The 47,643-nt window shown below is 68.9% G+C and carries 41 protein-coding genes, 1 tRNA gene and 1 pseudogene; 29 read left to right on the forward strand and 14 right to left on the reverse strand.

All coding sequences use genetic code 11. The features are described from left to right. Positions 1-353: 353 nt before the first annotated feature. A complete protein-coding gene (locus JWP60_RS06400) occupies positions 354-1,196 on the reverse strand; it encodes a YihY family inner membrane protein (protein WP_299787971.1) in 843 nt (280 codons plus the stop codon). A gap of 361 nt (positions 1,197-1,557) precedes the next feature. Between JWP60_RS06400 and JWP60_RS06405 the strand changes: the two genes are divergently transcribed. From JWP60_RS06405 to JWP60_RS06430, 6 genes are all read left to right on the forward strand, one after another. Next, positions 1,558-2,352, forward strand: a complete 795-nt coding sequence (locus JWP60_RS06405; RefSeq protein ID WP_299787974.1) for a substrate-binding domain-containing protein — start codon at positions 1,558-1,560, stop codon at positions 2,350-2,352. Positions 2,353-2,416: 64 nt separating this feature from the next. Further along, positions 2,417-3,163 (forward strand): AzlC family ABC transporter permease, encoded by a 747-nt coding sequence (locus JWP60_RS06410; protein WP_299787976.1) that lies wholly within the window; start codon positions 2,417-2,419, stop codon positions 3,161-3,163. After that, complete coding sequence (locus JWP60_RS06415) at positions 3,160-3,489, forward strand: AzlD domain-containing protein (protein ID WP_299787979.1); 330 nt, start codon at positions 3,160-3,162, stop codon at positions 3,487-3,489. The genes JWP60_RS06410 and JWP60_RS06415 overlap by 4 nt, the downstream gene beginning before the upstream one ends. A gap of 242 nt (positions 3,490-3,731) precedes the next feature. After that, positions 3,732-4,763, forward strand: a complete 1,032-nt coding sequence (locus tag JWP60_RS06420) for a methionine ABC transporter ATP-binding protein (protein WP_299787982.1) — start codon at positions 3,732-3,734, stop codon at positions 4,761-4,763. Next, on the forward strand, positions 4,753-5,418 hold the full coding sequence (locus JWP60_RS06425; RefSeq protein WP_299787985.1) for a methionine ABC transporter permease: 666 nt from the start codon (positions 4,753-4,755) through the stop codon (positions 5,416-5,418). The genes JWP60_RS06420 and JWP60_RS06425 overlap by 11 nt, the downstream gene beginning before the upstream one ends. Before the next feature lie 40 nt (positions 5,419-5,458). Further along, positions 5,459-6,253, forward strand: a complete 795-nt coding sequence (locus JWP60_RS06430; protein WP_299787988.1) for a MetQ/NlpA family ABC transporter substrate-binding protein — start codon at positions 5,459-5,461, stop codon at positions 6,251-6,253. Positions 6,254-6,274: 21 nt separating this feature from the next. On the opposite strand, the gene JWP60_RS06435 is transcribed toward JWP60_RS06430, so the two are convergent. The 3 genes from JWP60_RS06435 to JWP60_RS06445 form a co-directional block, all read right to left on the reverse strand. Further along, positions 6,275-7,060 carry a substrate-binding domain-containing protein gene (locus JWP60_RS06435; RefSeq protein ID WP_299787991.1) on the reverse strand — a complete coding sequence of 262 codons (786 nt, stop codon included), beginning with the start codon at positions 7,058-7,060 and terminating at the stop codon, positions 6,275-6,277. A 174-nt stretch (positions 7,061-7,234) separates the two neighbouring features. Then, a complete protein-coding gene (locus JWP60_RS06440; protein WP_299787994.1) occupies positions 7,235-8,593 on the reverse strand; it encodes a hypothetical protein in 1,359 nt (452 codons plus the stop codon). After that, positions 8,590-10,020: a hypothetical protein gene (locus tag JWP60_RS06445; RefSeq protein WP_299787997.1), complete on the reverse strand. Its 1,431-nt coding sequence runs from the start codon at positions 10,018-10,020 to the stop codon at positions 8,590-8,592. The genes JWP60_RS06440 and JWP60_RS06445 overlap by 4 nt, the downstream gene beginning before the upstream one ends. Before the next feature lie 258 nt (positions 10,021-10,278). Between JWP60_RS06445 and JWP60_RS06450 the strand changes: the two genes are divergently transcribed. From JWP60_RS06450 to gspD, 6 genes are all read left to right on the forward strand, one after another. Continuing rightward, positions 10,279-11,415 carry a DSD1 family PLP-dependent enzyme gene (locus JWP60_RS06450; protein WP_299788000.1) on the forward strand — a complete coding sequence of 379 codons (1,137 nt, stop codon included), beginning with the start codon at positions 10,279-10,281 and terminating at the stop codon, positions 11,413-11,415. Between the two features lie 187 nt (positions 11,416-11,602). Continuing rightward, the gene (locus tag JWP60_RS06455; RefSeq protein WP_299788003.1) at positions 11,603-11,893 is read left to right on the forward strand and encodes a hypothetical protein; all 291 of its coding nucleotides are present in this window, start codon (positions 11,603-11,605) and stop codon (positions 11,891-11,893) included. A gap of 4 nt (positions 11,894-11,897) precedes the next feature. Next, positions 11,898-13,433, forward strand: a complete 1,536-nt coding sequence (locus JWP60_RS06460) for an ATP-binding protein (RefSeq protein WP_299788006.1) — start codon at positions 11,898-11,900, stop codon at positions 13,431-13,433. Then, positions 13,430-14,098 carry a response regulator gene (locus JWP60_RS06465; protein ID WP_299788009.1) on the forward strand — a complete coding sequence of 223 codons (669 nt, stop codon included), beginning with the start codon at positions 13,430-13,432 and terminating at the stop codon, positions 14,096-14,098. The genes JWP60_RS06460 and JWP60_RS06465 overlap by 4 nt, the downstream gene beginning before the upstream one ends. Positions 14,099-14,166: 68 nt before the next feature. Continuing rightward, positions 14,167-15,048, forward strand: coding sequence for an intradiol ring-cleavage dioxygenase (locus tag JWP60_RS06470; protein ID WP_299788012.1), 882 nt, complete (start codon positions 14,167-14,169; stop codon positions 15,046-15,048). A 56-nt stretch (positions 15,049-15,104) separates the two neighbouring features. Further along, positions 15,105-17,228, forward strand: coding sequence for a type II secretion system secretin GspD (gene gspD / locus JWP60_RS06475; RefSeq protein WP_299788015.1), 2,124 nt, complete (start codon positions 15,105-15,107; stop codon positions 17,226-17,228). A 201-nt stretch (positions 17,229-17,429) separates the two neighbouring features. Here the strand turns inward: gspD and JWP60_RS06480 are convergent, their stop codons facing one another. Continuing rightward, a complete protein-coding gene (locus JWP60_RS06480; protein ID WP_299788018.1) occupies positions 17,430-18,434 on the reverse strand; it encodes a hypothetical protein in 1,005 nt (334 codons plus the stop codon). A 425-nt stretch (positions 18,435-18,859) separates the two neighbouring features. Between JWP60_RS06480 and pilQ the strand changes: the two genes are divergently transcribed. Next, positions 18,860-20,929 (forward strand): type IV pilus secretin PilQ, encoded by a 2,070-nt coding sequence (gene pilQ, locus JWP60_RS06485; RefSeq protein ID WP_299788084.1) that lies wholly within the window; start codon positions 18,860-18,862, stop codon positions 20,927-20,929. A gap of 41 nt (positions 20,930-20,970) precedes the next feature. Here pilQ and JWP60_RS06490 read toward each other — a convergent pair whose 3' ends face one another. Beyond that, positions 20,971-22,089, reverse strand: coding sequence for a porin (locus JWP60_RS06490; RefSeq protein WP_299788020.1), 1,119 nt, complete (start codon positions 22,087-22,089; stop codon positions 20,971-20,973). Between the two features lie 247 nt (positions 22,090-22,336). Beyond that, complete coding sequence (locus tag JWP60_RS06495) at positions 22,337-23,134, reverse strand: N-acetylmuramidase domain-containing protein (protein WP_299788022.1); 798 nt, start codon at positions 23,132-23,134, stop codon at positions 22,337-22,339. Positions 23,135-23,301: 167 nt separating this feature from the next. On the opposite strand from JWP60_RS06495, the gene JWP60_RS06500 reads away from it, so the two are divergent. After that, positions 23,302-23,481, forward strand: coding sequence for a hypothetical protein (locus tag JWP60_RS06500; protein WP_299788024.1), 180 nt, complete (start codon positions 23,302-23,304; stop codon positions 23,479-23,481). A 73-nt stretch (positions 23,482-23,554) separates the two neighbouring features. Here JWP60_RS06500 and JWP60_RS06505 read toward each other — a convergent pair whose 3' ends face one another. The 3 genes and pseudogenes from JWP60_RS06505 to JWP60_RS06515 all read right to left on the reverse strand — a co-directional run. Next, positions 23,555-23,731 (reverse strand): hypothetical protein, encoded by a 177-nt coding sequence (locus JWP60_RS06505; protein WP_299788027.1) that lies wholly within the window; start codon positions 23,729-23,731, stop codon positions 23,555-23,557. Positions 23,732-24,051: 320 nt separating this feature from the next. Further along, the gene (locus JWP60_RS06510; protein ID WP_299788030.1) at positions 24,052-24,480 is read right to left on the reverse strand and encodes an RNA-binding S4 domain-containing protein; all 429 of its coding nucleotides are present in this window, start codon (positions 24,478-24,480) and stop codon (positions 24,052-24,054) included. After that, a pseudogene (locus JWP60_RS06515) lies at positions 24,481-24,639 on the reverse strand (sensor histidine kinase); the annotation flags it as partial. 163 nt (positions 24,640-24,802) lie between these two features. On the opposite strand from JWP60_RS06515, the gene JWP60_RS06520 reads away from it, so the two are divergent. The 8 genes from JWP60_RS06520 to JWP60_RS06555 all read left to right on the forward strand — a co-directional run bounded on the left by JWP60_RS06520 (position 24,803) and on the right by JWP60_RS06555 (position 34,759). Beyond that, the gene (locus JWP60_RS06520) at positions 24,803-26,260 is read left to right on the forward strand and encodes a sigma 54-interacting transcriptional regulator (protein WP_299788033.1); all 1,458 of its coding nucleotides are present in this window, start codon (positions 24,803-24,805) and stop codon (positions 26,258-26,260) included. Positions 26,261-26,435: 175 nt separating this feature from the next. Further along, positions 26,436-27,632 (forward strand): substrate-binding domain-containing protein, encoded by a 1,197-nt coding sequence (locus tag JWP60_RS06525; RefSeq protein ID WP_299788036.1) that lies wholly within the window; start codon positions 26,436-26,438, stop codon positions 27,630-27,632. Between the two features lie 160 nt (positions 27,633-27,792). Beyond that, entirely contained in the window at positions 27,793-28,569 is a 777-nt protein-coding gene (locus JWP60_RS06530) for an ABC transporter ATP-binding protein (RefSeq protein WP_299788039.1), read from the forward strand. Positions 28,570-28,702: 133 nt separating this feature from the next. Next, positions 28,703-29,428 carry an ABC transporter ATP-binding protein gene (locus tag JWP60_RS06535; protein ID WP_299788042.1) on the forward strand — a complete coding sequence of 242 codons (726 nt, stop codon included), beginning with the start codon at positions 28,703-28,705 and terminating at the stop codon, positions 29,426-29,428. Beyond that, positions 29,425-30,405 (forward strand): branched-chain amino acid ABC transporter permease, encoded by a 981-nt coding sequence (locus JWP60_RS06540; RefSeq protein ID WP_299788045.1) that lies wholly within the window; start codon positions 29,425-29,427, stop codon positions 30,403-30,405. Before JWP60_RS06535 ends, JWP60_RS06540 begins: the two co-directional genes overlap by 4 nt. A 7-nt stretch (positions 30,406-30,412) precedes the next feature. Further along, on the forward strand, positions 30,413-31,552 hold the full coding sequence (locus tag JWP60_RS06545) for a branched-chain amino acid ABC transporter permease (RefSeq protein WP_299788048.1): 1,140 nt from the start codon (positions 30,413-30,415) through the stop codon (positions 31,550-31,552). Next, positions 31,546-33,810 carry a 3-hydroxybutyrate oligomer hydrolase family protein gene (locus JWP60_RS06550; RefSeq protein ID WP_299788051.1) on the forward strand — a complete coding sequence of 755 codons (2,265 nt, stop codon included), beginning with the start codon at positions 31,546-31,548 and terminating at the stop codon, positions 33,808-33,810. Before JWP60_RS06545 ends, JWP60_RS06550 begins: the two co-directional genes overlap by 7 nt. A 31-nt stretch (positions 33,811-33,841) precedes the next feature. Continuing rightward, entirely contained in the window at positions 33,842-34,759 is a 918-nt protein-coding gene (locus tag JWP60_RS06555) for an alpha/beta hydrolase (RefSeq protein ID WP_299788054.1), read from the forward strand. Between the two features lie 34 nt (positions 34,760-34,793). Here the strand turns inward: JWP60_RS06555 and hemH are convergent, their stop codons facing one another. Then, positions 34,794-35,897, reverse strand: a complete 1,104-nt coding sequence (gene hemH, locus JWP60_RS06560; protein WP_299788057.1) for a ferrochelatase — start codon at positions 35,895-35,897, stop codon at positions 34,794-34,796. Positions 35,898-35,914: 17 nt separating this feature from the next. Between hemH and JWP60_RS06565 the strand changes: the two genes are divergently transcribed. Beyond that, a complete protein-coding gene (locus tag JWP60_RS06565; protein WP_299788060.1) occupies positions 35,915-36,610 on the forward strand; it encodes an HAD-IA family hydrolase in 696 nt (231 codons plus the stop codon). Positions 36,611-36,682: 72 nt separating this feature from the next. Here JWP60_RS06565 and hpnE read toward each other — a convergent pair whose 3' ends face one another. Genes hpnE through hpnC form a run of 3 tightly spaced genes read right to left on the reverse strand, consistent with a single transcriptional unit; the run spans position 36,683 to position 39,706 of the window. Continuing rightward, complete coding sequence (gene hpnE / locus JWP60_RS06570; RefSeq protein WP_299788063.1) at positions 36,683-37,957, reverse strand: hydroxysqualene dehydroxylase HpnE; 1,275 nt, start codon at positions 37,955-37,957, stop codon at positions 36,683-36,685. 38 nt (positions 37,958-37,995) lie between these two features. Further along, entirely contained in the window at positions 37,996-38,838 is an 843-nt protein-coding gene (hpnD, locus tag JWP60_RS06575; protein ID WP_299788065.1) for a presqualene diphosphate synthase HpnD, read from the reverse strand. Between the two features lie 25 nt (positions 38,839-38,863). Continuing rightward, the gene (hpnC, locus tag JWP60_RS06580) at positions 38,864-39,706 is read right to left on the reverse strand and encodes a squalene synthase HpnC (protein WP_299788067.1); all 843 of its coding nucleotides are present in this window, start codon (positions 39,704-39,706) and stop codon (positions 38,864-38,866) included. A 102-nt stretch (positions 39,707-39,808) separates the two neighbouring features. Here hpnC and JWP60_RS06585 point away from each other — a divergent pair, with 102 nt between their 5' ends. The 6 genes from JWP60_RS06585 to clpX all read left to right on the forward strand — a co-directional run. Further along, complete coding sequence (locus JWP60_RS06585) at positions 39,809-40,978, forward strand: efflux RND transporter periplasmic adaptor subunit (RefSeq protein ID WP_299788070.1); 1,170 nt, start codon at positions 39,809-39,811, stop codon at positions 40,976-40,978. A gap of 7 nt (positions 40,979-40,985) precedes the next feature. After that, the gene (locus tag JWP60_RS06590; protein ID WP_299788072.1) at positions 40,986-44,111 is read left to right on the forward strand and encodes an efflux RND transporter permease subunit; all 3,126 of its coding nucleotides are present in this window, start codon (positions 40,986-40,988) and stop codon (positions 44,109-44,111) included. 219 nt (positions 44,112-44,330) lie between these two features. Further along, positions 44,331-44,417 (forward strand) — tRNA-Leu (locus JWP60_RS06595). A 26-nt stretch (positions 44,418-44,443) separates the two neighbouring features. Beyond that, positions 44,444-45,763, forward strand: coding sequence for a trigger factor (tig, locus tag JWP60_RS06600; protein WP_299788075.1), 1,320 nt, complete (start codon positions 44,444-44,446; stop codon positions 45,761-45,763). Positions 45,764-46,097: 334 nt separating this feature from the next. Further along, a complete protein-coding gene (gene clpP / locus JWP60_RS06605; RefSeq protein ID WP_299788078.1) occupies positions 46,098-46,706 on the forward strand; it encodes an ATP-dependent Clp endopeptidase proteolytic subunit ClpP in 609 nt (202 codons plus the stop codon). A gap of 106 nt (positions 46,707-46,812) precedes the next feature. Next, positions 46,813-47,643: ATP-dependent Clp protease ATP-binding subunit ClpX (clpX, locus tag JWP60_RS06610; RefSeq protein ID WP_299788081.1), on the forward strand; the 831-nt coding region annotated here is incomplete at its 3' end.

The following is a 47,643-nucleotide window of genomic DNA, read 5'->3' on the forward strand; positions in this document are numbered from 1 at the left end:
TGCAAAGATCGTGGCGAATGTTTGCGTTGGCCGAGTGTTGTACTGCGGCCGGACTGCCAACCGCTTGAAGATCGATCATGTCCCAACTCGCAACCCGAGACGCCGACCTGCCGGTGTTTGACCCTCCTTACCCGTCTGCGGGCCGGATGGAGGACGCCCCGTCGCACGAAGTCGATGACGGCCGCGGCATGCTGGCGAATCGCAGCTTCTGGTCAGGAGGTTTGCTGTCCCTTCTCGTTTGGACCTTGATCGTGTTCGCATGCACGCGCGGCTGAGAGTCGGTCGGCCAGACATAGGCTGAACGCAAGCGCGTCGAGCACGCACAACCAGTCAAGAAACAGGCGCTTGACGCTTCACGGCTGGCGTGGAGTGGCGGCTTTCGTCGAGCCCCGCCGCGAGCGGGCCTTGCCCTTGGGCGCCAGGCTCGCACTCACCAGCGCCGCGGCCAGCGTGACCAGCCACGAGTAGTACACCCACACGAGGAAGGCGAGCACGGGCGCGAAAGCGCCGTAGACCGTGCGGTAGGTGGGCACGGTGGCCAGGTACAGCGCGAAGCCACGCTTGCCCAGTTCGAACGCCGCCGCCGCCAGCACGCCGCCGACGATCGCTTCCCGCTTGCGCACGGGCGCGTTCGGCACGAAGCGGAACAGGCAGGCAAAGCCGACGGCCCCCAGCAGCACGGGGCCCAGGTTGATCGCCTGCTGCAACCAGGGCTCGCGCGCTGCGAGGCTCGCGCTGGACACCAGCAGCGCGGAGGTGGCCCAGAGGCTGGCGCCGAGGAGCACGGGCACGGTGAGCAGCAGCACGATGTGCAGGGCCAGTCGGCGCAGCAGCATGCGCGGCTTCTTCACCTGCCAGATGCGGTTGAGGGTGTTCTCCACGTTCAGCAGCAGACCGAGTGCCGACAGCAGCAGGAACAGCGATCCCACCAGCGTGAGGCCGCCCGCATTCCCGGCCCACTGGGCCAGGTGCTGCGCCACGGCCTTCACGATGCCGGCCGGCAGCAGGCCGCGCAGCAAGGCGTCGCGCAATGTTTCGCCGGCGCCGCGCAGCACCGGGATGCGCGTGAACAGGGCGAAGCTCACCGCCAGCAGCGGCACCAGGGAGAGCAGCGTCGTGAAGGTCAGGCCGCCAGCGCCCTGCGGCAGGCGTTCTTCCCGGCCGCGGCGCACGAGGAGGGTGATCAGGTTGGACATCCGGCGGAGCGGCGCATGATGGACCGCCGCCCCGCTGTGCAATATACCGAGGCGGGGGCGCAAGGCCGACAGAGAGTGATGCCGGGCGGGTGCCAACGCGGCATCGCCGCCACAACCAAGCCACCGGCGTGCGTGCAGCGGTCGGCGGACCGGCGGCTTTGCCGCCGCTTGCGCGCGGGAGTAGCCTCTTCGCGGGGGTAGGCAGGACCCCCGGGATCCCCCCTTCAAGACGGTGCTCGTCCAATCCTGCGGGCGTCGCGCGTGCGGCGCGGGCACTGTCGCAGGCGAGCCGGCGCGCTCGTGCCGCAGCTCTGTCCGCCCGCCGCCGCGGCGCACCCGTCCACTGACTGGAGGTGCTCCCATGCGGTATCCCGTTCCTCGAATCTGCGCTGCCATCGCGCTCACCTGCGCCACGGTCGCCAGCGGGCCGGCGCTGGCCGACGAGATCCGGCTGCTTTCGGCGGCCGCCATGCAATCGGTCTTCAAGGAGATCGGCGGTGACTTCGAGCGCACTTCCGGCCACAAGCTGCGCATCGCCTACGGCACGATCGGCGGCATCTCCGGCCGCGTGCTGGCGGGCGAGCGCGCCGACGTCGTGATCGGCTCGACCCTGTCGTTTCCCGAACTGGTGCAACGCGCGCGCATAGACGCCGCGAGCCAGGTGACCATCTGCACCACCGGGATCGGTGTCGTCGTGCCGGCCGGCAGTGCGCCGCCGCCCATGGCTTCCAGCGACGACCTGAAAGCGGCCCTTCTCGCTGCCAAGGTGGTGGTCTATGCCGATCCCGTGCGGGGCGGCGCGGCCGGCGTGCACATCGGGCGCGTGCTGCGCGATCTCGGTATCGCCGACAAGCTGCGCCAGCAGATCACGCTGGCGGCCGGGGGCGACGTGACCGAGGTGACGCTCGCCCAGGGGCCCGGTGCGCTCGGGATGACGCAGACCGGCGAAATCGTCGGCAAGGCCGGCGCGCAATACGCCGGCCCATTGCCGGCCGCGGTACAGAACTACACGACCTTCGTCGCGGGCACGCCCGCCGGGGAGCAGCCCTCGCAGGCGGTGCTGCAGTTCCTCGCTTTCCTGCGCGGTCCCGAAGCCGCCGCTGCGATCCGCTCCAAGGGCATGGAGCAGGGCGGCGCGCACGTAACTGTTCGATAGCCGCACGGCCGGTGCCGGGCTCTGGTGGACAATCCGGTCCCATGGGGGTGGAGGATTGGATGTGATGCACCGCATCGGCAGCTGGCGGCTACGGGCCGCGGCCACCGCGCGCCGGCCGATGTTCCGCGAGGGCCTGCGCGAATGCGTGCCGATGTCGATCGGCATCGCGGCCTGGGGCCTGATCGCCGGCGTGGCCATGGCCAAGAGCGGCATGGGCATGTGGATGGCCATCCTGATGTCGGTGCTGGTGTCGGCCGGCTCGTCGCAGGTGGCGGCGCTGCCCCTGATCGCCAGCGCCGCGCCCATGTGGGTGGTGTGGGCGACGGTGGCCTGCGTCAACCTGCGCTTCATGGTCTTCAGCTTCCAGTACCGGCCCTACTTCGCGCACCTGCCGCGCGGCCGGCGCATCGTCCTGAGCTACTTCATGGGCGACACGATCTTCGCGATCTTCCTGCGCCGCTTCCCCGAGCCGGTGCCCGGTCGGGAGCAGGAGGACTACTTCTGGGGCGCCTCGGTGGTGAACTACGGGATGTGGCAGATCGCGGTCCTCACAGGCATCGTGGCCGGCCGTGCGATCCCGCCGGAATGGGGCATCGGCTTCGCGGGCACGATGGCCTTGCTGGCACTCACCTGCACGCAACTGCGCAATCGCGCCACCTGGGTCGCTGCCGCCGTTGCCGCGTGCGCCGCCATCGCCGCGTACAGCCTGCCGCTGCGGCTGAACATCGTGGTTGCGATCGCGGCGGCCATCGCCGTCGGTGTGCTGGCGCAACATGCCCGCCCGCCAGCCTCTTCGCGCACGCCGTCATGAGTTCCCTCGAGACCTTCTTCACCATCCTCGGCATGGCCGCCATCACGCTGCTGTTCCGCTCCTTCTTCCTGCTGCCGAAGCAGGATCTGCCGATGCCGCACTGGCTGCGCGAAGGCCTGCGCTACGCACCCATCGCCGCGCTGACCGCGGTGGTGGCGCCCGAGATCCTGATGACGCAAGGGCACGTGATCCACACCCTGCGCGATGCGCGGATCTTCGGTGCGCTGGCCGGCCTGGCCTTTTTCCTGTGGCGCAAGGACCTGTTCGGCACCATCGTGTGCGGCACCGGCGTGATGCTGCTGCTGCGCTTCGGCCTGGGGTGGTGATCGCCTCCACGGCGCCAGCGGGTGCATATGCATCCAAGTTTTTGTTCGTTGGCTTGCCGCAGTGCGCTGCGCGACAATGCAGGGCATGAGGTCCGCTCTCCTGATTTGTCGCCATGCGCCGATGCGCGCGCTGTAGCCGCTGAGCGCGCAGCGCTCCGGCCCTTTCCCCTTTTCTTGCCGCCGCCTTCCGCGTGCAGTGCGCGGATCGTGCGGCGTCGTTCGCGCCCTTACCCAGACATTCCATGATCCAACTACGAGGCGTCACCCAGGCCTACGGCGCGCACACCGCATTGCGCGGCGTCGACCTGGACATCGCCACCGGAGAAGTCTTCGGCATCATCGGCCGCAGCGGCGCCGGCAAGAGTTCGCTGGTGCGCACGATCAACCTGTTGAACCGGCCAAGCGCCGGCCAGGTGATCGTCGCCGGCCGCGATCTGACGACCTTGCAGCCGGCGCAGCTGCGCGAGGCGCGGCGCGAGATCGGCCTGATCTTCCAGCACTTCAACCTGCTGTCGTCCCGCACCGTGGCGCAGAACGTGGCGCTGCCGCTGGAGCTGGCGGGCGTCGCGCCCGACGAGATCCGCCGGCGGGTCGACGAACTGCTCGACCTCGTCGGCCTCGGCGATCTGCGCGAGCGCCATCCGGCGCAGATCAGCGGCGGGCAGAAGCAGCGCGTGGGGATTGCCCGCGCATTGGCCAACCGGCCCAAGGTGCTGCTGTCCGATGAAGCCACGTCCGCGCTCGACCCGGAGACCACGCGGTCCATCCTGGGCCTGCTGCGGCAGATCAATCGCGAGTTCGGCCTGACCGTGGTGCTGATCGCGCACCAGATGCAGGTGATCAAGCAGGTGGCCGATCGCGTCGCCGTGATCGACGCCGGCCGGATCGTGGAGCAGGGGCCGGTGATCGACGTCTTCACCCGCCCGCAGCACGCCACCACGCGCAGCCTGATCGAGGAGATCGTGCCGCAGGCGCTGCCCGAGGGCGTGCTGGCGCGCATCCGCGCCCTCATGGCGCAGCAGCCGGCGCAGGAGAGCCAGCTGCTGCGGCTGGCGTTTGCCGGCACCGGGGCCGATCAGCCCCTGCTCTCGGACGTGATCCGCGCGCATGGCATCGACCTGAGCATCGTGCATGGCCAGGTCGACGAGGTGCAGGGCCAGCCCTTCGGCTCGCTGGCGGTGTTTGCCCGCGGTGCGCGCTCGCGGCTCGATGCCGCGGCGGCGCAGTTGCGCGGCGCCGGCGTGCTGGTGGAGGAGGTGGCCCATGTGGGATGACTTCAGTCCCGAGATGCTGGCGCTGTTTGCCGGCTCGCTGTGGGAGACGCTGGTCATGGTCGGCCTCTCCGGGCTGGCCGGCGCGCTGATCGGCATTCCGCTCGGCGTGCTCCTGCGCCTGACCGACCGCGGCGGCGTGCTGCAGAACACGGGCGTGAATCGCGTCGCCGGCGGCATCGTCAACGCAGTGCGCTCGACGCCCTTCATCATCCTGCTGGTCGCGATCATCCCGCTGACCCGCCTGCTGACCGGCTCCTCCATCGGCACGGCCGCCGCGGTGGTGCCGCTGACCGTGGCCGCCGCGCCCTTCATGGCGCGCCTGGTCGAGACCGCCTTGCGCGAGGTCGATGGCGGCCTGGTCGAAGCGGCGCAGGCGATGGGTGCGACCACCTGGCAGATCGTCTTGAAGGTGCTGCTGCCCGAGGCCTTGCCCGGCATCGTCGCCGCCTTCACGATCACCGTGGTCAGCCTCACCGGCTACTCCGCGATGGCGGGCGCGATCGGCGGCGGCGGCCTGGGCGACCTCGGCATCCGCTACGGCTACCAGCGCTTCCTGCCGGCCATCATGCTGGCGGTCGTCGTGGTGCTGATCGCCTTCGTGCAGGCCGTGCAGAGCCTGGGCGACTGGGCGGTGCGCCGGCTCTCGCACAAATGATTTTCTTTCTCCCTCCGATTCTCTCCAAGGAACAACAAGCATGAACAAGCGCCACCTTCTCAAGACCACGCTGGTCCTGGCCATCGCCGCCGCGGGCGCCTGCGCGTTCGCGCAGGACAAGCCGATCAAGATCGGCGCCACCGCCGGCCCGCACTCGCAGATCCTCGAGCAGGTGAAGAAGATCGCCGAGCGCGATGGCCTGAAGATCCAGATCATCGAGTTCAGCGACTACATCCAGCCGAACGCGGCGCTGGCGGCCGGCGACCTGGACGCCAACAGCTACCAGCACAAGCCCTTCCTCGACCAGCAGGTGCGGGACCGCGGCTACAAGATCACCTCGGTGGGCTACACGGTCAACTTCCCGATCGGCATCTACTCGAAGAAGATCAAGAGCCTGAAGGACCTGAAGGAAGGCGCGCGCTTCGGCATTCCCAACGATCCCACCAACGGCGGCCGCGCGCTGCTGCTGCTGCAGGACCAGGGGCTGATCAAGCTCAAGGCCAGTGCCGGCCTCAAGGCCACGCCGCTGGACGTGGTGGAGAACCCGAAGAAGCTGAAGTTCGTGGAGCTGGAAGCCGCGCAGCTGCCGCGCACGCTCGACGACCTCGACGCCGCCGCGATCAACACGAACTTCGCGCTTCCGGCCGGCCTGCACCCGGGCAAGGACTCGATCGCGCAGGAAAGCGCCAAGAGCCCTTACGTCAACGTGCTGGCCGTGCGCGAGCAGGACAAGGACAAGCCCTGGGTCGCCAAGCTGGTCAAGGCCTACCAGTCGGAGGAAATCCGCAAGTACGTGCAGACAGAGTTCAAGGGCGCGGTCGTTCCGGGCTTCTGACGCAAGCTCGCGCGGCCGTCTTCACGGCCGCCGGCCCAGCGGCTCCATTCCGCCGTTGGCGATGTCCGCGGCGGCTTCGGGCGAAGCCAGAAAGGCGATCAGCTTGCGTGCCGCCTCGGGCTGCGTGGACGTGGAGGTCTGGGCGGCGGCGAAGACCTGATTGAGCTGGATCTCGGGCGCGATCACGCCGGCGAGTTCCACGCCCGGTGCGTGCACGATCTCGCTCACCGGCATCACCGCGATCTCCGCCTTGCCCTCGGCCACCAGGGCCGCGGCTTCGGCGCCGCGCGGGGTGGCCTGCAGCGGCACCTTGTCGGCCAGGCCCAGGCGCGGGAAGACGTCCTTCGCGAGGAAGATGCCGCTGGTGCTGCTCGGCACCGCCACGCCATGGGCACGCAGCATCAGCGCCTTGAATTCGTCAACCGTGGCCACGGCGGGTTTCGCCGCGCCCGCACGTACCGCAACACCGAGCGGCGTACGCGCGAGGTCCACATCGGAACCGCGTGCGATGCGGCCGGCGGCGATCAGGTTCTGCAGTCCCTCCCGCGAGAGGATCACCACGTCGGCCGGAACGCCGCGCTGCAACTGCGCCGCGATCGTCTGCGGTCCGCTGCCCTGCGAGGCGCCCGAGCCGGTGACGACCTTCACCCCGCTCGCCTGCTCGAACGCGCGCACCAGCCGCTCGTACGGCCCCGAGAAGCCGCCGGAGATGATCACCTGCACTGGCTGCTGCGCCGCGGCGCCAATGGGGCCAAGTGCCGCGATCGAGGTGGCGAAGACGAAGAGGGCGTTGCGCAGGTTTGTCATGGGGTTCCTTCATGCGTCATGTGGGAGTGCAGGCAATTTCACCGCAGAAGACGCAGAAGTGACGCAGCGAACACGCAGAAAAAGCAATCAAAGGAAATGGATGCCCTTCTGCGTTTTCTGCGCAACTTCTGCGCCTTCTGCGTTCAAATCTGCTCGTCATCAGCCCGACTCTGTTCAATGTTCGCCACTCGCCAACAGCAGCAGACTCGTCGCGGTCAAGGCAAGCGCCAGCGCCGTCAGCGGTAGCAAGCGCAGCGCGACCCGCCGCGGCGAGCCACCCTGCGCGAGCGCGACCCGGTGCGACAGCCACACCGACGCCGCATGGCCGGCAACGATCGCGCCCACTGCGATGAACCAGGTGGCGCGCGCATCGAGCACCGTGACGTCCGGATAGAAAGCCGCCGTGCCGAACAGGTCCCATTGCCGACCGAAAGGATCCGACAGCAGCGCGAACACGCGCTGGCCCTGCAGGACGAAGGTCGAGAGGTTGTGCGCCACCGCGTAGCCGGCCGCGATCGGCAGCAGCGCCAATGCGAGCCGGGCACGTCCGTCGCGCGGCTGCGACACCCACATCGCCGCCTCGAACAGCAGCACGATCGCGAGCCACACCAGCAGCAGGCCCGCGGTGCCCGCCGCATGGCCGTTCACGTCGAGGGGAAGCGGACTGAGTTTCTGCAGCGCCGCCTCGAACCCGTGCCAGGCAGGGGCTCCGTGCAGCCCGTCGAAGATCACCGTCGCCAGCAGCGCCATCACGAAGGCGACCAGCCCGTGCGGTTCGCGCGCCGGCTGCGGGTCCGCGACGTCGAGCTGCCGGCCCGAGATGCGGCCGAAGGTCGCGAAGGTCAGCGCAAAGACGTCGCCGCGCGACTGCCAGGTGCGCCTGCCGAAGGCCAGCATGCCCGCCACGCTGAGCGCCGTCCACGCCAGCAGCAGCGCGCCCAGCCGCCGTGGCGACGTGGCGATGGGATACACCACCTCCAGCCAGCTCCAGCCAAGCAGCAGCGCAACGGCCGGCCAGCAACCGAGGGCGTCGGGCCAGCGCAGCACGCCAAGCTCCAGGCGCGACCGTCGCGAGCCGGCCAGCGCCAGCACGCCGGCATGCAGTCCGCGCCAAGGGTCCAGCGCCGGCCACACGTCGGCGAGGAAGGCGCAGATGAAGGTCACGCCCAGCCAGGCCACGACCCACACCATCGTCGGTGCGAGATTCATCAGCGGGTCCTGCGTGCCCCACAGCGCCGCCGCTACGGTGACTGCGAACAGCAGCACGGAGACGACGCGCAGCAGGCCCAGAGCGGAAGTGGGAAGGTGCAGCGGGCGACGCTGGCGCGGGACGGCTGCGTCGGCCACAGGGCGTGCCAGCCAGGCGGCGCCGACGAAACTCAGAAGCACGGCGATGCAGCCGCCGGCCGCCACCCAGGGCAGGGGCAGCGGCAGCTCGTAGCGTTCCTGCAAGGCGTGCGCGCCGGCGGCGTGCGCCGCGCAGGCAAGGACGAGTGCGACCGAGAGCCGCGCGGCGGGCCGGGCTGGCTTCATTCCTTCGCTGCCGCCGACCAGTTGGCGATGGCACGGGCCGGGCCGGTCAGCTCCAGGATGTGCAGGCCGGTGTTGGCGCGATCGACGATGTAGACGTAGCCGCGCTCGTCGACCTCCACGTTGTTCGTCTGGATGGCGCGCCGTTGCGAGGCCTCCGTGAACGGCAGCTTGGGACCGGAGCCGTTGACCATGCTGGCCGGCGTTTCCAGGACCACCGTGTTGGCGGTCATCGCCGGGATGTAGTAGCCGACCTCCTTGGGCGCCATCGGGTTGCGCACGTCGACCGCGCGCACGCCGGCGTTGAAGTGCGCGAAGAACATCAGGCGCTTGTAGAACACCGGCGCCATGCTCTCGTTGGACGAATGCGTGCCGAAGCGGCCGCCGCGCGCGCAGAAATTGCCGCTCGCTTCCGGCACCGTGAAGTTGGCGACGCCGAAAGGCTTGGTCTCGGCGCTCACGTCCACCACCCAGACCATCTGCCGCCCTTCGAGGCATTCCTTCTGGATCGCCTCGTCGGTGATCACGACGAAGTCGCGCGTGCGCCCGAGATAGTTCTTCGCGAATTCGGGGACATCGACGCCGAGCACGGGAAACACCGTGTGGGCACCGTGCATGGGCGGCATGTCGAGGCGCGCGATCTGCGGCGCCAGCAGGTTTTCCGGCGTGGGGTCCTTGGCGCCCTTCAACAACTTCTCGCGGTCGACGATCTGCAGCACGCCGTCGCTGTTGGTGCCATAGCCGAAGTACACGCGATTGCCCTTGGGCCCGGTGGAGATCGCGCCGTGCACCTGGATCGGCACCGGACCGCCGGCCCCGGGCTGCTGCCCCACCAGCCCGAAGTCTCGGATGAAGACGGGATGCGCGGGATCCGAGAGGTCGTAGATCTGCGTCATCCGGTTGGTGCGCCACTGCGGATTGCCGGAGACCAGATAGGCGATGCCGGTATCGCACTCCCAGTAGTTCTTGTGCGTGCCCTTGAGCCCGCGCACGATCGTGGTCAGCAGCGTGGGCTTTTCGGGGACCGTGACGTCCCAGATCTGATGCGACTGGTTGCCGAACACGCGCAGCATGTAGTACTTGCTCTTGTCCGCCTTGGGCAGGTCGGAGCCGCTGCACACGCGCACCATCTGCGCGCCGCCTTGTTCGGCCTTGCCCTCTTCGCCCGGGATGTGGGCCAGGTAGCGCGGGTGGCCCGGGTCCGTGACATCGACGATCGACGTGCCGTTGTCTTCCTGGGCGCCGGTCAGCGGATTGAGCTTGCGGTCGCCGTGGTGGCCCACATAGAGGATCCAGCGCTTGCCCTGCTTGTGGATGGTGGGCTGGTAGGCCGTGCGTCCCTGCAGGTCGTTGGTCCCGACCAGGCGCATGTTGAGCGCTTCAGCGGGTGCGTCGGCGGGCGGCTGCGCACTGGCGGCGAGGGGGAGCAAGGCCGCCAGTCCCAACGTCCATGCGGCGGCGCGTAGCCCCCGCACCCGGCGCGCTGCGCCCCTGCACCCGGTTCGATCGGGGCTCTGCGGATGGTCCATTCTCATGTGTCCTGCTCCTTGCGTCATCGGGCGCTGCACGGGTGTGCGGCCGGCTCTTTCGCGGCGCGGAGTTTCAGGCCGGGCGCAGGCGGGTTCCTCTGGGGAAAACCCCTGCAGGCTGGTCGCGCCCTATAGTTCTCGCCTGCCACGCACCGCGCCATGACTCCCATCCCCGACCTCCCCACCCCCGCCGCGCTCATCGACGTGCCCTGCATGCAGCACAACATTGCTCGCATGCAGCAGCGCATGGAGGCGCTCGGCGTCAAGTTCCGGCCGCACGTGAAGACCTCCAAGAGCCTGCCGGTCGTGCAGGCGCAGATGGCGGCGGGCGCGCGGGGCATCACCGTGTCGACCCTCAAGGAGGCGGAGCAGTTCTTTGCCGCCGGCATCGCGGACATCCTCTATGCCGTGGCGATCGCCCCGGCCAAGCTGCCACAGGTGCTGCAATTGCGGCGGCAGGGCTGCGACCTGAAGATCATCACCGACAGCGCCGCCGGCGCGCGCGCCATCGCGGGTTTCTGCGCGGAGCAGGGCGAAGCGCTGGAGGCCTGGATCGAGATCGATGTCGACGGCCATCGCTCGGGCATTCCGCCCGAGGCCGATGCGCTGCTCGAGGTGGGTCGCATCCTGCATGAGGGCGGCGCGCTTCTGGGCGGCGTGATGGCGCATGCCGGCTCCAGCTACGCGCATGACGAGCCCGAGGCCCTGCGCGCAATCGCGGAGCAGGAGCGAAGCGGCACCGTGCGCGCCGCCGAGCGCCTGCGGCTGGCGGGCTTGCCGTGTCCTGCGGTGAGCGTGGGCTCGACGCCGACCGCGCTGTCCGCGGTGGATCTGCACGGCGTCACCGAGGTGCGCGCCGGCGTCTACGTGTTCTTCGACCTGGTGATGCACAACGTGGGCGTGTGCGCAGCGAGCGACATCGCGCTCTCCGTGCTCACGACCGTCATCGGCCACCAGGAGGAGAAGGGCTGGGCGATCGTCGACGCGGGCTGGATGGCCATGAGCGGTGATCGCGGCACGAAGCAGCAGAAGCACGATTTCCACTACGGGCAGGTCTGCACCGAAACCGGCGAGCCCGTGGCCGGCTACGTCCTCGCTGCCGCGAACCAGGAGCATGGCATCGTGTGCCGCGAGCAGGGCGAGGTCGATCGCGAGATCGCCACGCGGTTTCCGCTCGGCACCCGCTTGCGGATCCTGCCGAACCATGCCTGTGCGACCGCCGCGCAGTTCCCCGAGTACCACGCCGTGCTGGCCGGCGGCGAGGTGCAAGCCTGGCCGCGCTTTTACGGCTGGTAAGGCCAGGGCGCGCGGCGCCAGCCCTTTCCTACATCCTGTGTGGCTCTGCCGGAAGCGGACTCGCTGTCCGGTTTAGGCACGCCCGGTCGCGGCATGGGTCGCGGCTCGAGCCCGCGATGACATCCGTCATGCAGCGACCCGAGCCGCCTCCCAAATTCCTCCCTGAAGCCGCCTTAGAGTGCCCGGCATGAACACCCGCCCCCTCTCGGCGACCGCGCTCGCCGCCCTCCTGGTGCTGTCCATCCCGGTGGTACCCATGCCCGTGCAGGCGCAGCAACGGCCGCAGGGTGGCCGGCCGACCGGGCCGTCGCCCGAGGCGATCGCCGCCTGCCAGGGGCAGGCCGTCGGCGCCAAGGTGAGCTTCCAGGGACGGCACGGCCGGACCTTCACGGGCATCTGCCAGACCGTGGATGGCGTGCTGGCCGCCCGGCCGGACGGGCCGCCGCCGGGGGACGGAGCGAGTGCTCCGGCAAAATAGGGCGATGCGCCTTACCCTGCAGCGCAAGTTCTTCCTGGCGCTCGCGCTGCTGATCCTCGTGCTGCTGGCGATCTTCGTCGCGTCCTCGCGCCTGTCGCTGCAGCGCGGCATCGGCCCCTATGTCGCCGAGGTGGAGCTGTCGCGGCTGGACTGGCTGGTGGCCAACCTGGAGCAGGCCTACGCCACGGAAGGCAGCTGGGACTTCGTCAAGCGCGATCCGCGCGCGTGGCACCGCCTGCAGCTGTTCAACATCGGCGGCGGCGGGCCCAACCGCGTGCTGCCACCGTTCGATCGCGACGGTTCTTTCGGCGACCGGCGGGGCGACCGGCGGCCGCCGCGCCCGCGCGGCATCCAGCCCCAGATCGACGTGTTGCCGCCGCGGCTCGATCCGCCGCCGCCGCCGGATGCGCTGCAGTACCCGCGAGCGAGCGCCGATTCCGTCTACACCCGCATGGCGCTGCTGGCGGCCGACGGCACGCAGGTGCTGGCCGGCCATCCGTACAGCGATCGCATGCTGCGCAAGCAGATCAACGTGCACGGGCACACCGTGGGCTATCTCGCGCTCGCGCCGATCGAGGGGCTGGGCACGCGCGCGGACCGCGCATTCGTCGCGCAGCAATCCACCTTCCTGCTGCTGACGGGCGCGGCGGGCCTGCTGCTGGCGCTGCTGATCTCCGCCGTCATGGCGCGGCGCTGGCTGCAGCCGGTGCAGCGGCTGGCCGATGCCGCGCGCTCGATCGCCGGCGGCCGCCTCGAAGTGGCGGTGGAGGTGCCGGTGCACGGTGGCGACGAGTTGGCTCAGCTCGCGCGCACGTTCAACGAGATGTCCGCGGCGCTCGCCAGCATCGAGCGCACGCGCCAGCAGTGGCTGCACGACGTGGCGCACGAACTGCGCACGCCGGTGGCGGCGATGCGCGCCGAAATCGAGGCACTGCAGGACGGCGTGCGGGTCTACGACGGCGGCACCGCGCAGCGCCTGCACGGGCAGGTGATGCGCCTGGGCACGCTGGTGGAGGACCTGCAGCGGGTGATGAGTCCCGTCCCCGCGACGCTCACGATGGAGGAGGTCCATCCGCTGCACGTGCTGCTGGAGGTGGCCGATGCGATGCAGCCACGCCTGGCCCAGGCGCAGGTGCGGCTCGAGGGCATCGCACCCCTGCAGGCGCTCTCGGCCGCGGAGGACCCGGTGCTGCGCGGCGACGCGTCGCGCCTGGGCCAGGTGTTCATGAACCTGCTGGAGAACTCCGCGCGCTACACGCAGGCCGGCGGCAAGGTGGTGCTGGCGGGGCGCGTCGAAGCCAGTCGCCTGCGCATCCGCGTGGAGGACTCCGCGCCGGTGCCCGCCGCGCAGGACCTGCCGCGCCTGTTCGAGCGCTTCTTCCGCGGCGAGGGCTCGCGCAGCCGCGCCACCGGCGGCTCGGGGCTGGGCCTGGCGATCTGCCGGTCCATCGTGCAGGCGCACCACGGTGCCATCCGCGCCGACGCCTCGGCGCTGGGCGGATTGCTGATCGAGATCGAGCTTCCCATCGAGGCAACATGAAAACCATCTTCGTCGTCGAGGACGAACACGACATCGCCTCCGTGCTGGTCGATTACCTGCGCGCCGCCGGCTTCGAGCCGCGGCACTTCGCCGACGGCGAAGCCGCGCTGCAGGCGGCACTGACGGCGCCGCCCGCGCTGCTGCTGCTGGACCTGATGCTGCCGGGGCGCAGCGGACTCGAGGTGCTGCGCGAGATCCGGCAGCGCAGCGGCGTTCCCGTGGTGATGCTCACCGCGCGCGTCGACGAGGTCGACCGCCTGCTCGGACTGGAGCTGGGCGCGGACGACTACATCTGCAAGCCCTTCTCGCCGCGCGAGGTGGTGGCGCGCGTGAAGGCGGTGCTGCGCCGCATGGGTGACGAGGGCGCAGCGCCGCCGAGCCGACTGCAGGTGGAGGAAGCCTCGCGCTCGGCCCTGCTGGATGGCCATCGCCTGCACCTGACGCCCAAGGAGTTCGCCCTGCTCGCCACCATGTCCGCCCGGCCGGGCCGCATCTACTCGCGCGCGCAGTTGCTGGAGCTGGTGTATCCCGACGCGCTCGAGGCGAATGAGCGCACGCTGGACAGCCACATCAAGAACCTGCGGCGCAAGCTTGCAACCGCGGTTCCGGGCCACGACTGGATCCGGTCCGTGTACGGCGTGGGCTTCAGCTTCGAGCCGCACTGAGCCTCCCAGATTCCTGCGCAATCGACTGCGATGCTGTGCCGCGTCGCAGGATTGAGGAGGAAACGAGGATGCATGACATCGCCCACGGCCACGGGCTGCGCGAAGACCTGGAAATCCTGGCTCGCTTGCAGCAGCGGCGCGCGGCGCTGCGCTGGCTGGGCGCTGGCGCGGCGGCCTTGCTGGCAGGTTGCGGCGGGGGTGGCGCATCCAGCGGCGCTGCGGACAGCACCGCCGGCGTCAGCGCCGCCAGCATGGACGCGAGCGCCAGCAGCGCGATGGCTGCGGCGATCACCAGCAACACGTGCGCGGTGATTCCCAGCGAGACCTCGGGGCGCTATCCCGGCGACGGCACCAGCAGCGGCGGCAATGGCGGCATTGCCAATGCGCTCACCCAGTCGGGCATCGTGCGCAGCGACATCGTGGCGAGCTTCGGCACCTCGAGCGGCAGCGCCGACGGAGTTGCGCTCACCATCGCACTGAAGCTGGTGAACACCAACGCGAGCTGTGCCTCGCTCGCCGGCCGCGCGATCTACCTGTGGCACTGCGACGCGCTGGGCCGCTACTCGATGTACGCGCAGGCGATCGCGGGCCAGAACTACCTGCGCGGCGTGCAGGTCACGGACGATGAAGGCCTGGTCACCTTCCACAGCATAGCCCCCGCCTGTTACGACGGCCGCTGGCCGCACATCCACTTCGAGGTCTTCGCCAGCCTGGAGCAGGCCGTCAGCGGCAACAACGACATCAAGACCTCGCAGATCGCGCTGCCCGCGGGCATGGCGCAGGCGGTGTATGCCGATGCGCGCTACACCGGCAGCAGCAGCAACCTGGAGAAGACTTCGCCGGTGACGGACAACGTGTTCAGCGACGGCGTCTCGCTGCAGACGCCGACGGTGAGCGGCAGCAACGCGCAAGGCTACGTGCTGTCCTTGCAGGTGGGCGTGCAGGGCTGAGTCCATCTCTCGGATTCCTGCCACATGGGAGCGCAAGCTGGCGCGCTCCCATGAACATGAAGTACCTTCCCTCGCGGCCGGCAGCCCGCGCCGCTGCCTTGCTGCTCGCTTGCGCAGCGACCTTGTCGCTGCCCGCCCGCTCCGCCCCCGAGCCCGTCACGCTGAACCTGGTGGACGTCGACATCGCCAGCGCCGCGCGCGCGCTCGCCGAGATCATGCACACCAACATCGTGATCGATCCGCGCGTGAAAGGCACCCTCACGCTGGCCACCGACCACGCGGTGCCGCCGGCCGCCGCCTTCGAGCAATTCGTGGCCACGCTGCGCCTGGCTGGCTATGCCGTCGTGCAATCGCAGGGGCTGCTGAAGGTGGTGCCCGAAGCGGACGCCAAGCTGCTCTCCGGCACGGTGGTGGAGCAGGTGGCGGCGGGCAACCAGGTGGCCACGCAGATCTTCCGGCTGGACTTCGCGCCCGCGGCCAACTTGCTGCCGGTGCTGCGGCCGCTGGTCAGCCCCAACAACACCATCAACATCGACCCGGGCACCAATGCGCTGGTGGTCACGGACTACGCGGACAACTTGCGCCGCATCGGCCGCATCATCGCGGCGCTGGACCTGCCGAATGCCGGCGGCGTGGAGATCATTCCGCTGCAGCATGCGCTCGCAACGGATCTCGCGACCACCGTGCTGCGACTGCTGGATGCGGCCGCGTCCACCGCCACGGCGTCCGCCAGCGCGCCGGGTGCGGGCGCCGGTGCGGGCGCCGCTGCGGGGCAGGGCGACACGGTGGCGCACACGAGCGTGGTGGCCGAACCGCAGACCAACGCCCTGCTGGTGCGAACCGCCAACGCGGCGCGGCTGGCGCAGGTGCGGGCACTGGTCCTGCAGCTCGATGCCGCGGCCGCGAGCGTGGGCAGCGGCAACATCCACGTCGTGCAACTGCGCAATGCCGAGGCGACCCGGCTGGCGATCGTGCTGCGGGCGGCGCTGGCCGCGACCGCACCCACCGCGACGGGGGCAGGCGCGGGCGGCGCGGGCGGCGGCGGCGCAATGGCGGCGGTCGGGGCCTCGGCGCCGCCGTCGTCATCGTCCTCCTCTTCCTCATCGTCGTCGGGCAGTTCGGGCAGCAGCGCCGCGACCACCTCCGTGCAGCCCTCGGCGCAACCGAGCACCGGCGGCCAGATCCAGGCCGATCCGGCGACCAATTCCTTGATCATCACCGCGCCCGAGCCGCAGTACCGGCAACTGCGCGCCGTGATCGACCAGCTCGATGGCCGCCGCGCGCAGGTTCTGGTGGAAAGCCTGATCGTGGAGGTCAGCGCCGACAAGGCGGCCGAATTCGGCGTGCAGTGGCAGAACCTGCTGGGCTCGACCAGCAGCAGCGTCGTCGGCTACGTGGGCTCCAACTACAGCGTGGGCGGGACCAACATCATCTCGCTCACGACGGGCGCGGCGACCGGCAGCTCGGTGCCTTCGACGGGCCTCAACATCGGCCTGGCGCGCAACATCGGCGGCAGCTACGTGCTGGGCCTGCTGGCGCGCTTCTTCGAGAGCAGCGGCGATGCCAACGTGCTCTCGACGCCCAATCTGCTGACCCTGGACAACGAGGAGGCGAAGATCGTGATCGGCCAGAACGTGCCCTTCGTGACCGGCCAGTACACATCGACCTCCTCGACCAGCAGCACGGTCAATCCCTTCCAGACCATAGAGCGCAAGGACGTGGGCCTCACGCTGCGCGTGAAGCCGCAGATCAGCGAGAACGGCACGGTGCGCCTGACGCTGTACCAGGAAGTCTCCAGCGTCGACGCATCGACCGCGAGCAACGCCAACGGGCCGACCACCAACAAGCGCACGATCGAGTCGACCGTGCTGGTGGAGGACGGGGCCGTGGTGGTGCTGGGCGGGCTGCTGCAGGACGAATACGCCAACAGCCAGGAGAAGGTGCCGGGCGTGAGCGCGCTGCCGTGGGTGGGCAACCTGTTCCGCAGCGAGACGCGCAGCCGCAAGAAGACCAACCTGATGGTGTTCATCCGGCCGGTGGTGCTGCGCGACGCGGCGGGCGCGCAGGCGGTGTCGACGCAGCGTTATGACCAGATGCGGTCGATGCAGCAGGAGTCGCAGCCGGTCCCCAGCCGCTTGACGCCGGTGGAGGGCGCGCCGGTGTTGCCGCCGGCGCATTGAATTTCACGGTTGCCGCAGGGTCGGGTGCCTGCGGCATCCCACCATCGCCGCTGGCGTGCTGCCAACGCTGCGATGGCCCGTGCGGCCTTCGTACCAGCCGGGATAGATCGTGCGGAAGACCACGCGCCCGTCGGCGCCCGTGCCCTGGTGTCCGCGCAGGAATGTGGCAGGCGCCGCGGCAAGGCAGCCGGTCGGGATTCTTCAGTCGTCCTGGCTGCCGGCGCCCAGGAGATCGCTGGTGCGGGCCTGGCCGGCGCCGCCTATGCTTTGCTCGAAGGCGATCCAGGCGAGTCCCGCCAGGCCGAGCGTCGCGGCGAGCCGGTCTTCTTCGACCAGTACCTGCTGCAGCTGGGAGAGCAGCTCGAGCTCGCCCAGGTGGCCGGCGCTGAAGTCCTGCAGCGCCTGCTGGTAGCCAGCCTGCAGCTGGCGCACGTAGAGCGCCTGTTCATTGGCCGATTCCCCGCGGGTCGAGAGCTGCCCCAGCCGGCCGGCAATCTCCTGGCGCGCGTGCTGCAGCACGCCGGCCAGGTCGCCGCCCTGCACCGCCACCGGCACGGGAGTGGCCGCGGCTTCGGCGGGCCGGATCTCCTCGGAGAGCGCCTGCAGGTATTGGGCGAGCCGCAATTGCTCCAGCCCGCCGCCGCGGCCGGAGAGGACCAGGCCGGCCTCCGCCGCCATCACGTCCGGCCGCTGGCGCAGTACCAGTCCCGAAACGGCATCGGGCAGGCCGAACTCCGCCACCGGCAGGCTCCGCTCGGCCAGGGCCGGCTCCAGGATCACCGCCAGAGCCTCCGCCGGATAGCGGCCATCCAGCGACTCGGCCAGAGCCACGATGCTGTCGGCACGCAGCACGGTGAACTGGTGTTCGCGCGCGGCCGTCTCGCGCACCAGCAGGGCGACGGCACGTGCCACGTCGGTGTCGGCCTGCCGTTGCTGCTGCAGCAGCGCCCACTGGCGCGCGGCGGCGTGCTGCATGACGCGGGCGGTCGCCAGTCGCGTGCTGTAGACGCGCGCTTCCAGGTACAGCGAGGTGGTCCGCGCCTGGCGCGCGAGCCGCTGGGTGGCGTCAGCCCGCCGGTCCGAGGCGGCGTCGGCCAGCAGCAGGTCGAGCGTTCTTTCGTGGAAGGCCGTCCACCACGGGGTCGGCGCATGCGGCGAAGTGCCGCCGGCCGCCACCGGGTCGCTCGCATCCTGTGCGTGCGCCATGGGGGCAAAGGCGCAGGCCAGGGCGAACGCCAGGGTGGCGAGACGACGGCGCCTGCGGGCAGAAGGAGGGGAGGAGTGCATGGCCATGGCCGCATGCTGCGATGGCATTGCGCAGATATTGCGCGCCAATGTGGGAGGCATTGTCGAGGGGCTCACGGTTGCTGCTCCTGAGGACATCGGGGCAAGAACTGGCGCATCGCGGCACGCGCATGCAGCCAAGGCGCGCGCATTCTCGCGTGCGAATGTGCAGGAATGTTGCAAGGCGCCGCAGCGCCGCCTTGCTTCGCGTGGCGCGCAACACCGGCACGCATGGACACAGTCCCTGCACGTTTCCTGCGCGATTGCTCCCTAGCCTGCCCATCCATTCTTCCCGATGGAGAGCAAGCCAGATGAAGCAGGATTGGATGCAGCGGCTGCGCTGGACGATGGGCGCGGCGGTGGCCGCTGCGGTGTTCGCGGCGCAGGCGCAGGTGGAGGCTCCGCTCGCGATACGCGCCGTGACGGCCAGCACGCAGGGCGGCGCCGAGACGCTGCGGGTGGAGTTTTCCAGGCCGCTGACGGAACTGCCCACCGGCTTCGCGATCCAGTCGCCGGCCCGTATCGCGCTGGACATCGCGGGTGCGGCCAACGGCATGGCGGGCGAGCAGGTCGAGCTGGACCAGGGCAACCTGCGGTCGGCCCGCGTGGTGAGCGGCGAGGACCGCGCGCGCCTGGTGCTGAACCTGCGGGCCGCCGTGCCGTGGAAGGCGCGCATCGACAACGGCGTGCTGCTCGTCGCGCTCGGAGCGCCCGCAGGAGCGACACTCGAAGCCGGCCACGATCGCGACCGCACGCCCGTGGCGCCGCTGGCCGACCTGGACTTCCGGCGCAGCCCCGACGGCGCGGGCCGCATCGTCATCGACCTGCCGGGGCCGATGCCCGCGGACATCCGGCAGGAAGGCGGCAAGCTGGTCGTGGAGATCCTGAAGGCCAGCCTGCCCGAGCGCCTGCACCGGCGCATGGACGTGGCCGACTTCGGCACGCCGGTCCAGACGGTGACGGTGCGGCAGGCCGGCGACCGGGTGCGCCTGGAGATCGAGGCGACCGGCGCCTGGGAGCACCGCGCCTGGCAGAGCGACAAGCAGTTCGTGGTGGAGGTCCGGCGACAGGCGCGGGCCGATCCGGACAAGCCGACCGCGGGCGCGGAGTTCAGCGGCGAGAAGATCTCGCTGAACTTCCAGAGCATCGAAGTGCGCTCGCTGCTGCAGGTGATCGCCGACTTCACGCATTTCAACATCGTCACTTCCGACAGCGTGACCGGCGCCGTGACGCTGCGCCTGCAGGACGTGCCCTGGGACCAGGCGCTGGACATCATCCTGCGCGCGCGCAACCTGGGGATGCGCAAGTCGGGCAACGTGCTGTGGGTCGCGCCGCGCGACGAGATCGCGGCCAAGGAAAAGCAGGAGCTGGAGGCGCGTGCCGCGATCCAGACGGTGGAGCCCGTGCGCACGCAGGCCTTCGCCCTCAACTACGGCAAGGCAGCGGAGATCGCGGCGCAGCTCACCGCCGGCAGTGGCGCCAACCGCGTGCTCGGTGCGCGCGGCAGCGTGCTGGCCGAGCCGCGCACCAACCAGCTGTTCGTGACGGACATCCCCGCGCGGCTCGAAGCCGTGCAGCAGCTGATCGCCAAGATCGACATTCCGGTGCGGCAGGTGCTGATCGAGGCGCGGATCGTCGAGGCGTCCGAGACCTTCGGCAAGTCACTCGGCGTCAGGCTCGGCGTAGCCGGCACGGCGAGCACGGGCAGCGGCAGCATCGCGATCGGCAACAGCTACGACGCCGTGAGCGCGGCCACCGGACAGACCACGGCCGCGAGCACCAGCACCAGCACGAGCACGAGCACGAGCACGAGCACCAGCTTCGTCAACCTGCCGGCGACCGGCCAGGGCGGCTACAGCGCCGCCAGCATCGCGATGTCGCTGTTCAGCGCGGGGGCCGGCCGCTTCCTGAACCTGGAGTTGTCGGCGCTCGAGGCCGACGGCAAGGGCCGGCTGGTGTCCAGCCCGCGCATCCTCACGGCCAACCAGGCCAAGGCGTTGATCGAGCAGGGCACCGAGTTTCCGTACCAGGAGGCAACTGCCAGCGGCGCGACCTCGGTGGCCTTTCGCAAGGCGACTCTGAAGCTGGAGGTCACGCCGCAGATCACGCCCGACGGCAACGTGATCCTGGACCTGGATATCAGCAAGGACAGCCGCGGAGAGACCACCGCCGCCGGCGTCGCGATCGACACCAAGCACGTGCACACGCAAGCGCTGGTGGAGAACGGCGGCACGGTCGTGATCGGCGGCATCTTCGAGCTGACCGAGTCCGATTCGGAGACCCGCGTGCCCGTGCTGGGCGAGCTGCCGGTCGTGGGCGCGCTGTTCCGCACGCGGTCGAAGACGCGCGACAACCAGGAGATGCTGATCTTCATCACGCCGCGCGTCATGCAGGAGATGCGCGCGGCGGCGCGCTGAGACGCAAGGAAGGCCTTCGCACGACGGCCTTCTCCGCGCGCTCAGAAGCTGTGGCGGATGCCCAGGTCGTAGCCGGTGGAAGTTCCGTTGGTCACACCCGTGCCGTAGGTCGCGCCGCCCAGCGCGATGGCGGAGCCATTGCTGTTGGTGACACGCGCCACCGTCGCATAGACCGCCGTGCGCTTCGACAGGTTGTGCACGTAGCCGAGCGCGAGCTTCTGCGCGTGCGGATCGGCCGCGCCGTTGTTCTCGTCGACGCGATAGGACGAATAGGAGGCGCGCAATTCACCGGCACCCACGGGGACCAGCGCACCGACCAGCCACTGGCGCCCGTGCAACTCGGTGAGGCTCTCGCGGTCGTCCTGGCCGTACTGCGCCATCAGGCGGGCAAGGCCGAGGTCCCATTGCGCGCCCACGTTCCAGGTGCGGAAGTTGCCGGTGGTCGCGGACTGCGCGAAGTCCGTGCGTTGCCACGCGGCGGCCACGTCGAGCGGTCCGCGCTTGTAGCCCAGGCGCAGGCCGAGGCCCCGGCCGTCGTTCTGGGTAGCGGAGCCGTTCTGGGTGTTCTCGCCCATGTAGGCCATGCCCTGGCCATAGAAGCCGCCCAGGTTCTCCGGCAGGAAGTAGCCGACGGAATTGGAGGCGCGCATCTGCACGCCGGCCGTGCCTGCCGTGGTCATGCCGGCCGCGACCGCGCCGGCGAGGCCCAGCGTGGTGCCGACGCCGTTGGCGCCGAAGGGATCGAAGTTGGTGAGGTTCCAGTAAGAGGGCGAGTAGTCGCGTCCGAGCCGCAATTCGCCCCAGCGGCCGGCCAGGCTGACCGTGGAGCGGCGATTGAAGTTCAGGCTGCCACCCGAGGTGGTCACCCCCTGGTTGCCCGTGGCAATGGCGCCGCCCGCCGTGCCGTCGTCATTGCCCAGGCCGCCTTCGAGCCAGAAGGATGCCGCGAGGCCGCCACCCAGGTCTTCCGTGCCGCGCAGTCCGATCCGTGAGCTGTTGTAGCCCGAGTTGGTCAGCTGCGTGCTGCTGGTGGACCCGGCACCGCTGGCGCTGCCGTGTTCGACGGTGGCATCGATGATGCCGAAGAGGGTGACCGACGACTGGGCCGAGGCCGCGCCGGCAGCGGCCATCAGGGCCGCGGCAATGCTGGATCTTTTCATGCAGTTCTTTTCTGGGTGTTTGCGAGGTACATGGCCCGCGCATGCGGACCGCCACCTCCCTCCGGCGAGACGCGTGTCGTCGGTGCACGCGCTCTCGACCTGGGCGCACTCTAGAAAAGCACCTGGTGGAAAAAATGCAGGCCGGTGCCTGCCGCGCTCAGGACCCGTAGCGCATTCGATGCGGAGCTTGCCCGCGATGCCCGGGCGCGCCTGCGGGGGCGAGTTGAGGGGCGTGCGAGGGGGCGTGTCAGGGCGTGGGCCAGCCCAGGCGCCTGCGCAATTCCGCCATGGTGGGCGCGTCGGGCCGGCCGGTGGGGGGCAGTTGGCACGCGAGCTGGAAGGCTGTCAGCGCGTGCTGCGTGTCTTCCCCATACCAGCCATCGACCTTGCCCGGGCTCGGGACGCCGGGCAGCGCCAGCAGGGTCAGGCCCATCTGCACTTCCCGCACCAGCAGATCCGGCAAGGGCCCGGTGAGGTAGCGCGCGTAATAGCGGGCGAGCTTGCCGCCGTAGTCGTTGATGCTGTAGTTCGCCCCGTTGTAGCGTTCGGCGAATTGCGCCCAGTGGTGCGCGCTCAAGGGGCCATCGAGCTGCCCCGTGCGGATGAATTCGGCCATCGCCGCGATCTGCCGGTCTTCGGATTGCGTGAACGCCGCGACCATGTCTTCGACGTTCGCATAGCCGGCACGCGCCGCATTGAATCCCATCACCTGGCCGAGTCCCCACGAGGTGGCGCGCAGGGCGGCAGAGCGGTCCAGGGCGGTTGCCGTTTGCAGGCGCACGTACTGGTTGGCGCCACCTTCGCCGTAGCCGCCGGCCGTCCGGTTGCTGATGTCCGGGTGCCTGGCGTCGAAGCGGTGATTGGTGAGCTCGCTGAACTTGTGGCGCTCGAACAGGATCTTCGGGCGTCGGTCCGGCAGGAAGCCGCAGCCCGAGGTCTCGACAGTCATCACGGCCCACAGCGAAGGCAGGTCGGTGCGCAGCGAGGTCGCCAGCCGATCGAGACAGGAGCCGCTGAGGGGCGCGGCGATTCCAGCGAATTCCATGGTGCTTCTCCTCGTGGTGCTGCCGCACGTTAGTCGGGGTGGCCGGTGGGCACATCAGCACAAAGAGGTACGCAATGGAGTGGTCCGGATGGCATCGGGCAACCGCGCCCCGCGGAAGGCGGGCCCCGGCTGCGCTTAGACTCGTGCGGTCGCCTCCATCGCCACCCATGCCCGCCGATCTTCCCAGCCTGCTCGTGCTGGTCTTCACCTGCGCCGTGACTTTCGCGCTGGCGCGCTTTCTTTCCCGCAAGTGGCGGGGCAAGCGCCGCGAGCGGGAAGAGCGCGCAAGCCGCGTGGCCGAAAGCCGCCAGGTGCGGCGTGCGCGCGAGCGGCGCGGGACCAAATAGCGCGCCGTGCCGAAGCCGCGGCACCAATAGAAAGGCCGCCCGAAGGCGGCCTTTCGCTCCCTGACGCTTCCCCTTATCTCTGGGCGGCGGGCTTGTCGCCGGCCTTGCCGCGCCCGCTGCGGCGCCGGTCGCCGGCAGCCTCCGGGCGGCGCGTTTCGAAGTCCTTCAGCTGCAGGCCATACGAACTGGCCGTGACCGCCAGGATGGCCGGCACCCGCTGCAGGATCGTCGTCGTTCTGTTCTCGCTCATTTCTTATCGTCCCTGTACTTCGCTGTCTTGCTTGTGTGACTACAGTGCGCAAAGTATGGGAGTGGCCGATCGAATGCTGTGCCAGCGGCCTGCGTCACACGAGGTCAGAGCTGTCTGACAGACAGCTCGGCTGTTGGGGTAGTTGCGCGGTCAACCATCGCGGCCGACTGGATGTCGTTGCTGGTTGAGCGCCACCGATGGATGTCGTTGCGGGCTTGCCCCGCAATCCATGCGGCGGTTGATCAGGCGCCGCGTGGATCCCGGGTCGAGCCCGGGATGACATCCCAAGGCATGACATCCTTCCACTCAGAGCCACCCAGCTACTTCTTCGGGTCGTCCACCGAAGCGCTCCAGCGATCCCCCCACCCGTGGCGCTGCGCTTCTTCGAGATCCCGCCGGCCGCGCTTGGTAGGTCGGCCGTGTTCGATCGCCAGCGCCGGTTCGGGCGCATAGCGGCGCTGTTCGGCCGCCCGGGCGCGCTCCTGCAGACTCTCGGCGGTTTCCTCGTAGAGCTGCTGGGCCACCGGCGCGGGACCGCGGACGTCCGACAGGCCCTTGACCAGCACGGTGCGCGTGAGGCCTTCGCGCCGCACGGCCACGGTGTCGCCCACCTTGACCTCGCGCGCGGGCTTGTTGACGTCCTGGCCATTGATGGCGACGCGGCCCTTGTCGATCTCTTCCGTTGCCAGGCTGCGCGTCTTGTAGAAGCGCGCCGCCCACAACCATTTGTCTATCCTCAGTCGTTCCATTCAGGTGTCATTCTCCACCAGCGGCAGGTGCACTGTGGCGTCGAGGCCGGCAATGCGACGTGCGTTTTCACGGTTTTCCAATTGGATACTGCCGCCCAGCGCCCGCGCGATCTCCTGGCAGATCGCCAGGTCCAGCCCGGAGCCGCTGCGCACGTCGCCGAGAAGGGCTGGAACAGACGGGCCGTCGTGGCGGACTGACACCAGGGGCGGCCTCGTGGACGCGCGGGCAGAGAGGGGCGGCGGTGTTGTTCCCGCCGTCACCAGCAACTGCCTAGGAGTCTCCCCCGATAGCCACCCCCCAGCCGGCCGCTACCATCGCCCCATGAGTTCCGACCCCTCGCTGCCCCTGGACGGCCAGCGCATCCTGGCGCTGGCGGCGCGCTCCATGTTCGACCTGTTCGCCAACGCCAGCGAAGGCATGCTGCTGGTGGACCGCAATGCGCGCGTGGTGTGGATCAACGAGCAGTACCAGCGCTTCCTGCCGGCGCTGGGTTTCCAGCGGGTCGAGGACTTCGTCGGCCGCCCTGTGTCCGAGGTCGTGCACAACACGCAGATGCATCGCGTGCTGGCAACCGGCAAGCCGATCCTGATCGACCTGCTGTCCAACAAGGCGGGCACCTTCGTCGTCAGCCGCATCCCGCTGCGCGACGAAGCGGGCAAGGTGATCGGCGTGCTGGGCATCGTGCTGTTCGACCACCCGGAGACCACGCTGCAACCCCTGATCCACAAGTTCGCCAACCTGCAGCGCGACCTCGACGACGCGCGCCGCGAACTCGCCACCCAGCGGCGCAGCAAGTACACCCTCGCGAGTTTCATCGGCAGCACGCCACCCGTGGTCGAAGTGAAGCGGCAGGCGCGCCGCGCAGCGCAGTCCTCCAGCCCGGTGCTGCTGCTCGGTGAAACCGGCACCGGCAAGGAACTGCTGGCGCATGCGATCCATGCGGCCTCGGCGCGGGCGCGCGGCGCCTTCGTCAGCGTCAACATCGCCGCCGTGCCCGACACCTTGCTCGAAGCGGAATTCTTCGGCGTCGCCCCCGGTGCCTATACGGGTGCCGACCGCAAGGGGCGGGACGGCAAGTTCAAGCTGGCCGACGGCGGCACGCTGTTTCTCGACGAGATCGGCGACATGCCGCTGGCCCTGCAGCCCAAGCTGCTGCGCGCGCTGCAGGAGGGCGAGATCGAGCCGCTCGGTTCCAACAAGGTGGTGCCATTCGATGCCCGCGTGATCGCGGCCACCTCGCGTGACCTGGGCGCGCTGGTGCGCGAAGGGCGCTTCCGCGAGGACCTGTACTACCGCCTGCACGTGCTGCCGATCCGCGTGCCGCCGCTGCGCGAACGGCGCGCCGACATTCCGGCGCTGGCCGAAGTACTGGCCGAGGACATCGCGCTGCGCAACGGCACCGCGCCTTTCGACCTCGACGCCGATGCGGTGGCCATGCTGTCGTCGCAACGCTGGCGCGGCAACATCCGCGAGCTGCGCAATGTGCTGGAGCAGGCCGCGATGCGCAGCGACGGCCCACACCTCGATGCCCGCATCCTGGAGCAGGTGCTGCGCGACGCCGGCATCGAACGCTTGCCGCCCGCCCCGCCGGCGCCGCTGCAGCACGCCGCCCCATCGACGGCCGATGTGTTGCGGCCGCTGGCGGAGCAGGTCGCCGAGGTCGAGCGGGTCGCCATCCAGGCAGCCCTCGACGCCACCGGCGGCAACAAGCTGGCAGCCGCGCGCTTGCTCGGGATCTCGCGTGCCAAGCTCTATGAGCGGCTCGAGCTCGTTGCCTGAAAATCAGTCGATTGTCTGAAGTTCAGGCAGTTCGATTGCACGGAAGTCGGACACTTTGCCCGCCGGCGGGCGCAAAGTCCTTGCGCGCCGGGCATTTGGCCGCTGGCACGCGCCGTGCTGCCGCCCAGGGCTCCCGCGTTCGCAGTTCAGCAATAACCATCAGGAGACCAATCGCATGCAACGACGCCACTGGGTCGCGCTCACGGCGCTCGCCGCCTCCATGCTTGCCACGCCGCTGGCGTGGTCGCAGGGCAAGGAGATCCGCATCGCGCACATCTACAGCCGCACCGGCCCGCTCGAGGCCTACGGCAAGCAGACCCAGACCGGCCTGATGATGGGCCTGGACTACGCCACCGGCGGCACCATGACGGTCAACGGCCGCAAGATCGTCGTCATCGAGAAGGACGACCAGGGCAAGCCGGACCTGGGCAAGTCGCTGCTGGCCACGGCGTATTCCGATGACAAGGTCGATCTCGCGATCGGCCCCACGTCCTCGGGCGTGGCGCTGGCGATGCTGCCGGTCGCCGAGGAGTACAGGAAGATCCTGCTGGTGGAGCCCGCGGTCGCCGACTCGATCACCGGCGACAAGTGGAACAAGTACGTGTTCCGCACCGGCCGCAACAGCTCGCAGGATGCGATCTCCAATGCGGTGGCGATGGACAAGGCCAACACCTCGGTCGCCACGCTGGCGCAGGACTATGCCTTCGGCCGCGACGGCGTGAAGGCGTTCAAGGACGCCCTGCACCAGGCGAAGATCGTGCACGAGGAATACCTGCCGCAGACCACCACCGACTTCACCGCCGGCATCCAGCGCGTGGTCGATGCGCTCAAGGACAAGCCGGGTCGCAAGGTGATCGAGGTGATCTGGGCCGGCGGCACGCCGCCCTTCAATGCGCTGGCGGCGCAGAACCTGAAGCAGCGCTTCGGCATCGAGGTCTTCACCGGCGGCAACATCCTGCCGGCGATGGCCTCGTACAAGCAGTTCCCGGGCATGGAGGGAGCGACCTACTACTACTTCGGCATCCCGAAGAACCCGGTGAACGAGGCGCTGGTGGCGAGTCACTACAAGCAGTTCAAGTCGCCGCCCGACTTCTTCACGGCCGGTGGTTTCTCCGCCGCGATGGCGATCGTCACCGCGCTGAAGAAGACCGGTGGCGACACCGGTGCCGACAAGCTGATTGCCGCGATGGAGGGCATGTCCTTCGAGACGCCCAAGGGCAAGATGACCTTCCGCAAGGAAGACCACCAGGCGATGCAGAGCATGTACCACTTCAAGGTGAAGGTCGACCCCGCCTTCGCCTGGGGCGTGCCGGAACTGGTGCACGAGATCAAGCCGGAAGAGATGCAGGTGCCGGTGCGAAACAAGCGCTGATTCGAAGACCAGAACCCAACAACCGGACGCAGAAGGCGCAGAAGTACCGCAGAAGAGCAGAAGACGCAGAAGGACTTCCATTTTTGCTTTGGTGTTTTCTGCGACTTCTGCGTCACTTCTGCGTCTTCTGCGTCCGGATACTGGATTTTTCTCCCTGCCCATGACCCAACTCGCCACCCACGACCTCACCGTGCGCTTCGGTGGGCATGTGGCCGTCAATGGCGTGACGTGCTCGTTCGAGCCCGGCACGCTGACGGCGATCGTCGGGCCCAACGGGGCCGGGAAGACGACCTATTTCAACCTGATCTCCGGACAGTTGAAGGCCAGTGCCGGGCGCGTGACGCTGGGCGGGCGCGACTTGTCGCGGGCTTCCGCCTCGCAGCGCACGCGCGCCGGGCTGGGCCGTGCGTTTCAGCTCACGAACCTCTTTCCGCGCCTGACCGTGCGCGAGAACGTGCGCCTGGCCGTGCAGGCCGCGCGCGAGGGCGGGCACAGGCGCGGCCTGAACCTGTGGAGCATCTGGAGCGACCACGCCGGCCTGCTGGCGCGCGCCGACGAACTGCTCGCGACCATCGCGCTGAAGGACAAGCAGGACGAACTGGTCGCCAGCCTGCCGCACGGCGACCAGCGCAAGCTGGAAGTGGCGCTGCTGATGGCGCTGGACCCGCAGGTCTTCATGTTCGATGAGCCCACTGCCGGCATGAACGCCGCCGAGGCGCCGGTGATCCTCGACCTGATCCGCCGCCTGAAGGCGGACAAGAGCAAGACGATCCTGCTGGTGGAACACAAGATGGACGTCGTGCGCGAACTGGCCGACCGGATCATCGTGCTGCATAACGGGACGCTGGTGGCGGACGGCAAGCCGGCGGAGGTGATCGCGTTGCCGGTCGTTCAAGAAGCTTACCTGGGCGTATCACCCCAGAGGGAGTCCGCATGACCCCGTCTTGCTCCCTCCCCCTCCGGGGGAGGGCAGGGGTGGGGGCGCTCCGGCGCTCGCCATCCCGAAGCACCGCCAGCGTCCCCAGCGCCCCCATCCCGGCCTTCCCCCGGAGGGGGAAGGAGGAACAGCCATGAGCGACAACCTGCTCGAACTTGCCGGCGTCCATACCCACATCGGCGCCTATCACATCCTCCACGGCGTCGACCTGGTCGTGCCGCGCGGGCAGCTCACGATGCTGCTCGGTCGCAATGGCGCGGGCAAGACCACCACCTTGCGCACGATCATGGGCCTGTGGCGCGCTTCGCAGGGACGCATCGCCTTCGCGGGCCGCGACATCACGCAGGCGGCGACGCCGCAGATCGCACGGCTCGGCATCGCCTACGTGCCCGAGACCATGGGCATCTTCGCCGACCTCACGGTCAAGGAGAACATGGTGCTCGCCGCGCGCGGCGCGAGGAACGCGCTCGGGATCGACAGCACGCGCCTGCAATGGATCTTCTCCCTCTTCCCCGCCGTCGAGAAATTCTGGAACCACCCGGCGGGCAAGCTCTCGGGCGGCCAGAAGCAGATGCTGGCCGTGGCGCGCGCCATCGTCGAGCCGCGTGAACTGCTGATCGTCGACGAACCGAGCAAGGGTCTCGCACCCGCCATCATCAACAACATGATCGATGCCTTCGCGCAATTGAAGGCAAGCGGCGTGACCATCCTGCTGGTCGAACAGAACATCAACTTCGCCAAGCGCCTCGGCGATACCGTGGCGGTGATGGACAACGGCGTCGTCGTGCACTCCGGCCCGATGCAGGCGCTGGCCGACGACGAGGAACTGCAGCACTCGCTGCTGGGGCTGGCACTATGAATCTCAAGGATGCCGACTGGAAGCCGCTGGCGCTCGTGCCGCTGCTGGTGCTGCTCGTGCTGCCCTTCATCGGCTCGGCCTCGACCTGGCTCACGCTCACCATTGCCGGCCTCGCGATGGGCATGATCATCTTCGTGATCGCCTCCGGCCTCACCCTCGTGTTCGGGCTGATGGACGTCCTGAACTTCGGCCACGGCGTGTTCATCGCGATCGGTGCCTTCGTCGCCACCAGCGTGCTCGGGGCGATGGGTGACTACACCGCCTCGGGCAGCCTCTGGGTGAACCTGCTGGCGGTGCTGCCGGCGATGGTGGTCGCGATGCTGGTCGCGGGCGCGCTCGGGCTGGCCTTCGAGCGCTTCATCGTGCGGCCCGTGTACGGCAACCACCTCAAGCAGATCCTCATCACCATGGGCGGGATGATCATCGGCGAGGAGTTGATCAAGGTGATCTGGGGCCCGCTGCAGATTCCCTTGCCGCTGCCCGAGGGCATGCGCGGCAGCCTCTATTTCGGCGATGCCGCGGTGGAGAAGTACCGGCTGGTCGCCGTGGTCGTGGGGCTGGTGGTGTTCGGCGTGCTGCTGTGGATGCTCACGCGCACCAAGATCGGACTGCTGATCCGCGCCGGCGTGCAGGACCGCGAGATGGTGGAGTCGCTTGGCTACCGGATCCGCGTGCTGTTCGTCGGCGTGTTCGTGGTCGGCAGCGCGCTCGCGGGGCTCGGTGGCGTGATGTGGGGCCTGTACCAGCAGAACGTGGTGCCGCAGATGGGGGCACAGGTCAACGTGCTGATCTTCATCGTGCTGATCATCGGCGGCCTGGGTTCCACCACGGGCGCCCTGGTCGGGGCCTTGCTGGTGGGCCTGATGGCCAACTACACGGGTTTCCTCCTGCCCAAGGCGGCGCTGTTTTCGAACATCCTCCTGATGATGGCGATCCTGCTGTGGCGGCCGCAAGGTGTCTACGCCCTCACCAAATGAGACCGGCATGCTGACGCGCCTGCTTTCCAACGATCTGCCGCGCAGCCGCGTGCTGGCGGTCGTTCTCGTGCTGCTGTTGCTGGCCCTGGCCGGCGCGCCGTTCCTGATCCACGGGGTGAAGGCGCTCGATGTCGCGGCCAAGATCCTGGTCTTCATCGTCCTGGTCGCGAGCTTCGACCTGCTGCTGGGGTACACGGGCATCGTGAGCTTCGCGCACACGATGTTCTTCGGCATCGGCGCTTATGGCGTTGCCGTCGCTGCAACGCGCATGGGCCCGGGATGGGGCGCGCTGCTGGTGGGCACGCTGTGCGCGCTGGCCTTGTCCTTCGTGCTGGCGCTGGCGATCGGCCTCTTTTCGCTGCGGGTGCGGGCGATCTTCTTCTCGATGATCACGCTGGCCTTCGCCGCGGCGTTCCAGACGCTGGCCTCCCAGCTGTCGGAAGTGACGGGGGGCGAGGACGGCCTCACCTTCAAGATGCCCGAGGTGCTGTCGCCGTCCTTCCAGTGGTCGCAGACGCCCTTGTTCGGGGTTTCGCTCGATGGCCGGCTGCTTTGCTATTACCTGCTGTTCGTGCTGGCGCTGGTGCTGTTCCTGGCGCTGCTGCGCATCGTCAATTCGCCCTTCGGGCGCGTGCTGCAGGCGATCCGCGAAAACGAGTTCCGGGCCGAGGCGATCGGCTACCGCGTGGTGGTGTACCGCACCATCTCCAGCATCCTGTCGGCGCTGTTCGCCACGCTCGCCGGGGCGATGCTCGCCATCTGGCTGCGCTACAACGGGCCGGACACCACGCTGTCCTTCGAGATCATGCTGGACGTGCTGCTGATCGTGGTGATCGGCGGCATGGGCACCATCTATGGCGCGGCGGTCGGCGCCGCCCTGTTCCTGGTCGCGCAAAGCTATCTGCAGGACCTGCTGAAGCTCGCGAGCGACGCCGTCGCTGGCGTGCCGTGGCTGGCGGCGCTGCTGTCGCCCGACCGCTGGCTGCTCTGGCTCGGGCTGCTGTTCGTGCTCTCGGTCTATCACTTTCCGACCGGCGTGGTCGGCCGCCTGCGTGCCCTGCGCACACGGGCGCCGGTGCGCGCCGTTCCCCCGATCGCTGGCGGCAAGACCGGCGAATCCAGAAGCCTGCAAGGAGACATATGTTGACGAAGACATCGGATCCGGGCCAGGGCGGCCTGCGCCGCCTCGTGCCCCTGGGCACCCTCATCGCCGCGGCACTCGCGGGCTGCGGGGGAGGAGGAGGGAGCGGCGCCACGGCCAGCAACCTGTTGCCGACCAACGTGACGCAACTGAGCGTCACGGTGTACCCGGCCACCACGCCCGGCAGCGGCAGCACAGCGCAAACGCAGGACCTGCTGACCGGCGGCATCGGTGCGACCCAGCTCGGCGATGACCCGAACGCCGGCACCAACGGTATTCCGCCCTCGCGCGCTGCGCCGACCTACGCCGATCCCGCCAATCCCACGGCGCTGGAACTGCGCCGCAACGCACTGTTCTCCAACTACCGCGGGCTGGTCGATCCCTCACCGAAGGGCGGCTACGGCCGGTTCTACGGGCCCAACGTCGACATCAGCGGCAACCCGGTCCCGAACAGTGAGGGCATGGTCCCCGGTCGCGAGTACATCGCGCTGCTGGACGACGGCACGGGCTTCAAGCGCGTCGTGATGGCAGTGCAGATCCCGGACAGCTTCAATCCGGCGGCCTCGTGCCTGGTGGTGGGCCCGTCCTCGGGTTCGCGCGGCGTGTACGGGGCGATCGCCACCGCCGGCGAATGGGGCCTCAAGCACGGCTGCGCGGTGGCGCTGACCGATGCCGGCAAGGGCATCGGGCTGCACAACCTGCAGACGGACACCGTCAACCGCATCGACGGCACGCGCACGACGCGCGCCGCCGCCGGCAACCTGGCGCAGTTCGCGGCCAACGTGACCGATTCGGCGCGCACGGCGTTCAACACGCTGTTCCCGAACCGCTATGCGCTCAAGCACGCGCACTCGCAGCAGAACCCGGAGAAGGATTGGGGCAACGACACGCTTGCCGCCGCGCGCTATGCCTTCTTCGCGCTCAATGATCGCTTCGGCACCGTCGACAATCCGCTGCCCATCACGCCGGCCAACACCGTGGTGATCGCGGGCTCCGCCTCCAACGGCGGCGCCGCGGTGCTGCGGGCCGCGGAACTGGATACCACGGGCCTGATCGACGGCGTCGTGGCCTCGGAGCCGGTGATCGAGATGCCGACCACCACCGGCTACGGCATCCGCTTCGGCGCGACGCAGGTCACCGGCTTCGGCAAGACGCTGGCCGACCAGGTCACCTGGGGCAATCTGTACCAGCCGTGTGCGGCGCTGGCCAGCGCCGCGGCTCTGTCCGAGACATCGACGTTCAACGTGCTGGGGACGCCCTTCTTCAACCCGCGCGCCCAGGCGCGCTGCGCCAGCCTCGCCGCCAAGGGGCTGGTCACGGGCACGACGCTCGCGGCGCAGTCGGCCGATGCACTGAGCAAGCTGCACAACTTCGGCTGGGGCACCGAGAGCGACCAGATGCACAACTCGTACTGGGGGCTGGGCAACGGGCCGATCCTCTCGGCGATGTACCCGAACGCCTATGGCCGCTTCTCGGTGCTGGAGCACGTGTGCGACACCAGCTTCGCGGTGGTCGATGCCACGACGGGCACGCCGGTCGCGATCGGCGCCTCGACGCAGCCGCTCAACGAGATCCAGAGCTTCGCGGTCGCCAACGGCACGGCCAACGGCACGCCGGTCACGCCCGTGTACGACGATTCCAAGGGCGGGCCCAAGGCCTGGCAGTTCGCGGTCTCGGCCTCCACCAGCGCCGCCGACTTCGGCCTCGACACGGCCTTGTGCCAGCGCGCGCTGGTCACGGGGGCGGACCCGGTCACGGGCTTCCAGCTCTCCGCTGGCAGCACGCCGACGCTGGCCCAGAGCCAGGCCGTGCAGAACGGGATTCGTGAAGCAACGGTCAGCGGCAAACTGGGTGGCAAGCCGACGATCATCGTCGCGGGCCGCAGCGACGCCCTGGTGCCGGTGAACGACAACGAGCGCGCCTACCTCGCCTTCAACCAGACCGTCGATGGCGCTGCCAGCAACCTGCGCTATATCGAGGTCACCAACGGGCAGCACTTCGACGCGTTCATCCCGTTCTCCGGCTTCGACACGCGCTTCATCCCGCTGCACGTGTACTTCAACCAGGCGATGGACATGATGCTGGCCCGCCTGCGCGCGAGCACCGCGCTGCCGCCGAGCCAGGTGGTGCGCACGACGCCGCGCGGCGGCACCCCGGGTGCGGCGCCGGCGTTGACGGCGGCCAACATCCCGCCGATCACCGCCACGCCCGCGGCCGGTGACCGGATCACGTTCAGCGGCACGTCGGTCGCGGTGCCGCAGTAGCGGGGCGGGAGCGGGGGCGAAGAGGACCAGCATGCACTTCACATCGAACTACGCGACCTGCGCCGGGCGCGAGATCCACTTCACCGAGTGGGGCGCGCAGCACGGCGACACGGTGATCGCGTGGCACGGACTCGCGCGCACCGGGCGCGACTTCGACGAGCTGGCGGCCGCCCTTGCCACGCGCTGGCGCGTGATCTGCCCCGACACCCTGGGCCGCGGCTTGAGCCAATGGAGCCCGGACCCGGGGCGGGAGTACACGCTGGCGTTCTACGCGCGCATCGCCGCCGACCTGTGCGACCGGCTGCAGGTGGCGCAGGCGCACTGGGTCGGCACCTCGATGGGCGGGGCGATCGGCACGGTGTGCGCGGCCGGCCTGGCGGAGCCGCGCATGCAGGGACGCATCCGCAGCCTGGTGCTGAACGACAATGCACCGCGGCTCGCGCCGGCCGCCCTGCAGCGCATCCGCGAATACGCCGGCAATCCGCCCGCCTTCGACAGCATGGCGGAACTCGAGACTTTCTTCCGCCAGGTGTATCGGCCCTTCGGCGAACTCACGGAGGCGCAATGGCGGCGGCTCGCGCAGACCTCCATGCGCCGCCTGCCCGATGGCCGCGTGACGCCGCACTACGACCCGGCCATGGTGCGGCAATTCATCGACCACCCGCGTGACTACGACCTGTGGGAGCACTACGACCGGCTGCGCATCCCGGTGCTGCTGCTGCGCGGCGCCGAATCCGACCTGGTGCTGCGGGATGCTGCGCAGGAGATGCTGACGCGGGGGCCCGGGGCGCTGGGTTTGACGCGTGTGGTGGAGGTGCCGGGGTGCGGGCACGCGCCGGCGTTGAATGTTCAGGCGCAGATCGGGTTGGTGCGGGAGTTTCTCGAACACGCCGAGCGCCATGCTGGGGTGCCAGCGGCAGCCCAGCCTACGAATACGACCTCCCGGTAGGCTGGGCGGCCGCAGGCACCCCAGCAAGCGGCCGTCAAGCCGGCGCCCCCAACTGCAACGCCCTCTCCCTCTGCGCCGCCAGGGTCCCCGGATCCGCGGCCGCTTGCGTGGGCCAGCCGGCCAGGTGCTGCTGCGCGATCTGCCCCAGCGCCCGTATCCACTCGGTCTCGTCGTTCAGGCAGGGGATGTAGTGGAATTCCTTGCCCCCGGCAGCGAGGAAGGCGGCGCGGCATTCCATGTCGATTTCCTCCAGCGTCTCGAGGCAGTCGCTGGTGAAGCCGGGGCACACCACGTCGATGCGCTGCGTGCCGGCGCGCCCCATCGCCTCGAGCGTGGGCTGCGTGTAGGGCTCCAGCCATTTCGCCTTGCCGAAGCGGGACTGGAAAGTCACCGTGTATTGCGAGCGATCGAGCCGCAGCCACTCGGCCAGCAGGCGCGCCGTCTTGCGGCATTCGCAGTGGTACGGGTCGCCCAGGTGCAGCGTGCGTTGCGGCACGCCGTGGAAGCTCATGACCAGGTGGGCGGGCCGGCCATGCTCCTGCCAGTAGTGCTCGATGCGATGCGCCAGCGCCTGCACGTAGCCGCGGTCGTCGTGATAGCGGTTGACGAAGCGCAGCTCCGGCACGCAGCGCCGCGCCTGCGCCCATTGCGCCACCGCGTCGATCACGCTGGCCGTCGTCGTGCCGGAATACTGCGGATAGGCCGTGAGCACGAGGATGCGTTCGGCGCCCGCATTGGCCAGTGCATCGAGCTGGCTGGCGATCGAGGGCTGGCCGTAACGCATGGCATAGGCCACGCGCACGCGGTGGCCGTGCTCGCCCAGCCAGCCTTGCAGGCGCCTGGCCTGGCGCTCGGTCCACACCTTGAGCGGGGAGCCTTCGGGCGTCCAGATCATCTGGTACCTGGCTGCGGATTTGGCCGAACGCAGTGGCAGGATCAGCCCGTACAGCAGCGGCAGCCAGAGGGCGCGCGGGATCTCCACCACCCGCGGGTCGGCCAGGAACTGGGCGAGATAGCGGCGCACGGCGGCCGGCGTGGGCGCCTCGGGCGTGCCGAGGTTGCACAGCAGGACGCCGGTGAAGGGCGTTTCGCCGTGCCGGTGCGCGTGCGAGGTCGGGGTGCGGTCGACGGCGGGCATTGCGGTATTCTCGCCGCATGCTCGACCTCGCGAAAGTAAAGGCGGTCAGCCTCGACCTCGACGACACCCTCTGGCCCATCTGGCCCACCATAGAGCGCGCCGAGAAGGCCTTGCACGACTGGCTGATGGAGCACGCGCCCATGACCGCGGCCCTGTTCTCCAGCCCGGGCGCGCTGCGCGAGATCCGGGCGGAGATGCAGGAGTCGCGTCCCCACCTGAAGCACGACATGAGCGCCCTGCGGCGCGAGGCGATCCGCGTGGCCCTGTACCGCGCGGGCGAGGATCCGCTGCTGGCCGAACCGGCGTTCGAGGTTTTCTTTGCCGCCCGCCAGCAGGTGACGCTGTTCGAGGACGCTCTGCCGGCGCTGGAACTGCTGGCCGCGCGCTATCCGCTGGTGGCGCTGTCCAACGGCAACGCCGACGTGCAGCGCGTGGGCATCGGCCGCTTCTTCCGCGCCAGCGTGTCGGCCCGGGAGTTCGGCGTCGGCAAGCCCGATCCGCGCATCTTCCATGCCGCGGCGGGAGCGCTGGACCTGACGCCGGCCGACGTGCTGCATATCGGCGACGACGCCACGCTCGATGCGCTGGGCGCTCTCAATGCCGGCATGCAGGCGGCATGGCTGAATCGCTCGGACGCCCTGTGGCCGCACGAGCAGGAGCCGCACGTGACGCTGACGCACCTGGGCGAATTGCGGGAGTTGCTCGGGTCCTAGGCTGGGCTTCGCGCGAGCGAACCCCAGCGTGCGTCGAGGAAGCGCTGGGGTGCGGCTTTGCCGCAGCCCAGCCTACGGGGCCAAACGCTCGGCGACGGCAAGACCGGCGCGCACCGCACCTTCCAGCGTGGCAGGGTGGGGCCCGTCCACATAGTCCCCGCACGCCCACAGTCCCGGCGCGATCGCGATCGGCGGGCGCCGCAGACCCGGCAGGCACGCAAAGGTCGCGCGCTTCTCCACCACCGTCTGCAGCGGCCGCACCTGCCACCCGAGCGAGGCGGCCTGGGCCAGCACGTCCCGCTCGATCTCTTCGCGCCCCGCCGGACTCGCGCTGACCACGAAGGCCAGCACGCCGGCAGGCGCCCCGAGCTGGCTGCGGTCGAACACGAACTGCGCCGGCGCGCCCGGCCCCGAGGCCAAGGCGAGCATCGGCAAGGTCAGGCGCGGGCCGCCGGTGACGTACACCGTCGCGATCGCTTCGTACGACAGGCCCTGCGTGCAAGCGATCCAGTCCGCCGCCGCGACTTCGCTGGCTTGCAGCAGCCGCACCGCATCGGCAGGCGGGGTGGCGAGCACGACCGCATCGAAAGCTTCGCCGTCCACGCGCCAGCCAGCGTCGTCGCGTGTCAGCGCGTGCACCCGCTGCCCCAACCGCAGGGCAGCACCGTGCGCGGCCAGCCAGGCCTGCGCTGCCTCGGGGAACACGCGTCCGAGCTCCTGCTTGGGCAACAGCAGGTTCGAGCCGCCCCAGCCGCGGTAGCCGCGGCCGAACAAGGCATCGCGCAGCACCCGCAGGAAGACCTGCGCACTCGATCGCTGCGCCGGCGTGTTGAGCGCGGCGACGCACAGCGGCTCGATCAATTGCTCGCGCACCCGCTGCGACACACCGCGCGTGAGTTCCGCCACGCTCAGTTGCGGTGGGCACTGGAAGCGCGCGAGTTGCCAGCCGGCGGCCGCGCGCAGCAGCGACAGCTTGTCCGCCCAGCTCCAGCCGCGCGCGCCGAGGATGCCGGCGGCCGCGTCCCAGGGTGCTGGCCAGGCGGGCAGGGCCATGCCCTCTCCCTGCGCATCGCGCAGCACCAGCGGCAATCGCAGCAGTGCGGCATGGAGCTCGATGCCCACCTTCTCCATCAGCGCCAGCGTCTCGAGGTAGGCGCCGATCATGATGTGCTGGCCGTTGTCCAGGAGCAGCTCGCTGCCATCGGGCATGGGCACGGCCAGCGTGCGCGCCCGGCCACCGAGCGTGCGCGTAGCTTCGATCAGGGTGACCTCGTGGCCGCGTTCGGTCGCCGCCACGGCAGCCGCGAGCCCCGCCCAGCCCGCGCCGACGATCGCGACGCGGCTCACTGGATACGCTCCCCCAGGCTCCACAGTCCGTGCGGCGCTCACGCCACCCGGCCCAGCGCCTGCACCTTCCAGGCCAGCCACAGCTTGCGCACCGGCGTCAGGCTGACGCGCTGGTTCAGCACCTGGAAGTCGTCCGCCTCGATCTCGCGCAACAGCGTGCGGTAGATGCTGGCCATCATCAGCCCCGGCTTCTGCGCGCGCTTGTCCGGGGCCGGCAGCAGCGCCATGGCCTCGTCGTAGAGCGCATGGGCGCGCTGCGCCTGGAAGCGCATCAGGGCCACGAAGCGCTCCGAGTGCTTGCGCTGCAGGATCTCGTGCGCCTTGACATCGAACTGCTGCAGCTCGTTGACCGGCAGGTAGATGCGCCCCCGCATCGCGTCCTCGCCGACGTCGCGGATGATGTTCGTGAGCTGAAAGGCCAGGCCCAGCTTGTGCGCGTACTCCGTGGTCTGCGGCTGCGTCTGGCCGAAGATGCGCGCCGCCACCTCGCCGACGACGCCGGCCACCAGATGGCAATAGCGTTGCAGGCCCGGGTAATCGAGATAGCGGGTCTGCTCCAGGTCCATCTCGCAGCCGCGGATCACCGACTGCAGGTGGTGCTGTTCGATGCCATAGCTAGCCGCGCAGGGCATCAGCGCCTTCAGCACGGGATGCGAGGGCGAGCCGGCATAGGCCTGCGCCACCTCCGACTGCCACCACGCAAGCTTGGTGCGGGCGATGCCCGGATCGGTCACCTCGTCGACCACGTCGTCCACCTCGCGGCAGAAGGCGTAGAAGGCCGTGATGGCCGCGCGCCGGGGCGGCGGGAGGAAAAGAAAGGCGTAATAGAAGCTGCTGCCCGAGGCGGCAGCCTTCTGCTGGACATACTGTTCCGGCGTCATGCGTTCCCTGGTGAACCCGTGATTCTCACATCCGCGCCGCGGCCCACAGCATCGGCGGCAGATCGAGGGCTCCGACGGTGGGCCGGCGCTCGTGCGTGCGAAAGCCGATCGCCTCGATGCGGCGCAGGATGCGCAGGCCGCCTTGCACCACCAGCCGCAGCTCCCAGCCGGCCCGCCCCGGGACGCGATGCACCAGCGGCGCGCCCGAGAGCATCAGCCCGCGCGACCAGGCGCAGAGTTCGGCGATCAGCGTGGGCAGCGCTTGCGGCGACGGCGCATCGGGGGTGAAGCCGTGGCGGCGGCAGTCATCGGCCGGAAGGTAGTAGCGAGCCCGCGGCAGGTCCACGCTCACGTCCTGCCAGAAGTTGATCAGCTGCAGGGCGCTGCAGATCGCATCGCTGTGCGCCAGCGACTCCTCGTCGCGCACGCCATACAGATGCAGCAGCAGGCGGCCGACCGGGTTGGCGGAGCGGCGGCAGTAGTCCAGGAGTTCGGCGCGGTCGCCATAGGGTGCAGCCGCGGCGGTCTTCTCCACGTCCTGCCCGAAAGCAGCGAGCAGGTCGAACAGCGGCTGGGCCGGCAGCGCGAAATCCCGGGCGGCGGTCCCCAAGGCGGTGAAGACCTGTGGCCAGCGGCCGGAGACAGCGTTGTCAGAAAGGCACGCTTCCAGGTCGTTTCTATATGTAAGCAGGTCGGCGCGCCGCTCTTCTACTGTCGCGCTGCCTTCATCCGCGATATCGTCAGCCGTACGCGCGAACCAGTAGATGGCCGCGACCGGCCGCCGCAGCCGGGGTGGGCACAGCCAGGAGGCGACCGGGAAGTTCTCATAGTGCTCGACCGGGCGGTGCCGGTCATCGGGGGGCTGCATCACGCCGGGATTGTCGCTTGACAGGCTCGGCTGGCATCTCCTAGATTACTAACCAGTCAGTCAGTAGTGCGTCCCAAAGGCGCGCGAATCACAGGTCCGTCCATGCAAACAGGCATTTCCCCGCGACTCGCGCTTGCCGGTGTGTTCCTGCCGCTGGCCTTGCTGCTCGGCTGCTCGCGCCCGGCGCCGCAGCCCGAGCCCGTGCGCGCGGTGAAAGTCATCACCGTCGGCGCCTCCGGCATGCAGTCGCGCTACGAGTTCGCGGGCGAGGTGCGGCCGCGGATCGAAGCGCGCCTGGGCTTCCGCGTCGGCGGCAAGATCACGCAGCGGCAGGCCGAGATCGGCCAGCACGTGCAGGCCGGCGCGCTGCTCGCACAGCTGGATCCGCAGGACTTTCGCCTGGCCACCGATGCGGCCCGGGCCCAGGTGGCCGCGGCCGTGACCAATCGCGAGCTGGCCGCGGCCGACTACCAGCGCTACGTCACGCTGAAGGAACAGAACTTCATCAGCGGCGCCGAACTGGAGCGGCGCGAAACCACCCTCAAGGCGGCGCAGGCGCAGCTCGATCAGGTGCAGGCGCAGCTCGCCTCGCAGGGCAACCAGGCGCGCTATACGAATCTCGTCGCCGACGTCTCGGGCGTCGTCACCGCGGTGGAAGCCGAGCCGGGCCAGGTGGTTTCCGCCGGCACGACGGTGGTCCGCGTTGCGGTGGACGGTCCGCGCGACGTGATGTTCGCGGTGCCCGAAGACAAGCTGGCCGGTGTGCATGCCGGCACTGCGGTCGACGTGCACCTCTGGGCGAGCAATACGGCACTGACCGGGCGCGTGCGCGAGGTCGCGGCCAGCGCCGACCCGGTCACCCGCACCTACCCGGTGAAGGTCTCGCTCGAGGGCCAGACGCAGCCGCCGCTGGGCGCCACCGTCACCGTGATGCCGCAGGGCTTCAGCCATGCGGGCGCGCAGGTGATCAAGATCCCGACCAGCGCGCTGCGCCAGGAAGGGCAGGGCTCCGCGGTGTGGGTCCTGGACAAGGCCACGATGACGGTCAGGCTGCAGCCGGTGCAGGTCGCGACGGCCGACGGCAACGAGGCGGTGATCAGCGCCGGCCTGCTGCCCGGCATGGTGATCGTTGCCGCCGGCGTGCACGTGCTGGCGCCGGGCCAGAAGGTGACCGTGTGGCAGGAGAGGACCTCCGCCCTGCCGCCGGTGGCGACCGAGCAGCCCGCCGCCGCGATGGGTGCGGCCCCGGCGGCGACCCTGTCCGCGCGCTGAGGCAGCCATGGACGAAGCCACGGGCCGCGGGCGGTTCAACCTTTCCCGCTGGGCCATCCTGCATCCGGCCCTCACGCGCTACCTGATGGTGGTGCTGATGGTGCTGGGGTTCGCCGCCTATTTCCAGCTGGGGCAGGACGAGGATCCGCCGTTCACGTTCCGCGTGATGGTGATGCGCGTGTTCTGGCCCGGCGCCACCGCGCAGCAGGTCGCCGAACAGGTCACCGACAAGATCGAGCGCACGCTGCAGGAAGTGCCGTATGCCGACGTGATCCGTAGCTACGCCAAGCCCGGCGAGACGCTGATCGTGCTGCAGATCAAGGACTCCTCGCGCGCCGCCGACGTGCCGAACGTCTGGTACACCGTGCGCAAGAAGGTTGGCGACATGCGCGCCACCTTGCCGCCCGGCGTGCAGGGGCCGTTCTTCAACGACGAGTACGGCGACGTCTATGGCGTGATCTACGCGCTGGAGGCGGACAAGGGCTTCAGCTACGCGGAGGTCAAGGACTTCGCCGACGACGTGCGGCAGGAGTTGCTGCGCGTGCCCGATGTCGCCAAGGTGGAACTGTTCGGCGTGCAGGACGAGAAGCTGTACGTCGAGATCTCGCAGAAGCGCCTGGCGCAGCTCGGGCTGGACCTGAACCAGGTGCTGCAGCAGATGGGGCAGCAGAACGCGGTGGAGTCCGCCGGCGCGGTGCAGACGCCGCTGGACGTGGTGCAGGTGCGCGTGGCCGGCCAGTTCCAGGCCGTCGATCAATTGCGCGCCATGCCGATCCGCGGCAGCTCCGGCAACCAGCTGCGGCTGGGCGACATCGCGGAAATCAAGCGGGGCTATGTCGATCCGCCCGAAGTGAAGGTGCGGCACGGCGGCAAGGAGGTGGTCGCACTCGGTGTCTCGATGGCCAGGGGCGGCGACATCATCCGCCTGGGCCATTCGCTCAAGACGGCGACCGGCCGCATCGACGACAACCTGCCCGCGGGTCTGCGCCTGGTGCAGGTGCAGGACCAGCCGCAGGCGGTCGCATCCTCGGTCAACGAATTCGTCAAGACGCTGATCGAGGCGGTGGTGATCGTGCTGGGCGTGAGCTTCGTCGCCCTCGGCCTGCACAAGCGGCCGCAGGCGGGCCTGCCGCTGTGGCAGCGCTGGTACGTGGACGTGCGCCCCGGCCTGGTGGTGGGCATCACCATCCCGCTGGTGCTCGCGGTCACTTTCCTCGTGATGTACTACTGGGGCATCGGGCTGCACAAGATCTCGCTCGGCTCGCTGATCATCGCGCTGGGACTGCTGGTCGACGACGCGATCATTGCGGTCGAAATGATGGTGCGCAAGATGGAGGAGGGCTACGACAAGGCCCGTGCCGCCACCTTCGCTTATGAAGTGACGGCCATGCCCATGCTCACGGGCACGCTGATCACCGCCACCGGCTTCCTGCCGATCGGCATGGCGCGCTCCACGGTGGGCGAGTACACGTTCGCGATCTTCGCGGTGACGGTGGTGGCGCTGGTCCTGAGCTGGTTCGTCTCGGTGTTCTTCGTGCCGTATCTCGGCACGCTGCTGCTCAAGGCCAAGCCCGTTTCCTCCGAGCACCAGGAGCACTTCGACACGCCCTTCTACCGTGGCTTTCGCCATGCGGTGAACTGGTGCGTGGAGCATCGCTGGATCACGATCGCTGCCACGGTGCTGGTGTTCGCGCTGGGCATCGTCGGCATGGGCCGCGTGCAGCAGCAGTTCTTCCCGGATTCGAGCCGGCCCGAGATCCTGGTGGACCTGTGGTCGCCGGAAGGCACCTCGTTCGCGGCCAACGAGGAAGTCACCAAGCGCTTCGAACGGCGGCTCCTGAACATGCCGGAGGTCACGAGCGTGACCTCGTGGGTCGGCTCCGGCGTGCCGCGCTTCTACCTGCCGCTGGACCAGATCTTTCCGCAGAGCAACGCCTCGCAGTTGATCATCGTGCCCACGGACCTCGCCACGCGCGAGCGGCTGCGGGTGCGCCTGCCGGGGCTGCTGGCGCAGGAATTCCCCGAGGTGCGCACGCGCGTGAAGCTGCTGCCGAACGGGCCGCCGGTGCCCTATCCGGTGCAGTTCCGCGTGCTCGGGCCGGACCCGATCGTCTTGCGCGAACGGGCCGACGAGGTCAAGGCCGCCATGCGCCAGAGCGTCAATACGCGCGGCGTGAACGACAACTGGAACGAATCGGTCAAGGTGCTGCGGCTGGACGTGGACCAGGCCAAGGCGCGAGCCCTGGGCGTGACCAGCCAGTCGATCGCGCAGGCGAGCCGCACGATCCTGAACGGCACGGCCGTTGGCCAGTTCCGCGAGGGCGACAAGCTGATCGACATCGTGCTGCGCCAGCCGCTGGCCGAACGCAGCGCCATCACCGACATCGGGAACGCCTACCTGCCCACCGCCTCGGGCAAGGCGATCCCGCTGACGCAGATCGCCAAGCCGGTGTTCACCTGGGAGCCGGGCGTGATGTGGCGCGAGGGCCGCACCTATGCGATCACCGTGCAGTCGGACATCGTCGAGGGGCTGCAGGGCGCGACCGTGACCAACGAATTGTTGCCCCAACTGAAGACGCTGGAGGCGAAGTGGCCGATGGGTTATCGCATCCAGGTGGCGGGAGCGGTGGAGGAGAGCAACAAGGGCTCGTCGTCGATCGCGGCGGGCGTGCCGCTGATGCTGTTCATCACCTTCACCCTGCTGATGCTGCAGTTGCATAGCTTCAGCCGCGCTCTGCTGGTGTTCATCACCGGTCCTCTCGGCATTGCCGGCGTGGCGGCGTCGCTGCTGGTGCTGGACCGGCCCTTCGGTTTCGTGGCGCTGCTCGGCGTGATCGCGCTGATGGGCATGATCCAGCGCAACTCGGTGATCCTGATCGACCAGATCGAGCAGGACCGCGCGCGCGGGGTACCGGCGTGGGACGCGATCGTCGAGTCGGCGGTGCGGCGCCTGCGCCCGATCGTGCTGACCGCCGCCGCGGCCGTGCTGGCGATGGTCCCGCTGTCGCACTCGGTGTTCTGGGGCCCGATGGCCGTCGCCATCATGGGCGGCCTGATCGTCGCCACGGTACTCACGTTGCTGGCGCTGCCGGCGATGTATGCGGCGTGGTTTCGGGTGAAGCGGGTGGCCTGAAAACCCAACAACCGGACGCAGAAGGCGCAGAAGTCGCGCAGAAGACGCAGAAGGAATCCGGGAAAAAATCTTGAACTGCGTTTTTTGCGCCTTCTGCGAAATTTCTGCGCCTTCTGCGTCCGGTTGCTGGCATTTGGACTCCGGTTAAAATCGCCTGTTGACCGGATTCGAGCGGGTCGCCGGAGATGCCCTGGCGGCCCGCTTTCCCTTTCAGTGACCGCGCGGGTGGCGAAATTGGTAGACGCACCAGGTTTAGGTCCTGACGCCAGCAATGGTGTGGGGGTTCGAGTCCCCCCCCGCGCACCACTTCCTTTTTCCAACCGAGACAGACCATGGCCGTGACCGTAGAAACCCTGGACAAGCTGGAACGCAAGATGACGCTGACGCTGCCCGTCAACGCCATCCAGTCCGAAGTCGATTCCCGCCTGAAGAAGCTGGCGCGCACCGTCAAGATGGACGGCTTCCGCCCGGGCAAGGTGCCGCTGTCGGTGGTCGCGCAGCGCTACGGCTACTCGGTGCATTACGAGGTGATGAACGACAAGGTGGGCGAGGCCTTCGCGGCGGCCGCCAACGAGGCCCAGCTCAAGGTCGCCGGCCAGCCCAAGATCACCGAGAAGGAAGGCGCGCCCGAGGGCGAGCTGGCCTTCGACGCGGTGTTCGAGGTCTACCCGGAAGTGAAGATCGGCGAACTGTCCGAAGTCGAAGTCGAGAAGGTCAGCTCCGACGTCACCGACGCGGCCATCGACCGCACGCTCGACATCCTGCGCAAGCAGCGCCGCAGCTTCGCGCAGCGCGCGCTGGACGCAGCCGTCGAAGCGGGCGACCGCGTGACCGTGGACTTCGAAGGCAAGATCGACGGCGAGCCCTTCGAGGGCGGCAAGGCCGAGGACTTCCAGTTCCTGGTCGGCGAAGGCCAGATGCTCAAGGAGTTCGACGAGTCCGTGCGCGGCATGAAGTCGGGCGAGAGCAAGACCTTCCAGCTTGGCTTCCCCGAGGACTATCACGGCAAGGACGTGGCGGGCAAGACGGCCGACTTCATGGTCACCGTCAAGAAGATCGAATCGTCCAACCTGCCGGAAGTGAACGACGCCTTCGCCAAGTCGCTGGGCATCGAGGAAGGCGGCGTCGAGGCGCTGCGCGGCGACATCCGCAAGAACCTGGAGCGCGAAGTCAAGTTCCGCTTGCTGGCCCGCAACAAGCAGGCGGCGATGGACGCGCTGGTCTCCAGGGCCGAACTGGACCTGCCCAAGTCGATCATCCAGAACGAGATCGACCGCCTGATCGAGGCGCAGCGCGCCGAGCTCAAGCAGCGCGGCCTGAAGGATGTCGAGAAGCTGCCGATCCCCGAGGACATCGTGCGCCCGCAGGCCGAGCGCCGCGTGCGCCTGGGCCTGGTGGTGGCCGAGCTGGTGCGCGCCAACAGCCTGGACGCCAAGCCCGAGCAGATCAAGCAGCACATCGAAGAGCTGGCCGCCAGCTACGAGCGCCCGGCCGACGTCGTGCGTTGGTACTACAGCGACAACCGCCGCATGGCGGAAGTCGAGGCGATCGTGATCGAGAACAACGTGACGGATTTCGTGTTTTCCAAGGCGAAGACGGCCGACAAGAACGTGGGATTCGACGAGCTGATGGGGCAGCAGGCGCAGGCCTGATGTTGGGGATGTCAGGGTCTGAGGGATGTGAGGGATGTGAGGGATGTCATTGCGGGCTTGACCCGCAATCCATGCGGCCTGCTGACACATGGCGGCCGTCGTGGATCCCGGGTCAAGCCCGGGATGACATCCGCACTCCCTCGGGATGCATCCGCACTCCTCGGGATGACATCCGCACCCCCCCGGGATGACATCCGCGCTCCTCGCCATCCACACCCCTTCGGGACGACGCCTCCGTGCCTCAACCGGACCCTGGGGACCTTGTGAAAGGGTCTCCAGGCCCCAAGTCCATTCAGGCTAAAGTACAGCCACCCAACGGAGCACATTCCCCCCCATGAGCGCACTTGATACCCAAGGTCTCGGCTTGATCCCCATGGTGATCGAGCAGTCGGGCCGCGGTGAACGGTCCTACGACATCTACTCGCGCCTGCTGCGCGAGCGAGTGGTGTTCCTGGTCGGGCCGGTGAACGACCAGACGGCCAACCTGGTGGTCGCCCAGCTGCTGTTCCTCGAGTCCGAGAACCCCGACAAGGACATCTCCCTGTACATCAACTCGCCGGGCGGCAGCGTCAGCGCCGGCATGGCGATCTACGACACGATGAACTTCATCAAGCCGTCGGTTTCCACGCTGTGCATCGGCATGGCGGCCTCGATGGGCGCCTTCCTGCTGGCGGCGGGCGAGAAGGGCAAGCGCTTCGCGCTGCCCAACTCCAAGATCATGATCCACCAGCCCCTGGGCGGCATGCAGGGCCAGGCGACGGACATCGAGATCCACGCCCGCGACATCCTCAGGACCAAGGGCACGCTGAACAAGATCCTGGCGGAGCGCACCGGCCAGCCCCTGGAAAAGATCGAGCGCGACACGGATCGCGACTATTTCCTCGAGGCCGAAGAGGCGAAAACCTACGGGCTCGTCGACCAAGTCATTGCAAAACGACCCTGACCGCGCCCCCCTGCGGTTGCGGGACAGCAACGACGGCGCTTCCGGGGAACCGGGGCGCCGTTTGTTGTATGGTTATCATTGAATCCAGTTAAGAAGGCAAGGATCCATGGCCGAACGAAAAGGCTCCTCCAGCGAGAAGACGCTGTACTGCTCGTTCTGCGGGAAGAGCCAGCACGAGGTGAAGAAGCTCATCGCAGGGCCGTCGGTCTTCATCTGCGACGAGTGCATCGACCTGTGCAACGAGATCATCCGCGACGAACTCCCCGCCGGTGACGAACAGCGCGAGTCGCGCGGCGACCTGCCCACGCCCGCCGAGATCAAGGCCAACCTCGATAATTACGTGATCGGCCAGGAGCCCGCCAAGCGCACGCTCGCCGTCGCGGTGTACAACCACTACAAGCGCCTGCGCCACAAGGACAAGGCCAAGAAGGACGAGGTGGAGCTCACCAAGAGCAACATCCTCCTGATCGGCCCCACCGGCTCCGGCAAGACGCTGCTGGCACAGACGCTCGCGCGCATGCTCGACGTGCCCTTCGTGATGGCCGATGCCACCACGCTCACGGAAGCCGGCTATGTCGGCGAGGACGTCGAGAACATCATCCAGAAGCTGCTGCAGAACTGCAACTACGAAGTCGAGCGGGCGCAGCGGGGCATCGTGTACATCGACGAGATCGACAAGATCTCGCGCAAGTCCGACAACCCCTCGATCACGCGCGACGTCTCGGGCGAGGGCGTGCAGCAGGCCCTCCTCAAGATCATCGAGGGCACCATCGCCAACGTGCCGCCCAAGGGCGGCCGCAAGCACCCGCAGCAAGACTTTCTCCAGGTCGACACGACCAACATCCTCTTCATCTGCGGCGGCGCCTTCGTCGGGCTCGATCAGATCATCCAGCGCCGCATCGGGCAGAACACGCTCGGCTTCGGGGCGGAGATCAAG

It is taken from the genome of Ramlibacter sp. (assembly GCF_028291745.1).
In the GTDB taxonomy this organism is placed as follows: domain Bacteria; phylum Pseudomonadota; class Gammaproteobacteria; order Burkholderiales; family Burkholderiaceae_C; genus Ramlibacter.

Bases quoted from the DNA above. Each gene is read 5' to 3' on its own strand.
- JWP60_RS06400 (WP_299787971.1), bottom strand. From the start codon at position 1,196: ATGTCCAACCTGATCACCCTCCTCGTGCGCCGCGGCCGGGAAGAACGC.
- JWP60_RS06590 (WP_299788072.1), top strand. From the start codon at position 40,986: ATGGACGAAGCCACGGGCCGCGGGCGGTTCAACCTTTCCCGCTGGGCC.
- JWP60_RS06430 (WP_299787988.1), top strand. From the start codon at position 5,459: ATGAACAAGCGCCACCTTCTCAAGACCACGCTGGTCCTGGCCATCGCC.
- pilQ (WP_299788084.1), top strand. From the start codon at position 18,860: ATGGGCGCGGCGGTGGCCGCTGCGGTGTTCGCGGCGCAGGCGCAGGTG.
- JWP60_RS06465 (WP_299788009.1), top strand. From the start codon at position 13,430: ATGAAAACCATCTTCGTCGTCGAGGACGAACACGACATCGCCTCCGTG.
- JWP60_RS06495 (WP_299788022.1), bottom strand. From the start codon at position 23,134: ATGGAATTCGCTGGAATCGCCGCGCCCCTCAGCGGCTCCTGTCTCGAT.
- JWP60_RS06530 (WP_299788039.1), top strand. From the start codon at position 27,793: ATGACCCAACTCGCCACCCACGACCTCACCGTGCGCTTCGGTGGGCAT.
- JWP60_RS06480 (WP_299788018.1), bottom strand. From the start codon at position 18,434: ATGGCGCACGCACAGGATGCGAGCGACCCGGTGGCGGCCGGCGGCACT.
- hpnC (WP_299788067.1), bottom strand. From the start codon at position 39,706: ATGCAGCCCCCCGATGACCGGCACCGCCCGGTCGAGCACTATGAGAAC.
- JWP60_RS06435 (WP_299787991.1), bottom strand. From the start codon at position 7,060: ATGACAAACCTGCGCAACGCCCTCTTCGTCTTCGCCACCTCGATCGCG.
- JWP60_RS06490 (WP_299788020.1), bottom strand. From the start codon at position 22,089: ATGAAAAGATCCAGCATTGCCGCGGCCCTGATGGCCGCTGCCGGCGCG.
- JWP60_RS06455 (WP_299788003.1), top strand. From the start codon at position 11,603: ATGAACACCCGCCCCCTCTCGGCGACCGCGCTCGCCGCCCTCCTGGTG.
- clpP (WP_299788078.1), top strand. From the start codon at position 46,098: ATGAGCGCACTTGATACCCAAGGTCTCGGCTTGATCCCCATGGTGATC.
- JWP60_RS06470 (WP_299788012.1), top strand. From the start codon at position 14,167: ATGCATGACATCGCCCACGGCCACGGGCTGCGCGAAGACCTGGAAATC.
- JWP60_RS06440 (WP_299787994.1), bottom strand. From the start codon at position 8,593: ATGAAGCCAGCCCGGCCCGCCGCGCGGCTCTCGGTCGCACTCGTCCTT.
- gspD (WP_299788015.1), top strand. From the start codon at position 15,105: ATGAAGTACCTTCCCTCGCGGCCGGCAGCCCGCGCCGCTGCCTTGCTG.
- JWP60_RS06565 (WP_299788060.1), top strand. From the start codon at position 35,915: ATGCTCGACCTCGCGAAAGTAAAGGCGGTCAGCCTCGACCTCGACGAC.
- JWP60_RS06550 (WP_299788051.1), top strand. From the start codon at position 31,546: ATGTTGACGAAGACATCGGATCCGGGCCAGGGCGGCCTGCGCCGCCTC.
- JWP60_RS06585 (WP_299788070.1), top strand. From the start codon at position 39,809: ATGCAAACAGGCATTTCCCCGCGACTCGCGCTTGCCGGTGTGTTCCTG.
- JWP60_RS06545 (WP_299788048.1), top strand. From the start codon at position 30,413: ATGCTGACGCGCCTGCTTTCCAACGATCTGCCGCGCAGCCGCGTGCTG.
- hemH (WP_299788057.1), bottom strand. From the start codon at position 35,897: ATGCCCGCCGTCGACCGCACCCCGACCTCGCACGCGCACCGGCACGGC.
- JWP60_RS06425 (WP_299787985.1), top strand. From the start codon at position 4,753: ATGTGGGATGACTTCAGTCCCGAGATGCTGGCGCTGTTTGCCGGCTCG.
- JWP60_RS06415 (WP_299787979.1), top strand. From the start codon at position 3,160: ATGAGTTCCCTCGAGACCTTCTTCACCATCCTCGGCATGGCCGCCATC.
- JWP60_RS06505 (WP_299788027.1), bottom strand. From the start codon at position 23,731: ATGAGCGAGAACAGAACGACGACGATCCTGCAGCGGGTGCCGGCCATC.
- JWP60_RS06535 (WP_299788042.1), top strand. From the start codon at position 28,703: ATGAGCGACAACCTGCTCGAACTTGCCGGCGTCCATACCCACATCGGC.
- JWP60_RS06410 (WP_299787976.1), top strand. From the start codon at position 2,417: ATGCACCGCATCGGCAGCTGGCGGCTACGGGCCGCGGCCACCGCGCGC.
- JWP60_RS06450 (WP_299788000.1), top strand. From the start codon at position 10,279: ATGACTCCCATCCCCGACCTCCCCACCCCCGCCGCGCTCATCGACGTG.
- JWP60_RS06540 (WP_299788045.1), top strand. From the start codon at position 29,425: ATGAATCTCAAGGATGCCGACTGGAAGCCGCTGGCGCTCGTGCCGCTG.
- JWP60_RS06520 (WP_299788033.1), top strand. From the start codon at position 24,803: ATGAGTTCCGACCCCTCGCTGCCCCTGGACGGCCAGCGCATCCTGGCG.
- JWP60_RS06525 (WP_299788036.1), top strand. From the start codon at position 26,436: ATGCAACGACGCCACTGGGTCGCGCTCACGGCGCTCGCCGCCTCCATG.
- hpnD (WP_299788065.1), bottom strand. From the start codon at position 38,838: ATGACGCCGGAACAGTATGTCCAGCAGAAGGCTGCCGCCTCGGGCAGC.
- JWP60_RS06405 (WP_299787974.1), top strand. From the start codon at position 1,558: ATGCGGTATCCCGTTCCTCGAATCTGCGCTGCCATCGCGCTCACCTGC.
- tig (WP_299788075.1), top strand. From the start codon at position 44,444: ATGGCCGTGACCGTAGAAACCCTGGACAAGCTGGAACGCAAGATGACG.
- JWP60_RS06500 (WP_299788024.1), top strand. From the start codon at position 23,302: ATGCCCGCCGATCTTCCCAGCCTGCTCGTGCTGGTCTTCACCTGCGCC.
- JWP60_RS06460 (WP_299788006.1), top strand. From the start codon at position 11,898: ATGCGCCTTACCCTGCAGCGCAAGTTCTTCCTGGCGCTCGCGCTGCTG.
- JWP60_RS06555 (WP_299788054.1), top strand. From the start codon at position 33,842: ATGCACTTCACATCGAACTACGCGACCTGCGCCGGGCGCGAGATCCAC.
- JWP60_RS06510 (WP_299788030.1), bottom strand. From the start codon at position 24,480: ATGGAACGACTGAGGATAGACAAATGGTTGTGGGCGGCGCGCTTCTAC.
- JWP60_RS06420 (WP_299787982.1), top strand. From the start codon at position 3,732: ATGATCCAACTACGAGGCGTCACCCAGGCCTACGGCGCGCACACCGCA.